Annotated in this window: 50 protein-coding genes, 1 pseudogene and 2 riboswitches (1 of these 53 cut by a window edge); of the genes and pseudogenes, 20 read left to right on the forward strand and 31 right to left on the reverse strand. The window is 64.4% G+C overall.

Annotation, left to right across the window (positions count from 1 at the left end; genetic code table 11):
* A partial coding sequence (locus tag VGH41_RS01600; protein ID WP_331595571.1) for a citrate/2-methylcitrate synthase occupies positions 1-372 on the reverse strand: 372 nt, incomplete at its 3' end.
* Between the two features lie 31 nt (positions 373-403).
* Positions 404-1,297 carry a methylisocitrate lyase gene (gene prpB / locus VGH41_RS01605; protein ID WP_331595573.1) on the reverse strand — a complete coding sequence of 298 codons (894 nt, stop codon included), beginning with the start codon at positions 1,295-1,297 and terminating at the stop codon, positions 404-406.
* A gap of 207 nt (positions 1,298-1,504) precedes the next feature.
* Here prpB and prpR point away from each other — a divergent pair, with 207 nt between their 5' ends.
* A complete protein-coding gene (prpR, locus tag VGH41_RS01610) occupies positions 1,505-3,457 on the forward strand; it encodes a propionate catabolism operon regulatory protein PrpR (RefSeq protein ID WP_331595574.1) in 1,953 nt (650 codons plus the stop codon).
* A gap of 326 nt (positions 3,458-3,783) precedes the next feature.
* Here prpR and VGH41_RS01615 read toward each other — a convergent pair whose 3' ends face one another.
* The gene (locus VGH41_RS01615) at positions 3,784-4,182 is read right to left on the reverse strand and encodes a hypothetical protein (protein ID WP_331595576.1); all 399 of its coding nucleotides are present in this window, start codon (positions 4,180-4,182) and stop codon (positions 3,784-3,786) included.
* A 387-nt stretch (positions 4,183-4,569) separates the two neighbouring features.
* On the opposite strand from VGH41_RS01615, the gene VGH41_RS01620 reads away from it, so the two are divergent.
* From VGH41_RS01620 to VGH41_RS01630, 3 genes are read left to right on the forward strand one after another with little or no spacing between them, the layout of a single operon-like run.
* On the forward strand, positions 4,570-5,025 hold the full coding sequence (locus VGH41_RS01620; protein WP_331595578.1) for a (2Fe-2S)-binding protein: 456 nt from the start codon (positions 4,570-4,572) through the stop codon (positions 5,023-5,025).
* Between the two features lies 1 nt (position 5,026).
* Entirely contained in the window at positions 5,027-7,273 is a 2,247-nt protein-coding gene (locus VGH41_RS01625; protein WP_331595580.1) for a xanthine dehydrogenase family protein molybdopterin-binding subunit, read from the forward strand.
* A gap of 16 nt (positions 7,274-7,289) precedes the next feature.
* A complete protein-coding gene (locus tag VGH41_RS01630) occupies positions 7,290-8,570 on the forward strand; it encodes a cytochrome c (RefSeq protein ID WP_331595581.1) in 1,281 nt (426 codons plus the stop codon).
* Between the two features lie 106 nt (positions 8,571-8,676).
* Here VGH41_RS01630 and VGH41_RS01635 read toward each other — a convergent pair whose 3' ends face one another.
* The 7 genes from VGH41_RS01635 to VGH41_RS01665 form a co-directional block, all read right to left on the reverse strand.
* Positions 8,677-9,333 (reverse strand): amino acid ABC transporter permease, encoded by a 657-nt coding sequence (locus VGH41_RS01635; RefSeq protein WP_331595583.1) that lies wholly within the window; start codon positions 9,331-9,333, stop codon positions 8,677-8,679.
* A gap of 2 nt (positions 9,334-9,335) precedes the next feature.
* Positions 9,336-10,079 (reverse strand): amino acid ABC transporter permease, encoded by a 744-nt coding sequence (locus tag VGH41_RS01640; RefSeq protein ID WP_331595584.1) that lies wholly within the window; start codon positions 10,077-10,079, stop codon positions 9,336-9,338.
* 76 nt (positions 10,080-10,155) lie between these two features.
* Positions 10,156-10,986 carry a transporter substrate-binding domain-containing protein gene (locus VGH41_RS01645; RefSeq protein ID WP_331595586.1) on the reverse strand — a complete coding sequence of 277 codons (831 nt, stop codon included), beginning with the start codon at positions 10,984-10,986 and terminating at the stop codon, positions 10,156-10,158.
* Between the two features lie 50 nt (positions 10,987-11,036).
* The gene (locus VGH41_RS01650) at positions 11,037-12,122 is read right to left on the reverse strand and encodes an ABC transporter ATP-binding protein (RefSeq protein WP_331595587.1); all 1,086 of its coding nucleotides are present in this window, start codon (positions 12,120-12,122) and stop codon (positions 11,037-11,039) included.
* Positions 12,123-12,156: 34 nt separating this feature from the next.
* Complete coding sequence (locus tag VGH41_RS01655; protein ID WP_331595588.1) at positions 12,157-13,026, reverse strand: ABC transporter permease; 870 nt, start codon at positions 13,024-13,026, stop codon at positions 12,157-12,159.
* Entirely contained in the window at positions 13,023-13,976 is a 954-nt protein-coding gene (locus VGH41_RS01660; RefSeq protein WP_331595589.1) for an ABC transporter permease, read from the reverse strand. Before VGH41_RS01660 ends, VGH41_RS01655 begins: the two co-directional genes overlap by 4 nt.
* On the reverse strand, positions 13,973-15,067 hold the full coding sequence (locus VGH41_RS01665; RefSeq protein ID WP_331595591.1) for an ABC transporter substrate-binding protein: 1,095 nt from the start codon (positions 15,065-15,067) through the stop codon (positions 13,973-13,975). The genes VGH41_RS01660 and VGH41_RS01665 overlap by 4 nt, the downstream gene beginning before the upstream one ends.
* Positions 15,068-15,566: 499 nt before the next feature.
* Between VGH41_RS01665 and VGH41_RS01670 the strand changes: the two genes are divergently transcribed.
* Positions 15,567-16,442: a LysR substrate-binding domain-containing protein gene (locus tag VGH41_RS01670; protein WP_331595592.1), complete on the forward strand. Its 876-nt coding sequence runs from the start codon at positions 15,567-15,569 to the stop codon at positions 16,440-16,442.
* Between the two features lie 23 nt (positions 16,443-16,465).
* On the opposite strand, the gene VGH41_RS01675 is transcribed toward VGH41_RS01670, so the two are convergent.
* Positions 16,466-17,548 (reverse strand): ionic transporter y4hA, encoded by a 1,083-nt coding sequence (locus VGH41_RS01675; protein ID WP_331595593.1) that lies wholly within the window; start codon positions 17,546-17,548, stop codon positions 16,466-16,468.
* Between the two features lie 163 nt (positions 17,549-17,711).
* On the opposite strand from VGH41_RS01675, the pseudogene VGH41_RS01680 reads away from it, so the two are divergent.
* Positions 17,712-17,842, forward strand: a pseudogene (locus VGH41_RS01680) (acyl-CoA dehydrogenase); the annotation flags it as partial.
* Between the two features lie 127 nt (positions 17,843-17,969).
* Here the strand turns inward: VGH41_RS01680 and VGH41_RS01685 are convergent.
* A complete protein-coding gene (locus tag VGH41_RS01685; RefSeq protein ID WP_331595595.1) occupies positions 17,970-18,323 on the reverse strand; it encodes a BON domain-containing protein in 354 nt (117 codons plus the stop codon).
* Positions 18,324-18,668: 345 nt separating this feature from the next.
* Between VGH41_RS01685 and VGH41_RS01690 the strand changes: the two genes are divergently transcribed.
* A complete protein-coding gene (locus VGH41_RS01690; protein ID WP_331595596.1) occupies positions 18,669-19,301 on the forward strand; it encodes a DNA-3-methyladenine glycosylase in 633 nt (210 codons plus the stop codon).
* Between the two features lie 255 nt (positions 19,302-19,556).
* On the opposite strand, the gene VGH41_RS01695 is transcribed toward VGH41_RS01690, so the two are convergent.
* A complete protein-coding gene (locus VGH41_RS01695; RefSeq protein WP_331595598.1) occupies positions 19,557-19,997 on the reverse strand; it encodes a CBS domain-containing protein in 441 nt (146 codons plus the stop codon).
* Between the two features lie 283 nt (positions 19,998-20,280).
* Here VGH41_RS01695 and ribA point away from each other — a divergent pair, with 283 nt between their 5' ends.
* Positions 20,281-20,928, forward strand: coding sequence for a GTP cyclohydrolase II (ribA, locus tag VGH41_RS01700; RefSeq protein WP_331595599.1), 648 nt, complete (start codon positions 20,281-20,283; stop codon positions 20,926-20,928).
* Between the two features lie 95 nt (positions 20,929-21,023).
* On the opposite strand, the gene VGH41_RS01705 is transcribed toward ribA, so the two are convergent.
* A complete protein-coding gene (locus VGH41_RS01705; RefSeq protein ID WP_331595601.1) occupies positions 21,024-21,224 on the reverse strand; it encodes a hypothetical protein in 201 nt (66 codons plus the stop codon).
* A gap of 27 nt (positions 21,225-21,251) precedes the next feature.
* Positions 21,252-22,151: an NAD(P)H-binding protein gene (locus VGH41_RS01710; protein ID WP_331595602.1), complete on the reverse strand. Its 900-nt coding sequence runs from the start codon at positions 22,149-22,151 to the stop codon at positions 21,252-21,254.
* A 192-nt stretch (positions 22,152-22,343) separates the two neighbouring features.
* On the opposite strand from VGH41_RS01710, the gene VGH41_RS01715 reads away from it, so the two are divergent.
* Complete coding sequence (locus VGH41_RS01715; protein ID WP_331595604.1) at positions 22,344-23,225, forward strand: AraC family transcriptional regulator; 882 nt, start codon at positions 22,344-22,346, stop codon at positions 23,223-23,225.
* A 50-nt stretch (positions 23,226-23,275) separates the two neighbouring features.
* Here the strand turns inward: VGH41_RS01715 and VGH41_RS01720 are convergent, their stop codons facing one another.
* The 3 genes from VGH41_RS01720 to VGH41_RS01730 all read right to left on the reverse strand — a co-directional run bounded on the left by VGH41_RS01720 (position 23,276) and on the right by VGH41_RS01730 (position 25,616).
* Positions 23,276-24,109, reverse strand: coding sequence for an anti-sigma factor (locus VGH41_RS01720; protein ID WP_331595605.1), 834 nt, complete (start codon positions 24,107-24,109; stop codon positions 23,276-23,278).
* Positions 24,106-24,624, reverse strand: a complete 519-nt coding sequence (locus VGH41_RS01725) for a sigma-70 family RNA polymerase sigma factor (RefSeq protein WP_331595607.1) — start codon at positions 24,622-24,624, stop codon at positions 24,106-24,108. Before VGH41_RS01725 ends, VGH41_RS01720 begins: the two co-directional genes overlap by 4 nt.
* 131 nt (positions 24,625-24,755) lie before the next feature.
* On the reverse strand, positions 24,756-25,616 hold the full coding sequence (locus VGH41_RS01730; RefSeq protein ID WP_414696569.1) for an anti-sigma factor family protein: 861 nt from the start codon (positions 25,614-25,616) through the stop codon (positions 24,756-24,758).
* Between the two features lie 152 nt (positions 25,617-25,768).
* Here VGH41_RS01730 and VGH41_RS01735 point away from each other — a divergent pair, with 152 nt between their 5' ends.
* Positions 25,769-26,857: a catalase family peroxidase gene (locus VGH41_RS01735; protein WP_414696570.1), complete on the forward strand. Its 1,089-nt coding sequence runs from the start codon at positions 25,769-25,771 to the stop codon at positions 26,855-26,857.
* The gene (locus VGH41_RS01740; protein WP_331595609.1) at positions 26,854-27,396 is read left to right on the forward strand and encodes a cytochrome b; all 543 of its coding nucleotides are present in this window, start codon (positions 26,854-26,856) and stop codon (positions 27,394-27,396) included. The genes VGH41_RS01735 and VGH41_RS01740 overlap by 4 nt, the downstream gene beginning before the upstream one ends.
* Before the next feature lie 36 nt (positions 27,397-27,432).
* Here the strand turns inward: VGH41_RS01740 and VGH41_RS01745 are convergent, their stop codons facing one another.
* Positions 27,433-29,913, reverse strand: a complete 2,481-nt coding sequence (locus VGH41_RS01745; protein ID WP_331595610.1) for an FAD-dependent oxidoreductase — start codon at positions 29,911-29,913, stop codon at positions 27,433-27,435.
* A gap of 233 nt (positions 29,914-30,146) precedes the next feature.
* On the opposite strand from VGH41_RS01745, the gene VGH41_RS01750 reads away from it, so the two are divergent.
* Positions 30,147-30,950, forward strand: coding sequence for a DeoR/GlpR family DNA-binding transcription regulator (locus VGH41_RS01750; protein ID WP_331595612.1), 804 nt, complete (start codon positions 30,147-30,149; stop codon positions 30,948-30,950).
* Between the two features lie 103 nt (positions 30,951-31,053).
* Positions 31,054-34,371, forward strand: a complete 3,318-nt coding sequence (locus tag VGH41_RS01755) for a DEAD/DEAH box helicase (RefSeq protein ID WP_331595614.1) — start codon at positions 31,054-31,056, stop codon at positions 34,369-34,371.
* A 13-nt stretch (positions 34,372-34,384) separates the two neighbouring features.
* Here the strand turns inward: VGH41_RS01755 and VGH41_RS01760 are convergent, their stop codons facing one another.
* From VGH41_RS01760 to VGH41_RS01770, 3 genes are all read right to left on the reverse strand, one after another.
* Positions 34,385-35,539, reverse strand: coding sequence for a GGDEF domain-containing protein (locus VGH41_RS01760; RefSeq protein ID WP_331595616.1), 1,155 nt, complete (start codon positions 35,537-35,539; stop codon positions 34,385-34,387).
* Positions 35,499-36,392: a hypothetical protein gene (locus tag VGH41_RS01765; RefSeq protein ID WP_331595617.1), complete on the reverse strand. Its 894-nt coding sequence runs from the start codon at positions 36,390-36,392 to the stop codon at positions 35,499-35,501. Before VGH41_RS01765 ends, VGH41_RS01760 begins: the two co-directional genes overlap by 41 nt.
* A gap of 279 nt (positions 36,393-36,671) precedes the next feature.
* On the reverse strand, positions 36,672-37,346 hold the full coding sequence (locus VGH41_RS01770; protein ID WP_331595619.1) for a class I SAM-dependent methyltransferase: 675 nt from the start codon (positions 37,344-37,346) through the stop codon (positions 36,672-36,674).
* A 981-nt stretch (positions 37,347-38,327) separates the two neighbouring features.
* Here VGH41_RS01770 and VGH41_RS01775 point away from each other — a divergent pair.
* Positions 38,328-39,026 (forward strand): response regulator transcription factor, encoded by a 699-nt coding sequence (locus VGH41_RS01775; RefSeq protein WP_331595620.1) that lies wholly within the window; start codon positions 38,328-38,330, stop codon positions 39,024-39,026.
* Between the two features lie 183 nt (positions 39,027-39,209).
* On the opposite strand, the gene bluB is transcribed toward VGH41_RS01775, so the two are convergent.
* Genes bluB through VGH41_RS01795 form a run of 4 tightly spaced genes read right to left on the reverse strand, consistent with a single transcriptional unit; the run spans position 39,210 to position 42,199 of the window.
* Positions 39,210-39,869 (reverse strand): 5,6-dimethylbenzimidazole synthase, encoded by a 660-nt coding sequence (gene bluB, locus VGH41_RS01780; RefSeq protein WP_331595621.1) that lies wholly within the window; start codon positions 39,867-39,869, stop codon positions 39,210-39,212.
* Positions 39,853-41,160, reverse strand: a complete 1,308-nt coding sequence (locus VGH41_RS01785) for a cobyrinate a,c-diamide synthase (RefSeq protein WP_331595622.1) — start codon at positions 41,158-41,160, stop codon at positions 39,853-39,855. Before VGH41_RS01785 ends, bluB begins: the two co-directional genes overlap by 17 nt.
* Positions 41,161-41,163: 3 nt before the next feature.
* On the reverse strand, positions 41,164-41,766 hold the full coding sequence (gene cobO, locus VGH41_RS01790) for a cob(I)yrinic acid a,c-diamide adenosyltransferase (RefSeq protein ID WP_331595623.1): 603 nt from the start codon (positions 41,764-41,766) through the stop codon (positions 41,164-41,166).
* Positions 41,767-41,782: 16 nt separating this feature from the next.
* Positions 41,783-42,199 carry a cobalamin biosynthesis protein gene (locus VGH41_RS01795; protein ID WP_331595624.1) on the reverse strand — a complete coding sequence of 139 codons (417 nt, stop codon included), beginning with the start codon at positions 42,197-42,199 and terminating at the stop codon, positions 41,783-41,785.
* 193 nt (positions 42,200-42,392) lie between these two features.
* Positions 42,393-42,660: riboswitch (cobalamin riboswitch) on the forward strand.
* Positions 42,661-42,904: 244 nt separating this feature from the next.
* On the opposite strand from VGH41_RS01795, the gene cobW reads away from it, so the two are divergent.
* The 4 genes from cobW to VGH41_RS01815 all read left to right on the forward strand — a co-directional run bounded on the left by cobW (position 42,905) and on the right by VGH41_RS01815 (position 49,513).
* The gene (cobW, locus tag VGH41_RS01800) at positions 42,905-43,984 is read left to right on the forward strand and encodes a cobalamin biosynthesis protein CobW (RefSeq protein ID WP_331595625.1); all 1,080 of its coding nucleotides are present in this window, start codon (positions 42,905-42,907) and stop codon (positions 43,982-43,984) included.
* Between the two features lie 5 nt (positions 43,985-43,989).
* Positions 43,990-47,796 carry a cobaltochelatase subunit CobN gene (cobN, locus tag VGH41_RS01805; RefSeq protein WP_331595626.1) on the forward strand — a complete coding sequence of 1,269 codons (3,807 nt, stop codon included), beginning with the start codon at positions 43,990-43,992 and terminating at the stop codon, positions 47,794-47,796.
* On the forward strand, positions 47,793-48,851 hold the full coding sequence (locus VGH41_RS01810; protein ID WP_331595627.1) for an ATP-binding protein: 1,059 nt from the start codon (positions 47,793-47,795) through the stop codon (positions 48,849-48,851). Before cobN ends, VGH41_RS01810 begins: the two co-directional genes overlap by 4 nt.
* 77 nt (positions 48,852-48,928) lie before the next feature.
* Positions 48,929-49,513 carry a vWA domain-containing protein gene (locus tag VGH41_RS01815; protein WP_331595628.1) on the forward strand — a complete coding sequence of 195 codons (585 nt, stop codon included), beginning with the start codon at positions 48,929-48,931 and terminating at the stop codon, positions 49,511-49,513.
* A gap of 85 nt (positions 49,514-49,598) precedes the next feature.
* Here the strand turns inward: VGH41_RS01815 and VGH41_RS01820 are convergent, their stop codons facing one another.
* From VGH41_RS01820 to cobG, 5 genes are all read right to left on the reverse strand, one after another.
* Positions 49,599-50,525 carry a flagellar brake protein gene (locus VGH41_RS01820; protein WP_331595629.1) on the reverse strand — a complete coding sequence of 309 codons (927 nt, stop codon included), beginning with the start codon at positions 50,523-50,525 and terminating at the stop codon, positions 49,599-49,601.
* A 158-nt stretch (positions 50,526-50,683) separates the two neighbouring features.
* On the reverse strand, positions 50,684-52,477 hold the full coding sequence (gene cobJ, locus VGH41_RS01825; protein WP_331595675.1) for a precorrin-3B C(17)-methyltransferase: 1,794 nt from the start codon (positions 52,475-52,477) through the stop codon (positions 50,684-50,686).
* Positions 52,474-53,205, reverse strand: coding sequence for a precorrin-2 C(20)-methyltransferase (locus VGH41_RS01830; protein WP_331595630.1), 732 nt, complete (start codon positions 53,203-53,205; stop codon positions 52,474-52,476). Before VGH41_RS01830 ends, cobJ begins: the two co-directional genes overlap by 4 nt.
* Entirely contained in the window at positions 53,206-53,832 is a 627-nt protein-coding gene (locus VGH41_RS01835) for a precorrin-8X methylmutase (RefSeq protein WP_331595631.1), read from the reverse strand.
* Entirely contained in the window at positions 53,825-55,207 is a 1,383-nt protein-coding gene (gene cobG / locus VGH41_RS01840; protein ID WP_331595676.1) for a precorrin-3B synthase, read from the reverse strand. Before cobG ends, VGH41_RS01835 begins: the two co-directional genes overlap by 8 nt.
* Before the next feature lie 117 nt (positions 55,208-55,324).
* Positions 55,325-55,628, reverse strand: a riboswitch (cobalamin riboswitch).
* Positions 55,629-55,712: 84 nt separating this feature from the next.
* Between cobG and cbiE the strand changes: the two genes are divergently transcribed.
* Positions 55,713-56,960: a precorrin-6y C5,15-methyltransferase (decarboxylating) subunit CbiE gene (cbiE, locus tag VGH41_RS01845; RefSeq protein ID WP_331595632.1), complete on the forward strand. Its 1,248-nt coding sequence runs from the start codon at positions 55,713-55,715 to the stop codon at positions 56,958-56,960.
* Positions 56,960-57,073, forward strand: the 5' end (the start) of a protein-coding gene (locus VGH41_RS01850) for a cobalt-precorrin-5B (C(1))-methyltransferase (protein WP_331595633.1). 975 nt of this gene lie beyond the right edge of the window; 114 of the gene's 1,089 nt are visible here — the first part of the coding sequence; it begins with the start codon at positions 56,960-56,962; the stop codon falls past the right edge of the window. Before cbiE ends, VGH41_RS01850 begins: the two co-directional genes overlap by 1 nt.

Genomic DNA, 57,073 nt, shown 5'->3' on the forward strand with positions numbered 1-57,073 from the left:
CTTTTCGGGCAACACGGTGCCGAGCACCGAGACGCCGGTGCGCATCACGTCCATCGGGTGCGCTGCGGCCGGAATCCATTCGAGCGCCGCCTTCACGTTCGCGGGCAGGCCGCGCAGCGCCTTGAGTTTCGTCTTGTAGGCGCTCAGTTCGGCCTGGGTGGGCAGTTTCTCATGCACCAGCAGATAGGCGATTTCCTCGAATTCGCAGGTGCTGGCGAGATCCAGGATGTCGTAGCCGCGGTAGTGCAGGTCATTGCCGGTCTTGCCCACCGTGCACAGGGCGGTATTGCCCGCCGTCACACCCGACAGCGCGACGGATTTCTTCGGTTTGAAGGCGCCGGTGGCCGGCGTGCTGTTGTCTGCTTCGCTCATGATGTCGTCCTCTTGCTCCTGATGACTGGATTCACTTTTTCGCGGCGAACAGGGCGTCGAGCTTTTCCTCGTACGCGTGATAGCCGAGATACTTGTACAGATCGGCGCGCGTCTGCATCGTTCCGACGGCCGCCTTTTGGGTGCCGTCGCGCTTGACCGTTTCGTAGAAATTCAGCGCCGCCGCATTCATCGCGCGGTACGCGCCGCAGCAGTACAACGCAATGTCGACGTCGGCGTCGCGCAGTTCGGTAGTGGTGAAGAAGGGCGTCGCGCCGAATTCGGTCAGGTTCGCGAGAATCGGCACCTTGACTGCGGCCTTGAAGCGGCGATACTCGTCGAGCGTTTGCATCGCTTCCGGGAAGATCATGTCGGCGCCGGCTTCGACATAGGCCACGGCGCGCTCGATGGCCGAATCGATCCCTTCGGAAACGCCCGCGTCGGTGCGCGCCATGATGACGAACTGGTCGTCGGTGCGGGCATCCACGGCGGCTTTTACGCGGTCCACCATTTCCTCTTTCGGCACCACTTCCTTGCCGGGCCGGTGGCCGCAGCGCTTCTGGCCGACCTGATCCTCCAGATGGACCGCCGCCACGCCCGCCTTGATGAACGAGCGGACCGTGCGCGCAATGTTGAAAGCGCCGCCCCAGCCGGTGTCGATATCCACGAGCAGCGGCAGGCCGGTCGCATCCGTGATGCGCCGCGCGTCGGTCAGCACGTCGTCCATCGTGCTGATGCCGAGATCCGGCATGCCGAGCGAGTTCGCGGCGACGCCGCCGCCCGACAGATACAGCGCCTTGAAACCGACCGCTTCGGCCATCCTGGCCGCATACGCGGTGATGGCGCCGACCACCTGCAACGGCTGGCCTTCTGCAACGGCCGTGCGGAATGCCGCGCCGGCGCTATGGGGTTGTCTTGCTGAGCTCACGTATATCTCCCGATGAAGTTGGGCTCTATCAGTGCAAGGAGCGGGCCAAGTCGGTCACGGCGGCTAAGTCTTTGATTATTCGACGCTTTGCTGGATGCGATGGACTGCCCGGTGTTTCAACAGTGAAATCTCCAATTTCACTGTTGAAATGAGGCGGGCATAATGACGTGACCGTTCACCGAAGCCAACTCAAGCCGTCTGCCCGTCATGATCCGTCCTCTCGAACCTGCCTCGCGGCCCCGCGTCTGGGCCGTTGGCATCAGCAAGCTGCGCGATCTGTTCCGCGATATCGCCGACGAATACGACCTGCGCGCCGATCTGCGGCTGGTGTCGCGCGGCTATGAAGATGCCGTCAAGGAAATTGCGTCCGCCGGCATGGACCGCCCGGATATCGTCGTGGCGGCCGGCTCGAACGGTACGTATCTGAAGGCTCGCGTCGACGTGCCCGTGGTGCTGATCAATCCGACCGGCTTCGACGTGATGCACGCGCTGGCGCGCGCGCGGCGCGACGCGTCGTCGGTGGCGCTGGTCTCGCATGGCGAGACGCCTGCGGAAGTGCGCCGTTTCGTGGCGGCCTACGGAATCGACGTCGTATTCGCGTCGTACCAGTCCGCGCAAGACGCCGAGGCCTGTGTGCTCGATCTGCGTGACCGTGGCGTGGGCACGGTCGTAGGCCCTGGGCTCGTGACGGATATCGCCGCACGCGCCGGCATGGAAGCGGTGTTTCTGTATTCGCGCGCCTCGGTGCGCGCGGCCTTCGACACCGCGCTCGAAGTGGCGCAGGCGACATGGGGCGAAGCGGTGCGGCGGCATCGGCTCGACAATGTGCTGCAGCATCTGCGTGACGGCGTGGTCGCGCTGGATGCGCAGGGCCGCGTCGAGGCAATCAACCAGCGGCTTGCGCTGGTGCTCGGTATCGAGCCTGCGGCGGCGGCGGGCCGCGCGCTGCTCGAGCTAGCGCCGGATCTTGCCGACACGCTGCCCGAGGCGGAGGGCGAGACCCTCGCGACGCTGCGCGGCCTCAGCTATGTCGTGCATCGCGGGCCGCTGATCGACAACGGTGTGACGACCGGTACGGTGCTGACCTTTCAGGAGTCGCGCGCCGTCGAGCGGCTCGACCGCACGCTGCGTTCGCGGCAACGCGCCCAGCAGTTCGTGGCGCGCTACCGGCTCGACGACCTGGTGGGCGAATGCGCGCCGATCGAACGGGTTCGGCAACTGGTGCGGCGCTATGCCAGATCGGACGCGACCGTGCTGATTCGCGGCGAAAGCGGCACCGGCAAGGAGATGGTCGCGCAAAGTCTGCATCAGCTCAGTGCGCGGCGCGATTTTCCGTTTGTCGCGCTCAATTGCGGCGCGTTTCCCGAGGCGTTGCTCGAAAGCGAACTGTTCGGTTACGAGGAAGGTGCATTCACCGGCGCGCGGCGCGGCGGCAAGAGCGGGCTGATCGAAGCGGCGCATCGCGGTACGTTGTTTCTCGATGAAATCGGCGAAATGCCGTTGCCCTTGCAAAGCCGTCTGCTGCGTGTGCTGCAGGAGCGCGAAGTGGTGCGGCTGGGTTCGACGGAGCCGACCCGCATCGACGTGCGGATCGTCGCGGCCACGCACCGTGCGTTGACCGCGGCAGTGGAGTCCGGCGAATTTCGCACGGATCTGTATTACCGGCTCAACATCCTGAACATCGCGCTGCCGCCGTTGCGCGAGCGGCTGTCCGACATCATGCCGCTCGCCGCGGAATTGTTGCTGCAAGCGGCGCGCCGCGAGCCCCGCCTGGTCGCGCGGATTCGCAATACGCGGGATGCCGCGAGCATGCTGGCGCCAGTCAGCGAATCACTGAGCGGTCATCCGTGGCCGGGCAATGTGCGCGAACTGCAGAACGTGATTGAGCGGATTACCGTTGAACTGGCCGATTCAGAAGCGGATGCGAGTGAAGCCGTCTTGACCGAAGCCGTCTTGCAGTCGATTGCGCCCGAACTGTTCGAACGCCCCCAGGAATCTGCTGACGCGAACGCGTTGACCTTGCGTCAACGCAGCCGTCGCGTGGAAGCGGATGAAATCCGCGCGGCTTTGGATGCGTGCAATGGCGACCGCGATCAGGTCTGCGAGGCGCTTGGCATCAGCAAGACGACGTTGTGGCGCAAACTGAATGCCACGCGCTGAGTTCGAAACGGCGTAAGGGCGAAACGGCGTAAGGGTGTAAGGCGTGGGGCTCCCGCAGAAGCTCACCGTTACGCTATTCAGTAAAGCACAGGATTGACGTGTCTCTTATGGAACGCGAGGCATAAGCGGCACATCCGACAAGCGGAATTTTACGAACCGCTCACAAAATGCCTTGATTCAGGCGGTCATTTTCCAGCTTCCAACACCCGGTGCCTGGCGTTACACATCATTCTTGCAAAGACCACGCTCAAATTTGCGGCGCTTTCAAGTCATACCCCCACGGCATGCAACGGTGAGCTTTTGCGGGATCCCATGGCATGCCGCGCCTACCTGGATTCAAGTGAGCGCAAAAGCTGCGCAACATCTCCATGCAAATGCAGGATGGTCGGGCTCGCTTGCAGCAGCGGCAGATAGCGCGGCAAAAAGATATTGTTCGGCAGATCAGGCGAAAAGAGTCCCACCACGGCTTCGACGGCGGAAATCCGTGCGGTGCTGGTGGCTTCCTTGTCGTCGAGGGTCTCGTCGACGTTCGCAATCACGGTCGACAGCGGCGTGATCCAGCGAAACCCTGAGCCGTTGATCAGCACCTGCAGGAATGCGGCCGGCGTTGCCGGGCCGAACTCTTTCTCATAGACGGCGCGCTCGTGATCGAGAATTGCCTTGTGCAAGCTCAGCAATGGCCTGCGAATATCGGCAAGGAATTGAATGGCTTGTTGTTCGGTCATGGTTCAACTCCTGGACGGGATGCGGCAATGGAAATAAGGCAATGGAAAAAATCAGCACAGCGTGGTGAGGCAAATCGAATAGTCATGCTAGCAAAATCGTTCGCGCGCGGTTCGTCGGCCGGCCGCCTGACGACCAGCCAACTGGAGCAGTACACGCTACCAACAAACTTTTTAAAGCAACGCTACAATTTCCTGGCCTCATGCCGCGTCGCGGGTCAGTCGCCAGCCTCGGCCGTTTTCGTCACTCGAATCGCGTCACGGCATCATCTGCAATAGTCACGCATTCGTATTAGCGCGGCCTGCCGAATAAATCGAGCCAGGCCGCGTAATTTAGCCCGACGTCCCTGTATAAACCGTTCAAACAATAACATCCACCGGAGCCGCCCCATGACAACGCTCAATATCAACGGTCAGACGCATACTGTCGACGCGCCGCCCGACATGCCCTTGCTGTGGGTCATTCGCGACCTGGTCGGCCTGACCGGCACCAAGTTCGGCTGCGGCATCGCCCAGTGCGGCGCATGCACGGTGCATCTGGACGGCGCGGCGGTGCGCTCGTGCGTGCTGCCGGTAGCGGCGGTCGGCGACAAGAAGATCACCACCATCGAAGCGGTCGGCGAAACGCCCGCCGGCAAGAAGGTGCAGCAGGCATGGCGCCAGATCGACGTCGTGCAGTGTGGCTACTGTCAGTCGGGGCAGGTGATGTCGGCCGCGTCGCTGCTCGCGCAGAACCCGAACCCCTCCGACGCGGACATCGACGCCGCCATGGCCGGCAACATTTGCCGCTGTGGCACGTACAACCGCATTCGCGCGGCAATCAAGCAAGCAGCAAAGGAGGCTTGATATGTCGCAAGGATTGCTCGACGCGCAAAACGGCGCCCGCCCCAGAGACGACGCACACGCCCGTGGTGTCTCACGCCGCACCTTTCTGAAATTCAGCGCCACGGTGGGCGCCGCAGCCGGCGGCGGCCTGTTGCTCGGCTTCAGCATTCCGGCGAGAAGCCAGGGGCAGCCAGGTAAATCGGTGATCGGCGGCGATGCGTCCGAACCGGCGCCACCCGGCGTGTTCGCGCCGAACGCCTTCATCCAGATCGATACCGGCGGCAAGGTCTCGCTGGTGATTCCGAAGGTCGAGATGGGACAGGGCGTCTACACGTCGATCCCGATGCTGATCGCCGAAGAACTCGAAGTGCCGCTCGACAGCGTCACCATCGACCATGCACCGCCGAACGAAAAGCTTTTTATGGACCCGCTGCTCGGCGGCCAGTTGACCGGCGGCTCGACCTCGATCCGTTATGCATGGGATCCGATGCGCAAGGCCGGCGCCACGACGCGCATGCTGCTCATCAACGCGGCCGCCCAGCAATGGCAGGTTGATCCGGCGACGTGTCACGCGCAGGCCGGTCAGGTGATTCATGCGGCGAGCAACCGCAGCCTCGGCTATGGGCAACTCGCGGATGCGGCGGCCAGACTGCCCGCGCCGCAAAACGTGCCGCTGAAAGATCCGAAGGACTTCAGGATCATCGGCACCTCGGTCAAGCGCCTCGATTCGCCGGAGAAGGTGGACGGCACGGCCGTGTTCGGCCTCGACGTGCGCGTGCCGGACATGGTCTACGCGGCGATTGCGAATTGCCCGGTGTTCGGCGGCACGCTAGCCAGCGTCGACGACAGCAACGCGAAGAAGATCCCCGGCGTGCGCCAGGTCGTGAAGGTCGACAACGCGGTGGCGGTGGTCGGCGATCACACATGGGCCGCCAAACGAGGCGTCGCGGCGCTCAACATCACGTGGAACGAAGGGGCGGGCGCGAACCTGTCGATGAAGCAGATTGTCGACGACCTGGCCGCCGCCGCGGATCATGGCACCGGCGCCGTGGCACGCAAGGACGGCGACATCGACAAGGGCTTCAACGACGCGAAGACGCGGGTCGACGCGGTCTACCAGCAGCCGTTCCTCGCGCACGCCACGATGGAGCCCGTCAATTGCACGGTCCACGTGCGCCCCGACGGCTGCGATATCTGGCTGGGCACACAGGTGCCGACCCGCATCGTCGACACCGCCGTCAAGGTTACCGGCCTGCCGGCTGACAAGATCGTCGTGCACAACCATCTGCTCGGTGGCGGCTTCGGGCGCCGCCTGGAGTTCGATATGGCGACTCAGGCGCTGAAGATCGGCAAGCAGCTCGGCACGCCGGTCAAGGTGTTCTGGACCCGCGAAGAAGACATCCAGCACGACATGTTCCGCCCGTACTATTACGACAAGATCTCGGCGGGGCTCGACGCCAACGGCAAGCCGGTGGCGTGGCAGCATCGCATCGTCGGCTCGTCGATTCTGGCGCGCTTCGCGCCGCCCGCAGTCAAGAATGGCGTCGACCCGGACGCGGTGGAAGTCGCGTCGGACCTGCCCTACGATCTGCCCAACCAGCTGATCGACTACGTGCGCCAGGAGCCGCGCACCGTGCCCACCGCGTTCTGGCGCGGCGTCGGTCCCACCCGCAGCACCTTCGTCGTGGAAAGCTTCATCGACGAACTGGCGGTTCAGGCCAAGGTCGATCCGGTCAAATACCGGCGCGATCTGCTCGGCAAGACGCCGCGCGCGCGCGGCGTGCTCGATACGGCCAGCAAGGCAGCCGGCTGGGGCACCAGCCTGCCGAAGGGCCAGGGCCGCGGCGTTTCGGTGATGCACGCGTTCGGCAGCTTCTTTTCGATGGTCGTGGACGTCACCGTCGATCAGGGCGAGGTGAGCGTGAACCGCGTGGTCTGCGCGGTCGACTGCGGCATGGTGGTCAATCCGAACACCATCGAAGCACAGGTGCAGGGCGGCATCATCTTCGGCATCACGGGGGCGCTTTACAGCGAAATCACCATCAAGGACGGCCGCGTCGAGCAGAACAACTTCACTGATTACCGGATGCTGCGGATCGATCAGACGCCGCCCATCGAAGTGCATATCGTGAAGAGCAGCGAGGCGCCTGGCGGAATTGGCGAACCCGGGACCGCGGCCCTGGCGGCGGCGCTGTCGAATGCCATCTATGCGGCGACGGGCACACGGCTGCGGCAGTTGCCCGTGGGCAGCCAGCTCAAAACCGCCTGACCACCGGAGACCGATCATGATGAAGAAACTGAAGGGCTTCGGTGCGGCGCTCGCCTTGGCGCTGCCGTTTGTGGCGCAGTCTCCGGCGCATGCCGCGGACGACGCCCTGGTGCAGCGTGGCGCGTATCTGGCGAAACTCGGCGATTGCGTCGCGTGCCACTCGGCGCCGAAAGGCAAACCGTTCGCAGGCGGCCTGCCGATGAGCACGCCAATGGGCAGGATCTACACCACCAATATCACGCCCGATCCGGACACCGGCATTGGCCGCTATTCAGAGGAAGACTTCGCGCGGGCCTTGCGCGAGGGCGTGGCGAAGGACGGCCACAATCTGTATCCGGCCATGCCGTATCCGTCATACGCGAAGGTCAACGACGACGACGTGAAGGCGCTGTACGCCTTTTTCATGAGCGGCGTGGCGCCCGTACAGCAGGCCAATCGCGAGTCCGACATTGCGTGGCCGCTCAATATGCGCTGGCCGTTGAAGCTGTGGAACGTGGTGTTTCTGGAGAAGGGCGTCTACCAGAACAAGCCCGGCAAGGACGTCGCATGGAACCGTGGCGCGTACCTGATCCAGGGACTGGGACACTGCGGCTCATGTCATACGCCGCGCGGCATTGCGTTCCAGGAGAAGGCGCTGGATGAAAGCGGCAGCGCGTTCCTGACGGGCGCGCCGCTCGACGGCTGGTTCGCGGCGAATCTGACCGGCGAGCACAACGTCGGTCTCGGACGCTGGTCGGATGCGGATTTGACGGCGTTTCTCAAGACCGGCGCAAATGCGCATGCATCGGCGTTCGGTTCGATGACGAGCGTGATCAATAACAGCACGCAAGCGACGAACGACACGGATCTCGCAGCCATGACGAGCTATCTGAAGTCGCTACCGCCAGCGGGCGGCACGGGCGCGCCGCCATATTCGTACGACGCGCAGGCGACCAAAGTGTCGCTGACGCGTCCGGCCAACGATGCCGGCGCGCGGGTGTACACGGCGTACTGCATGCATTGTCATGGCGTCGATGGCCGCGGTTTTGCGCCGATGCTGGCGCCGCTCGCGGGGAATCCGAACGTCATGGAGCATGATGCATCGTCGCTGATCAACGTCACGCTGAACGGCACGGGAGACCTGGTGATTCAGGGCATCCCGGCGCCGTATCCCATGCCGAAGTACGCGCCGGTGCTGACCGACAGGCAGATCGCCGATGTCCTGACGTTTGTGCGTGCCGGCTGGAATAACGGCGCGCCGGCGGTGTCAGCCGAGGAGGTGGCGAAGTTGCGCAAATCGACTCAGGCGGCGCGGTAAGGCGGCGCGACAAGCCGGCTTGAAGTCGAAGTCAGAGCCAGCGGCGGCATAAAAAGACGGCAACCGTTGCTTCACACGGTTGCCGTTTTTCATTGGCGCGAACGCTTCACCGATGCTGCCCCACGCGCTGCCGCTTCTCCAGCGTGCGCGCGTACCAGGTCAGCGGAAAGCACATCGCGAAGTAAATCAGCGCAACCATTCCGTAGATCGGGAACGGCCGGAACGCGGCGTTGGTGATCATCGTGCCGGTCTTGGTCAGTTCGGTAAAGCCGATGATCGAGGTCAGCGCCGTGCTCTTCACGACCTGCACCAGAAAACCGACCGTCGGCGCCACCGCAATTTTCTTCGCTTGCGGCCACACGATATAGCGCAACTGCTGCGCGAACGTCATGCCGAGACTCGCGCCGGCGGCCCATTGGCCGCGCGGCACCGCTTCGACACAACCGCGCCAGATATCGACGAGATACGCACTCGTGTAGAGCGTCAGCGTGACGGCCGCCGCGGTCCAGGGCGACACGTCCACACCCAGCAACGGCAACCCGAAGAAAGCGAGAAACAGTTGCATCAGCAACGGTGTGCCCTGGAACAGCTCCACATACACCGTCACCACGCGCCGCAACCAGGGCAGCGGCGACACGCGCATCGCGAGCAACGCGAGGCCCACCACACCCCCGCCGACGAAGGCCAGCAACGAAAGCAGCACCGTCCAGCGCGCGGCGAGCAACAGGTTACGGGCAATATCCCACAGCGTGAATTCGACCATAATCAGCGCTCCGTCGGCACTGCGCGCGGCGCGCGCCACGCGAGCAGCATGCGCCAGCCGCGCGGCTCGTCGGGGCGGTGCGGCAGGCGGCCGGCAAACAGGCCGCGCCCGAGCCAGTTGAGCACCTGCCGCAAGACGATGGACAGCACCAGATAGGTCACGGTGATGATCAGGTAGCTTTCGAACGAACGGAAGTTGCGCGACTGGATGAAGTTCGCCGCGTACGTCAGGTCCGGCACGGAAATCTGCGAGACCACGGCCGAGCCGAGCATCACGATCAGCACCTGGCTCAGCAGGGCGGGAAACACGTTGGCGAGCGCCTGCGGCAACACGACGTAGCGAAACACCTGGCGCCCCTGCAGACCGAGCGCCTGTGCGGCCTGGACCTGACCGCGCGAAATGGAGTCGATTCCCGCGCGGACGATTTCGATCGCGTAGGCGCCGAGGTTGACCGTCATGGCCAGAATCGCGGCCTGCACTTCGTCGATATGAATGCCGAGGCTCGGCAGTCCGAAGAACACAAAAAACAGCTGCACGATGAACGGCGTGTTGCGGATCAGCTCGACATAAGCGGCAATCAGCGTGCGCGCCCAGCGCGGCCCGGCCGTGCTGAGTGCCGCGCCGCCGACCCCCACGAGACCGCCGAGCACCGTGGACACGGCAGTCAGTCCAAGCGTGACGCCGACGCCGCGCACGAGCATGCCCGCATAGACGCCGAAGCCGCTGAAATCGAACGCGTAACTCATGACTTGCCGCTCATCGTGGAATCAGACTCCGTCTGGACAACGGAACACGTCCGCCATCTGTTCTGGTGGAAACAGCTTAAAGGTCGGCCGGCAGCGGGGCGCGCAGCCACTTTTCGGAAATCGCGTTCATGGTGCCGTCCTTGCGGGCGTTGGCAATCGTTTCGTCGACTTTCTGCAGCAGGCGCGGCTCGTTCTTGTTCAGACCGACGTGATCGGGCGAGCTGAACAATGCGAACTTCTGCTCGGGATCATTGGCCGGATGCCGCGCGAGAATCGTCGCACCGACGTCGTTGCCGACCACCATCAACTGTACCTGACCAGAAAGAAACGCCGAAATTGCCCCGTTCGGGTCGTCGAAACGTTTGATGGTCGCGGTGGGCGGCGCAATCTTCGTGACGCTCAGATCTTCCAGCGTGCCGCGTGCCACGGAAATGGACTTGCCGGCCAGATCGGCGGCGTTCCTGACCGGCAGGTTCTTCGGCCCGAACACGGCGAGGTAGTAGGGAGCATAAGGCTTCGAAAAGTCGATGACCTTTTCACGCTCGGGCGTCTGGCCGACGCTCAACAGCATGTCGGCCTTGTGGTCGGCGAGATAGGCCATGCGGTTGTCGCCCGTCACCTGCACGAGTTCGACCTTCGCGTTCAGCGCCTTGCCGATCAGGTTGGCGACGTCGATGTCATACCCTTGCGGCTTCATATCCGGGCCGATCGACCCGAATGGCGGATAGTCTTCGAACACACCGATCCGGACCACGCCGCTTTTGGTGATCGTATCCAGCGCGTCGGCATGAGCGGCCGGCGCGGCGAAAGCGGTCAGCGCGGCAATACCGGTGAATGCCAGCGCGCTCGCGAGGCTGGCAAACGCCCGTTGGGCACGCTGCGGGAAGGAGTGAAGGTGGGTGGTCATGGCCGTTCCTCTATTGAATCGTCGAGTCGAAAAGCGTGTTGCAGGTGAATCTAATGGCCCGCGGCGCGTGCCGCGATCAGCTTGCACGCGTGCGGCGGCAGTTCTGCGAGCACCGGCATGCCGAGTGCAAGGCCGGGCGTTTCGCGCGGCGTCGTGGCCGCGGTCAGCGTGAAACCGCTGCAGTCGATGGTCGCTTCCAGCGAGGCGCCCACATCGCGGATGAACGTGACCTTGCCGATCAGACGGTTCGGGCCGGCATTGTCCTTCGAGGCCGCGGCGACACTGACGCAGACATCTTCAGGGCGAATCAGCAGACGGATATCCGCGGTGGACTCCGGCACCCGCGCCGGCTGCGTGACGACGATCTGCTGACCGCCAGGCAAGCTTACGCCGCCTTGGCCGTCGTAAGTGACCGGCAGGATATTGCCGAGGCCGATGAAATCGGCGACGAACTCGTTGACCGGATCCCGGTAGATATCCAGCGGTTTGCCGACCTGCGCAATGCGGCCTTTTTCCATCACGACGATTTCGTCGGCCATGGTCATGGCTTCGCGCTGATCGTGCGTCACCATGATGGTCGTGAGACCCAGACGCTGTTGCAGCAGGCGGATTTCCACTTGCATCGCTTCGCGCAGTTTGGCGTCGAGTGCGGACAGCGGTTCGTCGAGCAACAGCAGTTTCGGCGACGACGCGATGGCCCGCGCAATCGCCACCCGCTGCCGTTGGCCACCGGAGAGCTGGGTCACCGGCCGGTTCGCCATATGCGGCAACTGGATCAGTTCGAGCAACTCGTTGACGCGCCGCGTTTGCGCGGCCTTGTCCAGCTTGCGCAGACGCAGCGGATAGGCAATGTTGCCGGCCACCGTCATATGCGGGAACAGCGCGAGCGACTGGAACACCATGCCGAAGTCGCGCTGGTTGGCGGGCAGGTGTGTGATGTCGCGGCCGGCGAAATCGATGCTGCCGGAAGTAGGCGTCTCCAGTCCGGCAATCATGCGCAACAGCGTGGTCTTGCCGCAGCCGGACGGACCGAGGAAGCAGACCAGTTTGCCGTCGGGCACGCTCAGGTCGACGTGGTCGACGGCGTATGCGTCACTAAAGCGCCTGGTCACGGCCTGCAATGTCAGATGTGTCATGAGCGTTCCTGGCTGGGCGAGCGTCGAAGCGAAGTCACAGTGCCACGCCTTCATCGCCGATCAGCTTTTCGAGCAGCCAGATCAGCGCGAAGTCAATTGCCACGATAAACACCGCAAAGGAAAACACGGTCGGATCGAGCGACGACACCGTGCGGCTATAGAGCCATACCGGCAGCGTCATCGTATTGATGCCGTACAGAAAAAACGTCACCGTGAATTCATTGAACGAGATGATGAACGCGAACAGCATGCCGGCGAGAATGCCTGGCCGCATCAGCGGCAACACGACGTCGATCAGCGCGCGGCGCGGGCTGGCGCCCATCACGCAGGCGGCTTCCTCGAATTCGGCGCCGATCGACGCCACCGAGGCCGCGCAGTTCTTCACCGTGAACGGCAGCGCCAGAATCACATGCGCGATGATCAGCCGGAACACGCCGAGTTCGAGCGGCAACATATTGAACACCAGCAGCAGCGACAGGCCCAGCATCACCAGCGGATACACCAGCGGCAACGCGACCAGTTGCTCGACCGCCGACTTGCCGCGAAAGCGGTAGCGGCTCAGTGCATACGCGGCGGGCACGGAGACGAGCGTGGCGATGATCATCGTCGAGACGGCGACGATCAGGCTGGTGGTGAGCGCGCCGCCCATCGAGAGGGCGTCGCTCGCGTCCGGCGACACGAAGCTATGCCACGCCGCGCGATACCACTGCAGGCTGTAGCCGGACGGCGGGAACTCGAGCGTGTCCGAGGCGCTGAACGACATCGTGATCATGGTCAGGATGGGCAGCGCGGCGAGGAACAGCACGATTGCCGCGAGCAGTGCGGCGGGCTTGCCGAGGCGGCCCGGCATGGTGGCCGGCACACGCAGTCGGCGCGAGTCGAACGAGAAGGCGGGCGTGCTCATGCGAACGGCTCCTCGAGACGTTGGGTGCGACGCACAAGGCGTTGCGAAATGGTCATCACGGTGAGCGTGGCGACCATCAGCACCACGCCGGATGCCGACGCGGCCGGCCAGTTCAGCAGCGGTGCGACCTGGTCGTGCACGAGCACGGCCAGCATCGGCACGCGGCGGCCGCCGAGCAGCAACGGCACGGCAAAGGCGCTCGCGTTATAGGCAAACACCAGCAACGCGCCGGAGACGAGGCCGGGCATCGCGAGCGGCAGCATCACGTGACGCAGCGTCTGCCAGCGCGTCGCGCCGAGCGTCGCGGCGGCTTCTTCGTACGACCGGGACACCGCGCGCATTGCGCTCGACATGGGCAGCACCGCGAGCGGAAACGCCGTCTGGATCAGCCCGAGCAATACACCATGCTCGCGATACAGCCATAACACCGGACGATCGATCAAGCCGCTTGCCAGCAGCGCGTGATTGAGCAAGCCGGCAGGCCCGAGTATCACCAGCCAGCCATAGCCTTGCAGCAGCAGATTCACCAGCAGCGGCAACAGCACGCCGGCCAGCAGCAGGCGCCGGGCGAGCCGCGATTCGGTGCGCGCCATCGCGAGCGCGACCGGCAGGGCCAGCAGCACCGCGCAGACCATGCTTTGAAACGCCAGCTTGAGCGTGATCCAGAGCGACTTCATGAAGTAGCTATCGGCCAGATCCGCATAATTCTGTAGCGTGAACGCGTGCCATTCGCTGCCGGTGGTGCCGAAGCTCATCCGCAGCACCACCAGCGCCGCCGCCGCGAGCACCGCGAGAAACACGAGGATCGGCGCCAGCAGCAGCCACGGCCGCGCCTTCGCCAGCCAGGCGCCCGGCACGGCGCCCGCCGGTTCGTCCGGCGCGCCGGAGGTCCCTGAAGTTCCGGGCGTGACCGGGCCGGGCCGCGAGGAAAGCGCGGGCATCGCGGTCATGCCGAGAAAATCTCGGTGTAGCGCTTGATCCACGCAGCCTGCACGGCGGCGAGCGACTTGTCGTCATGCAAAACGGCTTTCTCGGCGATCTGCTTCGGGCTCGGCACAAATGCGCGGCTTTCGGCGGGGATCACGGCCTTCGAGTTGACCGGGCCGTTCAGCACGTCGGCGGCCATGCGGCCTTGCACGCCGGCATCGAGCGAATGGTTGATGAAGGCGTGGATCAGATCGCTGTCGCCGGGGTGCGACTTCGGGATCACCGTGAACATCAACTGCGTGGCAAAGCCTTCTTTCATGCCGTACGTCACGCCCATCTTGTACTCGGGTTTGCGGATCTGGTCCGGGAAAAACGCCGGCGAATAGATGCCGCCGATATCCAGCGAACCGGTGCGGAACAGATCGGCCACCTGGTTCGGATTCTCACCGAGCGTCATCACGCGGTCCTTCAGTTCAGCCAGCTTCTTGAAACCCGGATCGATGTTCTGCTGCGAGCCGCCCGACATCTTCGCGGCGATGATCGCGAGGTCCACCGCTTCAGCCCATTCGGGCGGGGGCAGAAACAGGCGGCCGGCATATTTCGGATCCCACAGCGCCTCGTACGACCCGGGCACCGTCTTGACCGTCGAGGTGTTGTAGATGAGCCCGTCCGACCACAGCAGATAGCCCACGCCGAAACCGTCGGCGCCGGTGCGATACTGCGGGGCGACTTCTTTCAGGTTCGGTAGTTTGTCGAGATCGGGTTTGACGAGCAGGCCCGCATCGCCGAGCCCGGACGCACCCACGCCCGCCAGCGTGATCACGTCGTAGGTGGGACGATCGCCCGCCGCTTTGACCTTGGCGACCATGCCGGAGGTGCCGTCGGCGCGATCGGCGATCACCTTCGCACCGGTCCTGGCCGTGAAGGTGGCGGCGATATTGCGCAGCGCGGCGGCGCCGGTGTCATCGGACCAGGTCAACAGACGCAGGGTCTTGCCGGAGAAGTTGTGCTCCTGCGCCTTCAGATTCACAAACGGCATGGGCAACGTCGACGCCGCGAGCGCCGCGCCGATCGCCTTGATTGCCTGCCTTCTGCCGCGTTGGATGTCCTGCATGACCGTCTCCCAGGTTGAACAAGGCAACTTTCGCGAGCGAGTCAGGCCGTGCGAAGGCGTTGCGGGTGGATGCACTCTAGGTTTGCCAAAATCAACCAACAAACGAAATCTCTGCATGGATCGCATGACGTAAGCTCATGCGCGAGCCATCGCGCATGGCTGCCGTGACAGGCGGCCATGGGGCGCGGAGTGCCGGGGGAGCGGCACACGCGGGTTTACGTCCAAAGTGCAACGCGCGCGTGTCTCGCGGCGAGGTATGAGGAAAGATCAAATCTGGTGCGGTTTTGCGGTGGCCGCCCCGCGACGGTGCAATAGGGGCATCTGCTGGCCTGTACACCGCGGCGACGCGCAACACCCGTATGAGCCCCGTGCATGCCGCGCGAGTTCCGCCCGGGGCCTGCCGAATTTTGGATCGCGTATGCTGTAGAGGCTAAGCGGGCATCAACGGTCCTTGGGCTGTGGGCCTGCGCAATGCATTTTGCTGATACCGGACGACTTCATGCGACGACTTCCCCCGCTCAACGCGCTGCAGATCTTCGAGACCGTCGCGCGGCACCGCAGTTTCACGCGCGCGGCGGATCATTTGTGCCTCACGCAAGGCGCGGTGAGCCGGCAGATTCTCGCGCTCGAGGATTACTACAAGTTTCCGCTCTTCAAGCGTCACGCGAAGGGGCTGACGCTGACCGCCGAGGGCGAGCTGCTGTTGCCGGCGGTGAAGGAGAGCTTCGCGCGTATTGAAGAGATTTCGCTGCGCCTCACGCGTCAACGAACCGACCTCGCCTTGAAGGTGCCCACCTGCGTGATGCGCTGGATGTTGCCCAAGATCATGCAGTTTCAGGCGGAGTATCCGGATCTGCATGTGCAGATCACGACGACCTGGCAGCATGACGTCGATTTTCAGGTCGAACCGTTCGACGCCGCAATCATCTATGGATCCTCACCGGGCGCCGAAGTGCAGGCCGTGCCCTTGATCGAGGAGCGCCTCACGCCGGTCTGCGCGCCGGAGTTGCTGAAGGACAAGCCGCTCGCGAGCGTGGCCGATCTGTCGCGCCATACCTTGCTGCATCCGACGCGAGATCATCGCGACTGGAAGATGTGGCTCGATCACGTGGATGCGCGCGAGATCGACGCCAGCCACGGCCCGAGCTTCGACACACTCGATCTGGCGACCAACGCGGCATTGCAGGGTTTTGGCGTGGCAATCAGCGATCTGGCGTTGATCGACGAGGACGTGGCCGCCAAACGACTGGTGCGCCCGTTTGATGCGGTGCTGATGACCGGATCACGCTATTACTTCGTGTATCCGGACTGTGTGGCGCATCAGCAGAAGGTGAACCTGTTTCGCGACTGGATTGCGGAACACTGGACAGCGTAGGGCGGCAACTGGTCAGGCGCCGCTCAAGGCGCGAACGACAAGAACAGATACGCCGCGAACAGCGACAGGTGCACGGTGCCTTGCAGGATGGTCGTGCGTCCCGTGCTGAGCGTGAGCGTGCCGACAATCAGCGTGAGGACCAGCATGACCGTTTCCTTGCCGTTGATGCCGAGCACCAGCGGCTGGCCCGTCCAAAGAAACACGGCGGCGACGGTGGGAATGGTCAGGCCGATACTGGCGAGTGCCGAGCCGAGTGCCAGATTGAGACTGGTCTGCAGCCGGTCGGCGCGCGCAGCGCGCACGGCAGCGAGTCCCTCGGGCAACAGCACCAGCGCGGCAATCACGATACCCACCACGGCGGGCGGCGCGCCGATGCTTTGCACCGCGCTCTCGACGGTGGGCGACAGGATCTTCGCGAGCAACACCACAGCGACCAGGCAGACCAGCAGCAGCGCGGCGCTCACGAGCGCCTGAACGATGCCTGGCGGCGCTGCATGGACGGATTCGTCTGGCGTGCTGGCCAGAAAGTAGTCGCGATGCCGCACGGTCTGCACGAACACGAACACGCCATACAGCACCAGTGACGAGACGCCCGCAAAAGCGAGCTGCGATGAAGAGAGCAGCGGACCTTCACGGGTGGTGGTGAAATTCGGCATGACCAGCGTGAGCACCGACAGGGATGCGAGCACGGCGAGCGTGGCCGCTGCGCCGCGCGCCTGAAAATCCTGCTCCCGATGGCGAATGCCGCCCACCAGCAAACAGATGCCGACGATGCCGTTGCACACGATCATCACCGCAGCGAACACCGTGTCGCGCGCGAGGCCGGCTTTTTCCGGGCCGGAGGTGAGCATCACCGAGACGATCAGCGCGACCTCGATCACCGTGACGGCCACTGCGAGCACCAGTGTGCCGAACGGCTCGCCCACCCGGTGCGCGACCACCTCGGCATGATGCACGGCTGCGAACACGGCGCCCGCCAGTGCCACGCCCACCAGCGCCAGCAGGATGGCCGAACCCGATATCAGATAGCTTGCGCCCAGAATGATCCAGGCGGCGATCGGCGCTCCGATGGTCCAGCGAGGCAGCACGTGCGAGGTTGTCGTCATCCAGTGGTTCCTTGGTTTTAGTGCTTGTTGAGGTGTGCTGCGCACACAGGCCGGGCTTCATCCAGTGAATCAGGAATATTCGCTAGTACATTAAAATATAACGGATATGTCTGAATAGCGAACGCGAGTTTTCGACGACACGCCGTCCCACCAAGAAAAATACCTGGCGCGGCTCGCCTCGGGGAACTGATCGGCTCGTTCTGCCTCACCGAGCCGAGAGCCGGTTCGGATGCCGCATCGCTCAGGACTACTGCCGTGCGTGACGGCGGCCACGACGTGCTGAACGGCACCAGATGGTGATTACGCGGGAGATGCAGCGCGGCTTCGAAGGTTAAACCTAGGGACTACTGCAGGAGGGGAACTGCGGGGACGGGCGCCATCTATTGAATTGAGATCAAGGACGGCGCCCGGTTTGGCTTGCTTACTGACCGATCGGACGGATCGTCAGTGCGTTCTTTACCGACGTCACGCCTTGCACGCCTTGTGCGGCTTGCGTAGCAATGTCGATTTGCGGCTGTTCCGGCACCGAACCTTCCAGCGTCACCGCACCGCCGCGAGCACGAACCGTGATGTTGTTCACGCTCAGGCCCTTCGTGCGGGACAGTGCCTTACGCACGCTGCGTTGCAGAGCACGGTTTGCAGCCTTGGTCGACTTGGCGCTCGGCGCGGCCATGGAAGATGCCGCGTCCGCGTCGCTGCTTTGTGCATAAGCGTTAAGGGACGCCAAAACGATCAGCGCGCCGCCGACGACTTTGATTGCCTGGAATGCTTTCATTCGACTTTCTCCTGTTGTCATGATTCGTCACGGCTCCGGACGGAGCCGCAGGGTTGCACCAACATGTACTTCGGGATCACAACTGAGTGAAACGATGCTGCGAGTGATGCAAACCTGTCTGCTGAACAAGCGGGCCGAGGCACGCGCAGGCCGGCAATGGCTGAGCTACTGGCCGGAATGTAACAATACTCCAATTGAAAGAATTTTGAACGCAAACCGTGCGCCAGAATGCAGCTTTAGTACAACGGATGGACTTGCGCGGGCAACAAAAAACCGCTTGTCGTCCGGCGTGCCGCAACCGCCTTCATCACTGACGCCGCGCCTGTTCAATGAACGCCTACCAACATGACCCAACCGCCTCTCGCCATCCTGCCGCTGCGGCGTGACGATCTGCCGGTCGACACTGTCGAACTGGCGCGCTATATGGTCGGCAAGTATCTGGTCCACGACGTGCCGCAAGGACGCATGAGCGGGCGCATCGTGGAGACCGAGGCCTATCCGGTCGGCGATTCGACCAGCTACGCCTTTGTGGGCCTGCGACCGCACAACCGCTCGATGTACCTCGCCCGGGGCCACGCTCACGTGCGGCTCACCTACGGGGTGTCGTATATGTTCAACATGTCGAGCGAAGAGGATGGGATCGGCGCCGGCATCCTGTTTCGCGCCATCGAGCCGCTGGAAGGGCTTGCCTTGATGCATGCGCGCCGTCCCGGCGTGAGCCTGCGCGATCTGGCGCGCGGGCCGGGCAGATTGAGCCAGGCGCTCGATATCGGGCCGGGCTTCGACGGCGCGGATCTGTGTACCGGCCACGGTCTGTGGATCGGCAGGATGGAGGTCGACGAAGTGCCGGTGGCGGTGACGACACGCATTGGACTGTCGCGCGAGATGCACCAGCCCCTGCGTTTCTACGAAGCGGGTAGCCCGTTTGTCAGCGGGCCGCGCAAGTTGCTCACGGCGGGGCTGGCGGCGGGCGCCTGAATGGACGTTTTGCGTAGATCGCGAGCAGCGAGTTTTTAACTAAGGGTTTTCCCTTGCCAGGCGGCTGAGTCGAAGCAACCCGACGTACCCGTAGCGCCGCAATCAATGTACGGCGCATACCGTTTGCGAACAACTCAGCACCCTCCGCCGCCACAGCGCGACCTGGACGAAGCCTGCCGGCTTGGGCTTTTTTATGCCTGCCGCGCCCGTTGATGGCGGCAGGCCGCTCACGCGCTCATCGTGCGGCTGCGCAAATCAGGGCCGCTCGCCGGTGATGTAAAACTCGAGTTGCTGGATGGTGAACTGCTGCTCCGCAATGATGTTCTTCACCAGATCCCCGATCGACACCATGCCGACCAGCCTCTCGTTGTCGATGACCGGCAAATGGCGCATGCGCCGTTCGGTCATCAGCGCCATGCAGTCGTCGGTGGTCTGCTCGAGGTGCACGAAGCGCACTGCCTTGCTCATGATGTCGCGCACCGGCGTGGCCTTCGACGATCGGTCCATCAGCACCACCTTGCGTGCATAGTCGCGCTCAGTGATGATGCCGGCGATGCTGTCGCCCTCGGTCACGACCAGCGCACCGATCTGTTTTTCCGCCATCAGTTTGATCGCGTTGTAGACAGAGTCTTCTGCCGCAATCGTAAAGACGCCTTGGCCGGGTTTTGATTTGAGAAGTTGTGCAACGCTAGTCATGGAGCGGCTCCGTTTCGCAGTGCAGCACGTCAGGCGTGACGCGCTGTCGTGAGGGACAGGCGATTCCAGTATAGGCGGCACACGCCTTTCAGACACCCATCGGACAAACACCTGGAGACAGTCATGCTGATTGGCTGCGCCTGCACGCGGGCAGGCGACCGACGTCTTAATTGCCTGCTGCGGACGCGCCGGCAGGTGTCCAGGGCCGATTAGCGGTAAACTCCAGTTCCGTACTTTATCCCCGGTTGTTCACGGGTTCATGTCAGTGCCTTTGTCTAACGCCATGCCCACGCATCAAGAACCGTCGCTCACGGACGGCCAACTCGACGGTGAATGCGTCATTCTCGACGCGGTCGCCACGCTTCCGACGCGCTACGGCACGTTCACTTCCTACGTTTTTCGCGTCTGCGAGACCGGTGCGGAGCACCTCGCGCTCGTAATGGGCGACGTCGCCAGCAAGGATTCGGTTCTCACCCGCCTGCATTCGGAATGCCTGACGGGCGACGTGCTCGGCTCGTACCGCTGTGATTGCGGTGAGCAACTCGACCTCGCGCTGCGCTATATCGCCGCGGAGGGCTGCGGTGTGCTGCTGTATCTGCGCGGCCACGAAGGGCGGGGTATTGGCCTGTCCAACAAGATTCGCGCTTATGCGCTGCAAGAGCAGGGCCGCGACACGGTCGAAGCCAATCTGGATCTCGGCTTGCCGGACGACTCGCGCGAATACGATTCAGCCGCGGGAATTCTGCGTACGTTGAAGGTCACCTCGGTGCGCCTGATGAGCAACAATCCGAAGAAGTTCGACACGCTGTCGAAGCACGGCATTCCGGTATGTGAGCGAGTGGCGCTGGCCATCCCGACGCGCGAAGAAAACGAGCGCTATATCCGCACCAAGCAGGTCAAGTTCGGCCATTATTTTGACGAAAACGAGTAATGAGCCACACTCACGGGCATGAGCCGCTCGCGTTGCGAGCGGCTCATTTCGCGTGATGACTGCGTTTCTCTGCTATTGCGCCACCTCGAACGACATCAGAAATAGATGAAATCGTCATTGCTGTCGGGTATCGCGCTTAACAGCAACTGGATCTGATAGAGGCCAGCCAAACCCGCAATACCGAGCAGGACCGCCAGCCACAGGCGGCCGTCGCCGCGTCCCTGCCTCGCGGCTGTCGCATGGGTCGATGTGGGCGCCGCGCTCGAAAACACGCGTGACAAAGGGCAGGTCGACATGATGCACTCCCTGTTGAGCGATACGTTTTAGCGCGCGGCTGTTTCCATGCGCGGCAGAAGCGTCGCAAGAACCTCGGCGAGTTCCGTCGTCCCGAAGCGCCGTTCGCCAACGCCGGCTTCGACGTCGATGCGACCCGCGTTATGCGTGTCATACAGATCCGTAATCAGTCGTGCGTGGCCCGTGCCGAGTCCGGCGCGCTGCAGCGTCGGCGTCCACTGCTCGCGCGGCAGTTCGTGCGCCACGACACGCTTGCCGCTCAACTCGGCGAGCGTGTGTGCGACGTCGAGCGCGCTGATACGCTGCGGGCCTTCCACGCTGACGATGCGCGGCGTGATGTCGCCGGCCGGGTCGTCGTCGATCAGCAGTTGCGCCGCGAGCCGCCCCACGTCTTGCGCCGCGACGCTCGGAAACAGCTTGTCCAGCGGGTGATGGAAACTCGGCAGCACGCCGGTCTTCAGCACCGCCGGTATCACCCGGCTCCAGTTCTGCATGTGTTCCGCGGCGCGCAAAAAGGTGAGATGACTCGTGAGCGGCCGCAACTGCGCTTCCAGCGCGTGAAACAGCAGCGTGATACCGGTGCCGCTTGCCAGTTCGGCGCCGTAGTCGGACAGGGCGAGCACGCGCGGCGGCGGGTTCGCCCGTAACGCGCTCGCGGCGGTCTCGATCATGTGGTGCATCGTGTCGGCCGGATCCGGATCGGCGTGCGGCACCGGAACGAGGATTTGCACCGCGTCCGCGCCCTCGATCGCCCTGGTCACCGAGGCGTGATCCGTGAGATCGGCGAAGGCGATTTCACAGCCGAGCCTGGCAAGACGCTCGGCCTGCTGCTGATCGCGCACCACCGCGCGTACCTTGTGCCCGGCGCGGCGCAGTATGCCAGCCGTGACCCCACCTGCGTTACCGGATGCTCCGAATATCACGAACACGTTGTGCTCCTTGCTGGTCTGGTGTCGCCATCATAGGAGCGTGTCTCGTGGCGAATGCGCAGAGACGGATTGTGCTGAGCAGATCCGGATGACGGTTTTTGTGTCGAGGAACATGGGTTGGCGCTGGCGAAGCAGGGCGCGCGGAAACATCGGACAATGCGGGGACGTCTGTCCTCACCCAGGAGGTCCGCGATGAACGCTGCGATTCCCATTCCGACGCCCCTCAGCGGTTCGCGCATCAGTTTGCGCTCCAGCGCCAGCCTCGGGTGGCAGGGCTTCGGTGCTGAACTGGTCGGTGTTAGCGCCGGGCTGCATCGGATTCCTGCGCTGAAGCATCACCGGGTCGGCGTGCACGTCGGCGCGCCTGTCAAAGCGCACTGCAGATGCAACGAACGACGCCTCTCGCGGTTGCAATCCCATGGCGACGCCGACGTGATTCCCGCAGGACTGGACGGCCAGTGGAGCGACGAATCGGGCTGCACGATCTTCAGTGTGTGGATGGACGATGCATTCACCCGCAAGACGTTCGACCAGATGGAGTTGCGCGGCAACCAGGCGCAGATTCGTCCGCAGTTGCAGATGCGCGACCCGCGTTTTCAGCATCTGGCGTGGGCCTTGCGCGCCGAGCTCGAAGCGGACGACAGCTCCGATCCACTGTACGCAGAAAGCCTGTGTACGGCGATGATCGTGCGGCTCATCGACGCCGAGCCGGTGCTCGAACGCAAACGCGGCAACCGGCTGGCCCCGCGCATCGCGGCGCGCGTGGTGGACTTTGTCGAAAGCAATCTGGATCAGCGTCTGACGCTCACGGAACTGGCCGCGCTCGCCGGGCTGAGCGTGCCGCATTTCAAGGTGCTGTTTCGCGAGACGTTAGGCATGCCGGTGCATCAGTACGTCGTGCAGCGGCGGGTGGAGCGGGCGAGGCATCTGTTGCTGGAGGGGCGGCTTGGCGCGAGCCAGGTGGCGCTGGAGGCGGGGTTTGCGCATCAGAGCCATATGGCGCATTGGATGAACCGGTTGCTGGGGGTGTCGCCGCGGGAGTTGATGAAGGACGCGGCGCTGCGCTTACGATGAGCGTGGCGGCATGTATGAAACATGCGCAACCAACGCTCGTCGCAGCCCCCTCACCCCGCCTTCTCCGCCGTCAACTGCGAATAAACATCATGCGACAGTTGCAACAAAACCTTCCGGTCGATGCCGCCCGAAACCGCATACCCATAGTCCCCATCCACCCAGTAAAACACGTTCACCGGGCCGTCCTGATACAGCTTGAACGCCGTCGTGTTCGCGTTCGCCTTGCGGTGCGAAATGCACAGCGTCACGCGCTCGCCTTGCGGACCGCGGTACATGAACTGCGCGACCGGGCCATCGTCGCCGGGCAACAGACGTCCGCCGGACAGCGCAAAGCCGCTCTTGTCGAGCATCGGCGGATGCACGTTGGTGCCAAGCTTGTTGGCCAGGTATTGCACGAAGTCCTGCTCTTGATCCGCGCCGATTTCCGCCGGACGATCCACCGCCGGCATATACACCACGTGCGCCACCGCGGCCTGCCGCGCGAGGCCGTCTGAAGCATCCGCGCTGACCGGGCGCGTGTCCGACTGGCTGCTGGCCAACGGCAGCGCGGACGGAATACTCTTGCCCATCTGCGTGCCGACGCCAATCCCGACGCCCAGCACCAGCGCCGCGGCCATCCCCGCAAACTGCGGCCAGTTCGCCGCATCCAGCCAGCGCCGCTGCGGCACAGGCGCTTGCAGGCGCTTGGGCACCGGCTCGCTCAAGACCCGGTCATAACGCTCGTGAAACAGATTGTTCAGCGAGAAATAGTCGCTCACCCGCGCGGCCAGCTCGGGGCTCTGCTCGAGTGCGCGCTCCACCTGGGCGCGGCGCTCGTCGGACAGCGTGCCGTCCACGTACGCGTGCAGTTCTTCTTCGCCGATCGGCGTCAATTGTTCGTTCATCGCACCACCTGTAATTTCGCACCGGGCTGTGTGCCCGCCATCAACGCCCTGAGCCGCTCACGTCCTCGGGAGAGCCGCGACATCACCGTGCCGATCGGAATCTCCAGCGCGAGCGCCACGTCGGCATAGCTCATCTCTTCGAGACCGACCAGCAGCACGACTTCGCGCTGCTCAGTGGGCAGGCGCTGCAGCGCGAAATCCAGATCGCGCATTTCCAGAGAACGCGTCTGGTCCGACGGCACCGCAAACTCACTTTCCTCGACGCTGTCGTCATCCACCGAAACGTGCACCGCCCGCACCGACGCCTTGCGCGCCTGATTGGCAAACACGTTGTGCATGATCGTGAACAGCCATGCGCGCAGGTCGGTGCCGGCCTGAAACAGCTCGGTGCGGCCTAACGCGCGCTCCAGCGTGTCCTGGACCAGATCGTCGGCCAGATCCCGATTGTTGATCAACGCCCTTGCATAGCGGCGCAATCGCGGGACGTGCTCCATCAACTCGTCACGTATGTCCATTGTTCTTACCATTGAGATGTACGGCGTGCTGCGCCCCATACTGCGAACGACGGCGTTTCCGAAGCAAACACGCCTGTGGGCATTTTATTCCCCGCCCATTCAACATTTGAGCGATTCTTTCAAAAACGCACTCAGTGGATGGTCATCAGGTCGGCCGCCAGCATCAGGCCGCGCGTATCGGCGACGCCGGCCAGCACATAGCGCCGATGGTGCGCGTTCCAGGTCAAGAGCCGCAGCGTACTGACGCGGCGCGCGGCCCATTGGGGCTGCGCAGGAGTCAACCACGCCGGCGCCGTGAGCAGCACCACCAGCTGATTTTCCGCATTCAGGTAGATATATTCGCTGGCGGACGTAAGCGGCCCGAGATTCACCACGTGATGATTGACCAGACGCATGCCGAGCGAAGCCAGATCGGGTGCTTCGGTACTGGAAACCAACGCGCCCGAAGCCGGCATGACGGGCGCCACGGCCACGCCTGCGCCTTTGAGAGGAACCGTCGCGGGCGCGTCGTAATGCGCCCCGGCGGCTTGCTCCAATGCCATCACCGCCGCGTTGTTGAGAGCCTGCGCGGACACCTGCGACGCCACCATCCAGCCGCTGAGCGCGATCACGCTCGCTGCCAGCGCCGCAATCAGCATCAGGAGGGCTCGCAGCGGACGCCGCGTCACCGCCTCGATTCGCCGCGCGAACCATCGCCCGGGAGCCGTGCGTGCAGAACGCATGCTGGAGCCCCGAGATGGCAAAGGTTCGTCGGCAGGCCGAAACGTGCGCTGGATCTGCTCGTTAAGGCGTCCATAGAATGCCACGCGGCGTGCCTCGCCCGGCCGGTTGCCCAGATAGTCGCGCAGATAGGCCGCGCGTTCCGGCGTAAGCAGGCCGTCCGCGTAGGCTTGTATGTCCGCCTCGGAAAGCGGTGGGTCGTGACGGTGATCGTGGCGGGTCATGGCATGGGGCTGGAAGAGGGCTTGTAACCGGCTAACACGAACGGCCATGCAATTATTCCTTACACGTGTGCACTTCCCTGAAACCATGGTACGAAGATGGCGCGAAAAAAACCTCACGCACGCGGTCTATTGTGAGGGGAATAAACCCCGGTGCCCGGTGTTTGCCCGCAAGTAGACCCGCCCGACACCAAGGAGCTTTCGTGACCCATCCTTCATTTCCACCGCCTGGGCCCATTTGCGTGCCATGCCGGCTTGCGGCGATCGGCGCCGTCGTGTTGAGCGCCGCCGGCGGTTTTGCTTACGTCGCCGGCTGGCTCACGCCGGAGCGTTTGACGAGCCATCGCATCATCAACGCCTTCGAGGCAGACAACGGCCAGCATCCGGGCTTCCGTCGCAATCACTCGAAAGGGGTGTGCGTGGCCGGCTATTTCGACAGCAACGGCAACGGCGCGGCGCTGTCGAGCGCCGCCGTATTCGCACCGGGACGCACGCCGGTGACCGGACGTTTTGCGATTCCGGGCGGCAATCCGTCAGCACCGGATACGAGCGTGCCGATCCGCAGCCTCGCGCTGATGTTCAGGTTGCAGGACGGTGAGCAATGGCGCACCGGCATGAATTCGGTGCCGGTGTTCCCGGTTCATACGCCTGAGCAGTTTTATCAGCAACTGGTCGCGGCGAAGCCCGATCCTGCTACCGGCAAGCCGGACCCCGCGAAGTTGAAGGCGTTCTACGCGGCCAATCCGGAAACCCAGCCGTTTCAGGCGTGGGTGAAGAGCCACGCGCCGTCATCCAGTTTTGCCAACGGTTCGTACTACAGCGTGAATGCGTTCCGCTTCGTGGCTGCCGGCGGACAGAGGCGCGCGGTGCGCTGGGCGATGGTGCCGGAGACGCCGTTTGCGCCCATCACGGATGCGCAAAAGAGCGAGAAGAATTTCCTCGCCGCGGACCTGTCGGAGCGTCTGCAGGGCGGCGCGTTGCGCTGGCATCTGATCCTCACGGTCGCTGCGCCCGACGATCCGGTCAACGATGCCACCCTGCAATGGCCCGACGGCCGCGAGCAGGTCGACGCGGGCACGCTGGTGCTCGATCAGCAAACCTCCCAGGACGACGGCGCGTGCCGCGACGTCAACTTCGATCCGACGGTGTTGCCTGCGGGCATCAAGCCATCGGACGATCCCTTGCTCGCGGCGCGCTCGGCGGCGTATTCGGTCTCGTATAACCGCCGCACCCGCGAAGAAGCGCTCAACCCCAATCTGCATCACCCGCAGCCGAACGGAGACCGGTCATGACGCCGACCCACGCACATTTCAGCCCGCTACAACGACTGCTGCACTGGACCATGGCGCTGCTGATCCTGACCATGCTGTTTGTGGGCGTCGGCATGGTCGCCACGGTTTCGCACGCACACGACACCTTGATTGCGCTGCACCGGCCGCTCGGCATCGCGATCCTGCTGCTGGTATTGCTGCGCATTGCCGTGCGCCTGAAACGCGGCAGCCCGTCGTTGCCGGATGACATGCCCGTGCCGCAACGCTTCGTCGCGAAGCTTTCGCATCTCGTGCTGTATGCGCTGATGCTGGCGATGCCGTTGATCGGCTGGTCGATGTTGTCCGCCGCCGGCTATCCGGTGACGCTGTTCGGCGGGTTCCATCTGCCGCCCATCGTCCCGCACGACGTACGGCTCTACGCGTTGCTGCGCGCGGCGCACACGTGGCTGGCTTTTGCGTTATTTCTGACGGTGCTTGCGCATCTGGCCGCCGCGCTGTTCCACGGTTTGATCCGGCGCGACGGTGTATTTTCTAGCATGGCGCGGGGCGCAGGGCGCTAGAAATGCGTGCGGTGCGGGGGAGGCGTCTGAGCGTGTCTAGCTCTTCACCCGCTCCGAACCCGGGTCATAAGGCGCTTTCAGATGCACGGTGGCTGGCAGCAGTTCACCTGCAACATCGATGGTGTACTGGCCGCTCATCAGATAAGCGGCGTCGGCCACGCCCTCCGGGGCGTTGACGTAGCCCATTGCTACCGGGCAGCCCAGCGTATGCCCAAAGGCCGCTGAGCTGACGAAGCCGACTGGCTTGCCGTCGCGCAGAATCGCTTCGCCGCCCCATAGCATGCTGCCCGATGCGCCGTCGGCGGTCAGGATGACCATGCGTCGGCGCAGCGGTTCCGTGCGTAGTTTCAGCAAGGCGTCGCGGCCACGAAACGGAATGTCTTGGTCCAGCTTGCACGCGAACGACAGTCCCGCTTCGAACGGATGGGAGTCCGGCGTCAATTCGCGCCCCCAGGCACGGTAGCCTTTTTCGATCCGCAGCGAATCGACGGCGTAGTAGCCCGCGTTAACCAGGCCGAACGGCTTGCCCGCCGCATGCAGCGTCTCGTAGACGCCTGCCGCGAATTCGACCGGCACGTACAGTTCCCAGCCCAGTTCGCCCACATACGTGAGGCGCGTCGCGCGCACGGTCGCATAGCCGATGTCCACTTCGCGGCTCTGTCCAAATGGAAACGCGGCGTTGCTCCAGTCCGCTTTCGACACGCTCTGCAGCAGATCGCGCGCACGCGGCCCCATCACGGCTAGCACCGCGTATTGACCGGTGACGTCCACCAGCACGCAATGCCTGTCGGGCGGAATCAGCTTTTCGATGGTGTCGAAATCGCGCGTGGTCTGCGCCGAACCGGAGACGATCAGGTATTGATCGTCGGCGAGGCGCGTCAGCGTGAAATCGGACTCGTAGGTGCCGCGCTCGTTGAGCATGCCGCTGTAGACGCTCGTGCCGGGCGCCACGGCCACATCGTTGGCGACGATGCCTTGCAGCACGCTCTGCGCGTCCCGTCCTTTGACGAGGAATTTGGAAAACGACGTCATGTCGAACAGCGCGACGGCTTCGCGGCACGCGCGATGCTCGGCGCCGCTCCACGGCAACCAGTTCTGCTGGCCGAACCCATAGTCGATCTTCGCTTGCGCGACACCCGGTGCGAAGAAGTTGGGCCGCTCCCAGCCCATCTTGCTGCCAAAGCATGCGCCTGCGTCGCGCAGCAACGCATACAGCGGCGAGCGGCGGAACGGACGCGCGCTGTCCAGTTCGCGGTTCGGCCAGGGCATCGCGTAGTGCAGGCCGAGGGTCTCTTTCACGCGGTCGTGCAGCCACGTGTCGTTACCGTTGAAGCGCGCAAAGCGGCGGATGTCGACGGGCCACAGGTCCATCGTCGGCGCGCCGGCCACGATCCATTCCGCGAGCGCCATGCCCGCGCCGCCGGCCGACGCAATGCCCATCGAATTAAAGCCGGCGCCCACGAAGAAGCGGCGCAATTCAGGCGCTTCGCCAAGGATGAAGTTGTTGTCCGGCGTGAATGATTCGGGCCCGTTGTAGAACTGCCGGACCTGCGCGGTTTCGAGCGCCGGCACGCGCTGCAACGCGTTTTTCATCAGGATTTCGAACTGATCCCAATCGTCCGGCAGCAACTGGAATTCGAAATTTTCGGGGATGCCGTTCATGCCCCATGGCTTGGCATCCGGCTCGAAACCGCCCATTACGAGGCCGCCCACTTCCTCCTTGAAGTAGATGAAGCCGTCCGGGTCGCGCATGACGGGCAGATCCGGATGCACGCCGGCAATCCGTTCGGTCACGATGTAGTAATGCTCGGCCGAATGCAGCGGCACGGTCACGCCGCACAGCCGCCCGACCGCCTTGGCCCACTGGCCCGCGCAATTGACGACGATCTCCGCGGCAAGCTTGCCTTCGGCGCCGTCCTTGTTGCGCCACGCGAGGCCGCTGACTTCGCGGCCACCTGGCGCCTCGCGCGTGTGGATCGCGCTGACGCGGGTGTTTTCGACGATGCGCGCGCCGCGCGAGCGGGCGCCGCGGGCGAGGGCCTGGGTCAGGTCGGTGGGGTTGGCCTTGCCGTCGCCGGGCAACCAGACGGCGCCGAGCAGGTCGTCGGTGCGCATCACCGGCCACAATTCACCGGCTTCCTGCGGGCCGATCACCTCGCAGGCCACGCCATACGCCCGCGCGACGGCGGCGGTGCGCTTGAGTTGCGTCATCCGCTCGGCCGTGCGCGCCACCGACAGCGAGCCGCATTGCTTCCAGCCAGTGGCGAGGCCGGTCTGCGCTTCGAGTTCGGCATAAAGCGCGGTCGAATAGCGGATCAGCTTCGTCATGCTTTCCTGGGCGCGCAGCTGGCCGACGAGGCCGGCCGCATGCCACGTCGTGCCGCACGACAGTTGCCCCTGTTCGAGCAGGACCACGTCAGTCCAGCCGAGCTTGGTCAGGTGATACGCCACCGAACAGCCAATGATGCCGCCGCCGACAATGACGACACGGGCGTGCTGAGGAAGGGCGGTAGGCATGGGGTTTCCGTCTAAAGGGTGTGGATATGAGTGGGAATGTGTTGGTGTAGATTGCAACAAAACGCCATTTAATGCAACAACGTCACGGAGAATCCATCGTGAGTTGGCGGTATCAGTCTTATATAGCGGCATCAAGAGAAAATGTTGGTTAGGTTGGAAATGTGTTGAATTAACTTCCGTATCCGCCGGCCATTTGCTAGACTCGACCTCACCCTAAACCCTCCGCGCCCCGCATGTTTTCACCCCAACGCCAGGCCGAAATCCTGCGCATCGTGCGCGCCCAGCAGACTTGCACCATCACGGACCTGGCCGGAATTTTCACGGTGTCCGACGAAACCATCCGCCGCGATATCAAGCCGCTGATCGCCGACGGCGTGCTGCTCAAGGTCCACGGCGGCGTCATGTTGCCGGAGCGTCTCGACGAACCGCCGTTCCAGCGCCGCATGCAGGAAAACCTCGCAGCGAAGCAGGTCATCGCGGCGCGGGTGGGCGAACTGGTGCGCGACGGCGACTCGCTGATGCTCGACGGCGGCACGACCTGTGTGCATATCGCCCAGGCGCTGAGCGCGCATGCACGGCTGACGGTCATCACGAACTCCGCCGAAATTGCCCGCACGCTCGCGCCGCGCAACGGCAACCGCGTGTTTATCGCGGGCGGCGAGGTGCGCGGCGACGACGTGACTTCGTTCGGCGCAAGCACGCTGGCTTTCATGCGCCAGTTTCATGTGCGTTACGCGATCGTCTCGGTGACGGCCATCGACGCGCAAGGCCGCTTCATGGACGCGCAGCCCGACGACGTTTCGTACTCGCTCGCCGCCTTTGCCCAGGCCGAGCGGCGGGTGGTCGCAGCGGATCACGCAAAGTTCGGCCACACCGCGCTAGTCCATGCGTTCGGTCCGGACGCCCCCGATCTGCTGATCACCGACGAGGCGCCGTCGCCGGCACTCGCGCAGGTATTCGCCGCGGCCGAGCTCGAGGTCAGTGCCGGCGCGCCGGCACTCGCTGAAGTGGATGGCCCGGCGCGCGCCGCGGATTAAATGACGCGAGCAGTGTCCATTGCACGCCATCAACGGCGATTTCCGAGCCATGCGAGAATGATTGGTTATTGCACGCCTGAATACGTAGGGATGGGTCACCCGGATGTCGTCAGTTATCTACGATCGTGAACATATTACGAAGTGGCTAGGGGCTAAAACCGTCGCCAAAGGGCGAGATTACGTCGGTGCGGTGTCGAATCTCCATTGGGAAAACAACACGCTAAGCGGCGAGGTGCAGGGCACGCAGCGTCATCCGTATGTGGTGGACGTGCGGTTTCACAACGTCGACGACGAGCCTTGGGTGGAGGCCGACTGCTCGTGCCCGGTCGGGTTTCATTGCAAGCACATCGCGGCGCTCCTGATCGCCGGCCTCGAAAAGTTTTCCCCGGCGCCAGACGGCGTGCGCCCTGAGCTCGTCAGATGGCTCGAGACGTTCCGCGCTCATGCGGAAACCGAATCGCCCGAGGCAAGACAGCCGGCGGCCGCGACGGGCGTGCTCGCCTATCGGCTTGGCTGGTCGCGCTTTCAACAGCGCCACGAGATCCAGCTTCACAAGGCGCGACGCGGGGTGGACGGGCAGATCCGCTCCATCGACGAACCGTGGAGCAACGTCGAGGCCGCGCTGATCAAACCGCCCAAATTCGTTTCGGACGACGATCTGGTCATTCTGCGCAGCCTCTGGCTAGGCCACTCCCGCGAGAATCACGGGCATTTCATTTTGCGCGGCGCGAACGGCGGCGACGTCCTGCACAAGCTGATCGCCACCGGCCGTTTGTTTCCCGCCCAGCCGGCAGACTCGAATGGCGCGGGCTTGCCGCGCGCGCTTTCCATGGGTGCGAGCCGACCCGGGCGGATCGAATGGGAAGCACAGGACGATGACCGTCTGCGGCCGGTCTTGCGCACCGATCCACCGGCCGCCATGGTGCTCGCCACCGAGCCGGTCTGGTATGTCGACGCCGAAGCGGGCGAGGCGGGTATCGTCGAGCTGTCGCTGCCGTTCCAGCAACTCCCCGACTACCTGTCGATGCCGCCCATCTCGCTCGCCGAAGCGCCGCTGGTCGCGGCCGTACTGCGCGAAGTCGCGCCTGATCTGCCTTTACCGCCGGCACTCGACAGCGCGAGGGTCCGCGTGATCGACACGGAACCGGTGCCGGTCCTCTCGCTCAACTCGCTGTCGATGTTCGTGTCGGGTATCCCGAGGCACAGCGAACGCAACCAGATGGTCGATATCGCCACCGTCAGCTTCGATTACGAAGGGGTCAGCATCAAGGCGGACAGCAATGCGACGATCGTGCCGCTGCCCGGCGGCAACATGATTCATGTGCGCCGCCGCTACGACACGGAAAAACAGCGCCTGCTCGAACTGCGCAAGACCGGTTTGCAAGTGCTGCCGTCAAGCCGTGGCTTCGCCCGTGAGCCGTTGCCCGACACCTTGCTGGCGCTGTCCGAGCCCGACGCGTGGCCCGAATTCGTCGACGCAGCCATCCCCGCTCTCGCCAGCAAGGGCTGGCGTGTGACGATGGCGCCCGCGTTTCGCCACAACGTGATCGAGATCGACGACATTGAAGGCACCGCGCGCCAGGCGGGCGACGGCTGGTTCGACCTCGAAATGGGCATCACGCTCGGCGAGCGCACGGTGCGACTCGAGCCGTTGCTCGCCGGTCTGTTCCGGCGCGACCGGCGCTGGCTGAGCGGCGCGCTCGAATCGATTGCGGACGACGAAGCGATCGAACTGACCACCGATCGCGCCGAACGCCTGCGTCTGCGCGCCGGGCGGCTGAAGCCGGTGGTGCGGGTGCTGGTCGATCTGTTCGACGGCATCGGCAGCTGGAAGGGCGATGACAACCTGCGGATTGCCGAACTCGACGCGGGCCGCCTCGCAGCGCTGGACGGCACGGGCCGCTGGCAGTTCCAGGGCGATTCGTCGATCCGCCAGCTGGCCGAGCGTCTGCAGACTGGACCGCGCGTGCGCGAAGTGCCTGTGCCGCGTGGACTGCAAGCCGAGTTGCGGCCCTATCAGCATCAGGGGCTCAGCTGGATGCAGTTCCTGCGCGAACACAATCTGGCGGGCGTGCTGGCCGACGACATGGGCCTCGGTAAAACGGTCCAGACGCTCGCGCATGTGCTGGCTGAAAAGGAAGCCGGGCGCCTTGACCGTCCTGCCTTGATCGTCGTGCCGACTACCCTCGTGCACAACTGGCGCGAGGAAGCGCAGCGCTTCGCGCCGGACCTCAAGGTGCTGACGCTCAACGGACCGCAGCGCAAGCAGCGTTTCGAACTGATCGGCGAGCATGAACTCATTCTGACGACTTACGCGCTGCTGTGGCGCGATCACGCGGTACTGGCCGAGCATGAATATCACCTGCTGATCCTCGACGAGGCGCAGTACGTGAAAAACGCCACCACCAAATCGGCAACGGCGATTCGCGATCTGCGCGCGCGCCACCGTCTGTGTCTGACAGGTACGCCGCTCGAAAATCACCTGGGCGAGTTGTGGGCGCAGTTCGATTTTCTGTTGCCCGGTTTTCTCGGCAACCAGAAGGACTTTACGAAGCGCTGGCGCACTCCGATCGAGCGCAACGGCGACGGCGTGCGGCGCGAACTGCTGGCACGGCGGATTCGTCCATTCATGCTGCGGCGGCGCAAGGACGAGGTCGCCAAAGAACTGCCGCCGAAAACCACCATCGTCCGTACCGTGGATCTCGAAGGGGCGCAACGCGATCTGTACGAAATCGTGCGCACCGCGATGCAGGCGAAAGTGCGTGCGGCGGTCACTGCGCAAGGACTTGCACGCAGTCACATCATCGTGCTGGATGCGTTGCTCAAGCTGCGTCAGGTGTGCTGCGATCCACGTCTTGTCAAGCTCGACCGGGCGGCGCGCGTGAAGGAGTCGGCCAAACTCGAACTGCTGCTCGCAATGCTGCCCGAACTGATTGAAGAAGGACGGCGCGTGCTGCTGTTTTCGCAGTTCACCGGCATGCTGGATCTGATTGCCGCGGCGCTCGACAAGGCCGGCATTCCCTACGTCACGCTGACCGGCGATACCGCTGATCGCGCCACACCCGTACAACGCTTCCAGCGCGGCGAGGTTCCCCTGTTTCTGATCAGCCTGAAGGCGGGCGGCGTGGGCCTGAATCTCACGGCGGCGGACACGGTGATTCACTACGATCCGTGGTGGAACCCCGCGGCGGAAAATCAGGCGACCGACCGCGCGCATCGTCTCGGTCAGGACAAGCCAGTGTTCGTCTACAAACTGATTGCAGCGGGCAGCATCGAAGAAAAGATCGTGCGCTTGCAGGAGAAGAAGGCCGAACTGGCCGACAGTATCCTGTCCGAGGACGCCGCGGGCGCCGTCAAATTCTCCGACGACGATCTCGACGCGCTGTTTGCGCCGATGCCCGAGATTGCGCGCGCGAACTGAGCGCGCGTTTCATTCAATTCGCGGGTTCTGTTCGTGCCGCGAACGCATAGCCGTTTTTGCCGCGACGTTTGACCTCGTACATGGTTTCGTCGGCGGTGGCGAGCAGGCGCCGGTAGTCGTCGACCGGTTCCGGATAGCTGGCAATACCGATGCTCGCCCGCACGAAGCCAATCCCCATCTGCTCGTCGGTCTGCACCACGCAGCCAATCAGGCGCTCGGCGATCACGCCCAGTTCCTCATCCGCAGCAAAGCCGCGCACCAACACCGCGAATTCGTCGCCGCCGATGCGCGCCACCACATCCCTCTGGCGAACCGATTGCCGGAAGCGTCGCGAGACGGCGATCAGAAATTCGTCCCCCAGCGGGTGACCTAACGAGTCATTGACCTTTTTAAAGCCGTCGAGATCGACATACAGCACGGCAATCTTGCGCTGAGGCGTTTCTCTCTGCGCGCTGTCCGCGGCCTGCGCCAGCATCGCAAAGAGCTGGCGCCGATTCGGCAGCCCGGTCATCGCATCGTGCAAGGCCGCGTGTTCGAAGCGATGCGATTCGCCGGCCAGCTGACGGGTGCGCTTGGCGTACATGCCGAGCGCGGTAATCAGCACGCCGAACAGCAGCGCCGACAACACGATCAGCGTTCTGGCGACGTGCGTAATGCGCGTGTGCAAGGCGCTGTTGACGAGATCGCGTTGCGCGCGCCAGTACACCGCCTGCTCGCGCAGCACGGCGTCCGCGGTATCGAAATTGGCATCAGGCGACAGGACCAGCGTCGGCATGCGCGGTGCCGCGACGGGACTTGCCTGCACCAGTGCGGCGAGCGACGTGAGGCGAGCGGCGAGATCGGCGCGCGCGTGCCGGTAATGCTCAGGCTGGTTGGCGCTGTCGCCGGCGAGCGGCTGCCAGGCGCTCGCCAGATCGCGCGCGCTTTCCGCCCGGCCAACCGCATCCAGTACCATGCCGGTGTATTCCTGCTTCAGCTGATCCGAGAAGATCGCCTTGATCTGCACCGCGACGAGCACGAGGCCGATCAGCAGGCAAAATAATGCCGCGCTGGCAACCGCGGCCGGCGTGATGCCGAGGCGCGCGATCAGGGTGCCGCCGGCGTGCGCGGGCCCTGAACGCTGCGGCTCAGGAGTGGTCGTAGAGATCTCGCTGGCTCGGGTTGCCATGCTGTCGATAGCTCGCACGATGGAAAAAAGCCCCCATGCGCGCAAACAGACTCGGAGGAGGAGTCGGTTTCGCACGCTGCGCATGATGATGGCGCTCCGGAGGGATGGCGGCACACTTCGCGATTGCAGGAGAGGTTCTGGTGAGATGAGCCGGAGCCGCGGCCGGGGCCTGAGCGGCCGTGTCCGCGGCGATTAACGGGTCGGATTGTCTGAAATCGGTTGGATCGGCGTTGAAGTCCGCGTCCGCGGCGAGCGCGGAGGAAGCGGACGGCATCGCGGACGCACTTGCGGTTCCTGCGTTTGCGGCGAGCGCGGGAATGTCGGAAGACGGCGTCGCGCCGGTGGCCACGCGGCCGGTCCATGCTGCCGGATTCCTCGCTGGCTGCGGGGCGGTGTCGAGGCCGGTTTCGGGCGTGCCTGCCACTTCCGCTGGCGTGCTGGTTGACGCTACATTTGCAGGTTCAGTCGCCTGGGTGGAGGGCGGCACGTAAGTGGTGACCGCAGGCGACGCGGCCACCAAAGCACCCTCTGGCGCATTCACCAGTTCGCTTGTTCCGCTTGTTCCGTTTGTTCCACCTGTGAGCGTGGCGATGTCCACAGCGGGCGCTGCGCTTTTCGACAGCGCCTGACGCGCGCCGACCATCGCGTCGGCGTAGGCCCGCTGATCCTGGTTGAACCAGACGTCATACGCGACAGTCCCCGCGACGCCACACGCAAGCGCGGTGGCTGACACTGCCCACATCGCGAGGCGCCCAAAGCGGGGCGGGGCGGTCTCTACTGCATCAACATCAAGATCGAATTCTAGATCGGGGTTTTCTGCCCCCGATTCTGGCAATCCGGTGTGCTTGGCCATGGCAACATGCTCCGAATCCCCGCATTACAAAAACAGGCTTTGTTCAGACGATAGTGAAAGAACCAGGTTGAAGGTGACAGAGAGGCAATCGTATCCGCCGATTTGCGCTGTGCTTGCAGCATTTGCTGTGCCCGCATGGGCGCAAAAAAATGGGCATCCATGCAAGCGGCGTTCTTATGCGAGCGCTGCACCAGCGATTGACGGAGCCAAGGATAAGACAAAGTCTGATTCTAACGACTCGCACGACGCGCTGCCACGAGTTTGCGAGCTGCGCGTTGCTCATTTGCCAACGCGCGTGCGGCACACCATGATGCGACGCGAATTAAGCCAGCAGGGCAGCATCGACCAGGGGCGATTCAGCGCGGCATCGATAATGAATCGCTCATTGAGCGAATGTGTGAATGTCTTCAATCGGAAATGCGTAGTGCTACGAACTTCGTCTGCATGCGCTTCATGAGCATGACGTGCGGCACGAGCACGCGGCTGACGCGATGCGGCGGAGAGTCCGCGCCCTACGGCGATACTTACAATGAAGCATCCATCGGGTTTCAATGTGCGAGCGGCTTCGGCAAAGAGCCGGTGGGTTGCCGCGTCGTCGAGATGCTCGCAGGTATCGACGACCGTGAGCGTATCCAGCGAAGCGGCCTCGATCATTTTGATCGAGCGAATATAGCGGCGGCCCGCGTGCTCCGGCGAGCGATAAAACTCGCGGCCGAATGCGCGCAGATCCGGCCGGCGCAGGCGTGAATCGTCTACGTAGCCGAGCTGCTCACCGAAGCCGACCACGAGGGCATCATGACATCCATAGAAACTCGTTATCCTGATTGAGAAATCGACCCCATTCGAGGCAGCCGGTTGGTCAGGGAATCTGTAACGGAAAGTTGCCTGACCGAACGACGCAGGCCAGGCGGGTTTATCCGTGAGCACGGTTTGCGTGTGCGACATTCGTGTCATACCTGATGCTCCTGTTTCGAACCATCATGGATACTCGTTCGCCCAAACCGTCAGCGCAACCGCGCACGCCAGGCGTTAGCCGTCAAGACACTGGCGCATCTGGACGGAACGGTAATCTGTTCCTGCACGATGCGCGGCACGTAAAAAAATGCGTGCCGTTTGATTGCACGTGGTGTGCGTGCTTAATGATTTCTTAAGGTTTGCGAACCAATCATGGCAACACGGAACAAGGCGCAACGTATGCCGTGAAAGCCTCTCGCGGGCGACGTGAAAGATACGTCTCGTTACACAAGGAAACATCCGAAAGCTGAACAGTCGATAGAGTCGATTCAGTGGGGGACGATCATGCGCAAGGTGATGCGCGGGCAGGGCCTGGCCCCAAGAAAGGTGCGCATAAGCGAGCGCAGAAAGACGCAGTTTATGCACGGCTCTTTAGAGCTGGCGAGCGTCGGTCGATGTGCAAATACACTGTTCTAGCAATAATTTTATTTGAGGCAGTTTTTATCCTGACTCACTGGATGTCAAGCTGGGCTGGTCGTGCGAGACCCACTGTGTCAGCCGTTCCACGACGCATAGAAGTCGCTAAGAAGAATGCCTGGGAGAGAAGTGCTCTGGCGGCTCGCTGGTCGAGCCGGTGCCGAATGGCAGATCGATTGCATTCGGAAGGGGATGGCTGTTTTCGATTATGATGAAAACGCCCGTTGTCGATGCATTCGGCGTAAATCAATGGGCGAATTGCGTGTCATCTTCAAGACATGGCGAATACCTGTTTAAAACAGCGGTTCGTGATGCGTCATCAATAATCGACAAATAGCGTTGCCAATGAAGGATGCTGTCCGCCCGCTCATCCGCGTGGTTGTTCGCGTGTGGTGCATGGCGTGATGGAACGGATCCGCGTTACCCGTTTCCGGGGCAGCGCGCCGCCTTCTTGCGCCGACGGGCCATCCAGATACGAATAACGGTATTGCGTTGCGGGGTGTTATGAGAATTGCCGTCCTGGATGACGATGCGGCGCAAGCCGATCTGGTCTGTCAAACGCTGTCGGCCGCGGGCCATATTTGCCATGCCTATGCGGAGGGGCGTGCGCTCGTGCATCAGCTGCGGCGCCAGACTTTCGATCTGCTGGTGCTCGACTGGAATGTGCCCGACATGTCCGGCGAAGAAGTGCTGCGCTGGGTGCGCGAAAGCCTTTCCGCGCGCTTGCCGGTGCTGTTCATGACAAACCGTAGCCGCGAGTCCGACATCACGTCGCTGCTGACCACGGGCGCCGACGATTACGTCGTCAAACCGGTGTCGGCAGGCGTGTTGCTGGCGCGTGTCGCCGCCTTGCTGCGGCGGGCGTATCAGCTCAACGCGACCGCGCTGAAGGAAGTCTTTGGTGAGTACGAGTTCGATCTGAGCGCCAGGCACGTGGTGGTGCGCGGCACGGCAATCGCCGTCACGGCCAAGGAATTCGATCTGGCTCTTCTGTTGTTTCAACACTTGAGCCGGCCGTTGTCGCGCGCGCATATCCTCGATGTGATCTGGAAGCGCGCCAGCGAAATTCCCTCGCGCACCATGGACACGCATATCTCGATGCTGCGCGCGAAGCTCGGCCTGCGCCCCGAAAACGGCTACCGTCTTACCCCGATCTACGGCTACGGCTACCGCCTGGAACGCATCGAGAAGGGGGATGCGTGACGGTTCCCGGTGCGGTGCAGCGTGCGCTTTCGGCCTCGCGCGGCGTGCCGGGTCGCGGTGCTCGCCATGGCGATCGATCCAACCCGGCCGTTCGCCGGCGCACCCGGCAGTCGGAAACTGCGTGCCAATGACGCGGGCGGGCCGCCTCGGATGGTGTCGGTCAAGGCCGTTCAACCGTAGGCTTCACGCCTCGGACTCGGGTTCTTCCGGCCAGCGGTTTTCAAACACACACTCGGCAAGCGGCATACGGGTTGCCCACTTTTCGGTTTCGAGCATCGGCTCGGCATAAAACTGATCGACATGGCCGAGGCAAAGTATCGCCACGGGCCGCGCGCCCTCCGGCATATGCAGCAATGCGCGCACGGCGTCCACGTCGAACAGCGAGACCCAGCCCATTCCCAGACCCTCGGCGCGCGCCGCGAGCCACATGTTCTGGATCGCGCAGGCCACCGACGCAAGATCCATTTCCGGTAGCGTTCTGCGTCCGAAGATGTGCTTTTCGCGGCCGTCCATGAGCGCCATCACGAGCAGTTCGCCGCACTCCAGCATGCCTTCCACTTTCAGCTTCATGAACTCGTCGCGCCGCTTGCCGAGTGCGTCGGCAGTCGCGAGACGCTCCCGTTCCACGGTCGCGTGTAACGCTGCGCGCAGGGTGGAATCGGTGATGCGTGCGATACGCCAGGGCTGCATGAAGCCGACGCTTGGCGCATGATGCGCCGCTTCGAGCAGCCGCTGCAGCACGACCGGGTCGACGGGGTCGCCCACGAAGTGCCGCATGTCGCGCCGTTCGTGGATGGCGCGGTAGACCGCGTCGCGGTCGGAATCGTTAAAACACTTCGCCATGGAACAGGGCGGCCGCAAAGGCCGGGTTGGAAGGCCAATAGGCGTGCATATAAGTCGCAACAATGGGGCCGGCACGGAATACGGCCTCGCCGGGCGCGTCGCCTTGCGCACGGCTGGCCGTACGGTCCGGTGCGAGCGGCGTCGTCAACTTCGAATAGTGAAACGTGTGGCCGGTCATGGTCCCATGAATGCCGTTGATCTGTTGCATGCCCAGCGACGCGAGCCGCGCCTGCATGGCGGCATGACCGGGCAGCAGGCCGAGCATGGGCGTCGTGGTGCCATGGCTGTCGGTCAGTTGCTCCAGCAGATACAACATGCCGCCGCATTCGGCCACGATACGCTTTCCGGCCGCCGCATGCGCACGAATCGCGTCCGCGCTGCGCGCGTTCGCCGAGAGCCTCTGCGCATGCAACTCCGGATAGCCGCCAGGCAGATAGAGCGCGTCGGCGTGATCCGGCACAGGCTCGTCGGCGAGCGGCGAAAAGTAGCTGATCCGCGCGCCCAAGGCTTCGAGCAACGCCACGTTGGCCGGATAGATGAACGAGAACGCGGCATCACGGGCGATTGCGACGTGCTTGCCCGCGAGCAGGCGCGGCGTAGGCATAGACGCAACGCCGCGCGGCGAGGCAAATTCCACCGGTGGCGGCAATTCGACCAGCGCGGTATGCGCCAAGGCATCGGCGGCGCGCTCGAGGCGCGACTCCAGATCGACCACTTCGCCTGCCTGATGTAGTCCGAGATGGCGCTCGGGCAATTCGATTTCGTTCGCGCTGGCGATATGTCCCAACCAGCGCATCCCCTTGGGCAGCGCTTCCTGAAGCATCTCCGCGTGGCGCGGCGAGCCGACACGATTGGCGAACACGCCGTGAAACGGCACCTCTGGCCTGAAACGTGCAAGTCCGAATGCCACCGCGCCGAAGGTTTGCGCCATCGCCTTGGCCGAAATCACCGCGGCCACCGGCACGCCGAACGTGGTGGCAAGATCGGCGCTGCTCGGCGTGCCGTCAAACAGCCCCATGACACCTTCGATCAGGATCAGATCAGCCTCGGCGGCTGCCTGCGCGAGCAGGCGGCGGCACGCGTCTTCGCCCACCATCCACAGATCGAGCGACAGCACCGGTGCGCCGCTCGCGCGCGCGAGGATCATCGGATCCAGAAAGTCCGGACCGGTCTTGAACACGCGCACGCGCCGCCCTTGCCTCAGGTGATAGCGGGCAAGGCCGGCGGTGATCGTGGTTTTGCCCTGGCCGGAAGCCGGCGCGCTGATGAAGAGGGCGGGACAGCCAGCCATGGCCTAGAACTCCACGCCGCGCTGCGCTTTCACATGCTGCTCGCGATAAGGATGCTTGACGATGCGCATTTCGGTGACGAGGTCCGCGGCTTCGATCAGCGCGTCCGGCGCGTGACGTCCGGTGATCACCACGTGCAGCATCTGCGGGCGCGCGGTGACGACCGACAGCACTTCGTCGAGCGGCAGATATTCGTATTTCAGCACCGTGTTCAGCTCATCGAGAATCACCATCTGATACTCGCCGCTTTCGATCATCCGGCGCGCCTCATCCCACCCTTTGCGGGCGGTGGCGATATCGGCGTCGCGGTTTTGCGTATTCCACGTGTAGCCGTCGCCCATCGTGACGAAATCGCAGTTCGCGATCTTGCCCAGAAAATCGCGCTCCGACGTGTGCAGCGCGCCCTTGATGAACTGCACCACGCCAAGCCGCATGCCGTGGCCGAGCACCCGCACGGCCATGCCGAAGGCGGCGGTGGTTTTACCCTTGCCGGTACCGGTGTTGACGATCAGCAGGCCTTTTTCGACGGTCGCTTCGGCCTGCTTTTTCTCGTGGCCTTCGCGACGCCGTTGGGTCATGCGTTGATGCGATTCGGGGTCGGTTTTCATGCAAGGTCCTGTGGATTTACAAAGTGTCGCGGGATGTGGATTCGGATTCGGATGCGGGGGCGTCGAGACTCGTCGCGATTGCGACCGTCACGCCTTGCCACGCGGTCTTCCTGACGATCAGCCGACCGCCCGGCGTTGCCAGCAGCGCGCACGGCTCGCACACGCCTTCGATGCCCAGGTGCCGGCGCGCGGCGTCGGACGGTGTTGGTAAGTCGGACACGGCTTCGATTTCGGCGCGGCTGAAAACCTGCAGCGATACCGCATGACGCGTGCAAAATTCGATGAGTCCCGGTTCGCGGGCTTTGATATCCAGTGTGGCAATGCATGCAATCTCGTCGAACGCGTGCGCGCCGAGCGCTCCGCGCACGGCGGCCTCGATGTGATCCGCAGAAGTATTGAGTTTGCAGCCGATGCCGACGCTAAGGTGTTTCATCGTGACCCGTCACGCTCAGGCGCCATTGTGTTTGCCGTTGCGGGGTGCGCACAGGTTACGCGCACCACGCCGCCTGTTGCCCGTTCAGTCGCACCTGCGAATGCGGGTGCCGGCACCAAACGCGGCCATACGATAGCACAGGCACTAGCCGAAGTCGCCCGGGCCTTTCCTTGACGCGACGGGCTCGCCAGCCTAAACTCGCAGGCACTTTGGTGCTCGCGCGCGCATTCCTGCGCGCGCAGTTAAACGGGAAACAGGGTGCCCACCTTCCACAGACCGGGCTAACCTGTGCTGCCCCCGCAACGGTAAGCGAAGGCATCGCGCAAGCGGTGCAGAGCCGGCTTCAGTGCCTGCGCGCAAGGTCGCGCACGCATGTCACCACTGGGCGAGAAACCACTCGCCCGGGAAGGAGAAGCGGCGCTTTCGCCAGCCCGGATACCGGCCAGAGAAGAGGGCGGGCGCCGCGGGGATGCGGCGTAACATCCACGACTACTTTGTGTTTCCCTGTTGCTGCTGCAACGCCACTTTCGTCCCCATGCGTGCGGCCCATCGTCAACCACGGCTACAACAGGACGGTCACGTTCGCGTCGACGCCGGTGAAGCTCGTGCCGGCGTTGCGCCATGGCGGCACGCGCCATGACGGAAACCACGTCGCGCAGTCGGCCCGAATCGTATCAACACGCAACACCACTGGACGGACTAACCATGCAGAACTCCATGCGCAAGATTCCTGTCACCGTCGTGACGGGCTTTCTCGGCAGCGGCAAAACCACCTTGCTGCGGCACATTCTTCAGCACGCCGGCGGCAAGCGCATTGCGGTGATCGTCAACGAGTTCGGCGAACTCGGAATCGACGGCGAAATCCTCAAAGGTTGCGGCATTGGTTGCGATGAAAACGGTAACGAAGCCGAAGGCCAATTGTATGAACTGGCCAACGGTTGCCTATGCTGCACCGTGCAGGAGGAATTCTTCCCGGTCATGGAAAAGCTGGTGGAGCGTCGCGACCAGATCGATCACGTGCTGATCGAAACGTCGGGTCTCGCGTTGCCCAAGCCGCTGGTGCAAGCCTTCAACTGGCCTGCCATTAAAAGCAGCTTCACAGTCGATGCCGTTGTGACTGTCGTAGACGGACCGGCCGCAGCGAGCGGTCAGTTCGCCGACAACCCGCTCGCCGTGGACGCGCAACGCAAGCTGGATCCGAACCTCGATCACGAATCGCCGCTGCATGAGCTGTTCGAAGATCAGTTGTCTGCCGCGGACCTCGTGATCCTGAACAAGACCGATCTGCTCGATGACGCGCAGCAGGGTGCAGTGGAAGCGCTGATCCGCGAGGAGATTCCGGCACAGGTCAAGGTGGTGCGTGCGCAGCGGGGCGAACTGGATCTGCATACCTTGCTCGGCCTTGAAGCGGCTTCGGAGGCCAGCATTCATCTGCGCCACGATCATCACGGTTCCGCCGACGACGCGGATCACCACCATGACGAGTTCGATTCGGTGGTCGTGGAAGCCCATGCGCCGTCGCGCGAGGCGGTGATCGAGGCGCTGCAGGGGCTGGTCGAAAGCAACACGATTTACCGCGTCAAAGGCTTTGCCGCGTTGCCGGGAGCGCCGATGCGGCTCGTGATTCAAGGCGTGGGCCGGCGTTTCGAGAGCTATTTCGACCGTCGCTGGCAAGCCGGCGAAGCACCGCGAAGCCGCTTCGTGCTGATTGGCGAGGACCTCGATCAGCCGGCGCTGCAACGCGCTTTCGACGCCGCGCTGAACCGCACCACGCAACAGGCGTAAGCGACATGCATTTGCTGCGCACCACGCCGGGTGGTTTCGTCGACGACACGAAAGGGGTCATCCGCATCGATCAGCGGCCCGCTGAAATCGTCGTGCTCAGCTCCGCGGATACGACACTGTCGTTGCTCGCGAGCGTGGTGCCGCGGCTCGGCGACGGTTTTCCGAGCGTGCGGCTCGCGAATGTCACGTATCTGCGGCAACCCGCGTCGGTCGATTTCTATGTGGACGACGTGTTGCAGCACGCGCGTGTCGTCGTGGTGGATCATCTGGGCGGCGAAGCGTACTGGCCGTACGGCATTGAACAGGTGGTCGCGCTCGCCGGGCGCAAGCAGCAGTTGCTTGCAATGTTCTCCGGCGACCTGCAGGAAGATCCGAACCTGCTCGCGCGCAGTACCGCGGATGCCGCGTTGTGTCATCAATTGTGGCGCTATCTGCGCGAAGGTGGCGCGCAAAATGCCGAGGCGTTTCTGCGCTGCATTGCGCACCGTTCGCTCGGCTGGGGACAAGAGCCCGCGCCGCCGCGCGTGTTACCTGCCGCAACCCTGTATCACCCGCAGCATGATGTGCCCACCATCGCCGATTGGCAGAAACGTTGGCGCGTCGATGCACCGGTCGTAGCGATCCTGTTTTACAAGGCGCATTTGCAGGCCGCCAATACGGCGGTATTCGACGCGCTGATCGACGCACTCGAAGCCCAGGGCCTGAACCCGCTGCCGATTGCGCTGACGTCGCTCAAGGATGCGATCAGCCGCGAGGTCTTGCAACAGTTGTGCGCGCAACATGATGTGGCACTGGTGCTGAATACCACGGCCTTTGCCGCGTCCGCCATCGACGATCCGGAACCGTTGGCGCTCGCCGGTGACGCGCCCGTGATGCAGGTGATCCTGAGCGGCGGCAATCGTGACGACTGGGTCAAGGACAATCAGGGCCTCACCTCGCGCGATATCGCCATGCATGTTGCGCTGCCCGAAGTGGATGGCCGCATCATCACGCGCGCGATCAGCTTCAAGGGGCTGGCCTATCGCTGTCCGCATACCGAAGTGGACGTGGTGCGCTATCAGCCGGACCACGAGCGCATCGGCTTTCTGGCTGAGCTGAGCCGCCGCTGGTGCAGGCTGCGCAGTCTGGATAACGCGGACAAGAAGCTCGCGCTGATCCTCGCGAACTATCCGATGAGCGAAGGGCGGATCGGCAATGGCGTGGGGCTGGATACACCGGCGTCGGTGGTGGGCATTCTTCAGATGCTGCGCGACGCGGGCTATCGCGTCGCGGACGAGCTACCCAGGGACGGCGACGCGTTACTGCGCACGCTGACTCAAGGCGTGACGAATGACCCGGTGGTACGTGACTTGCGCCCGGCCCTGCAAAGTTTTGCACTCGACGATTACCTGACCCATTTCGCACAATTGCCCGCCGAGGCGCGCGAGGCCCTGAACGCTCGCTGGGGTCCGCCTGAACAGGACCCGACGCTGCGGCGCGACCGTTTCATGATTGCGGGCTGGCGTTGCGCTCATGTGTTCGTCGGCATCCAGCCGTCGCGCTCACGCGAACGGGGCGATTACGCCTGCTATCACGATGCGGATCTCGTGCCGCCGCACGCCTATCTCGCGTTTTATTTCTGGCTGAGGCATCAGTTCGGTATCGACGCCGTGGTCCATGTCGGCAAACACGGCAACCTCGAATGGCTGCCGGGCAAGAGCGTGGCGCTCAGCAACGCATGCTGGCCCGATCTGATTCTCGGGCCCATGCCGCATCTGTACCCGTTCATCGTCAATGATCCGGGTGAGGGCAGTCAGGCGAAGCGCCGCGCGCAAGCGGTGATCATCGACCACCTGATGCCGCCGCTCACGCGCGCCGAAAGCTATGGCCCCTTGCAGGATCTCGAACGGCAGGTCGACGAATACTACGAAGCGTTGATGGTCGATCCGCGCCGCGCGAAGCTGCTCAGAAGCACGATTCTCGCGACCATCGTCGAACACCGTTTGCATGACGAACTAAGTTTGAAGGAACCGCAAGGGCAAGACGCCGAAGACGCGCTGCTCACGCGCGTCGATGCATGGCTGTGCGAACTGAAAGAAGCACAGATCCGCGACGGCTTGCATACGTTCGGTCAATCGCCGCACGGCGTGCAACGACGCGATACCTTGCTGGCGCTAGGCCGCTATCCGGTTGGCGACGGGCGTGGTGCAAAGGCGGGCCTGGTCGATGCGCTGGCGCGCGATCTGCAGATGGATCACCTGTTCGATCCGCTTGCCGCGGACTGGGCCGCCGTGTGGGAGGGCCCGCGCCCCGAGCCGTTGCTGCACGTCAGCGCGGCACCGTGGCGGCACAACGGCGATACACGCGAGCGGCTGGAACTGCTCGCGGCGAAGTTGCTTGACGAGATCTGCGATGGCGCTGATTCCGCCATGATGCTGCCGCTCGCCGCGCAGTTGCCGCAAACCGCACTCGTACTCGAACGTCTGCGCACTGATGTGCTGCCACGGCTCGACGCATGCGGTGCCCACGAGATGCGTCATCTTCGGGGCGGCCTCGAGGGACGTTTTGTGCCACCGGGCCCGAGCGGTTCGCCTTCACGTGGACGACCGGATGTGCTGCCGACGGGGCGCAACTTCTACTCGGTCGATACACGGGCGATTCCCACCCAGGCAGCCTGGTCGCTTGGTCTGAAGTCGGCACAGCAACTGATCGAGCGTCACTTGCAGGAGCACGGCGACTATCCGCACGCAATCGGGCTCTCGGTGTGGGGCACCGCGACGATGCGCACCGGCGGCGACGATATCGCCCAGGCGCTCGCCTTGCTCGGCGTGCGGCCGAAATGGGCGCCGGGCAGCCATCGCGTGACCGACTTCGAGATCATGCCGATCGAGGCCTTCGACCGGCCGCGCATCGACGTGACGCTGCGCGTATCCGGCTTCTTCCGTGACGCGTTCGCCAACGTGATGCATCTGTTCGACGCGGCCGTGCAGGCTGTCGCCGAACTGGACGAGCCCGCGGATCTGAACCCGATCCGCGCACGCATACAGCGCGAGCGCGATGCACTGATAGCACGCGGCCTGGACGCCGTCGAAGCGCGCAAGCGCGCCGGCTGGCGTGTTTTCAGCGCGCGCCCTGGCGCCTACGGGGCGGGGCTGCAAGAGATCATCGACACGCAGCAATGGCAGACCGACGCCGATCTGGCGAATGCCTATCAGGCATGGGGTGGCTACGCCTACACGCAGAAAAGTGCGGGCGAAGAAGCGCGCCACGCATTCGGCACGCGCCTCGCTGCCATGGATGTGGTGCTGCAGAATCAGGACAACCGCGAGCACGACGTGCTCGATTCGAACGATTACTACCAGTTCCAGGGGGGCATGGCCGCCGCCGTGCGTCATCTGGCCGGCAATCAGCCGCACATTTACCACGCGGACCATAGCAATCCGAACGCGCCGCGCGTGCGCACGCTGCATGAAGAGATTGCGCGCGTGATCCGCTCGCGTGTGGTGAATCCAAAATGGCTCGACGGCGTGAAGCGGCACGGCTATAAAGGCGCGGCAGAAATTGCCGCGACGGTCGACTATTTATACGGCTACGATGCAACGGCCAGGGTCGTGGCCGATCATCAATACTCACTCGTTACGGATGCCTATCTAAACGATCCGGACACGCGCGCGTTCCTGCAGCAGCACAACCCGCATGCATTGCACTCGATTTGCGAACGCCTGCTCGAAGCCATGCAGCGAGGCCTGTGGCAAGCGCCAGGCGATTATCGTGCGCAGGTCGAACAGCATCTGCTCGCCAGCGAGCAGCATATCGAAGGAATACGACAATGAACGCATCGACGCAGCTACGCGACGCGCCCGCGGAACGGCCCGCATTTCCGTTTGCCGCACTGGTCGGACAGGCGCCGTTGCAGCAGGCCTTGCTGCTTGCCGCGATCGATCCTGGCCTCGGTGGCGTGCTGGTCAGCGGGCCGCGCGGAACGGCCAAGTCCACCGCCGCGCGCGGCTTGGCGGAACTGTTGCCGGAGGGACAACTCGTGACCCTGCCGCTCGGCGCGAGTGAGGACCGGCTGATCGGCACGCTCGATATCGAAAGCGCGTTACGTGATGGTTCAATGCGTTTCTCGCCGGGACTGCTCGCCAGAGCACATCGCGGCGTGCTGTATGTGGACGAGGTGAACCTGCTGCCGGACGCGCTCGTGGATGCCTTGCTCGACGCAGCCGCGAGCGGCGTCAATACGATCGAACGTGACGGCATTTCGCATAGCCACGCCGCGAGTTTCGTGCTGATCGGCACGATGAATCCGGAGGAAGGGGAGTTGCGTCCGCAACTGATCGACCGCTTCGGTCTGATGGTCGATCTGGAAAACTGCTTCGATCCAGCGGTGCGGCAGCGGATCGTCAAGGCACGACTCGCGTTCGATCTCGATCCGGCCGCTTTTCGCGCGGCTTATGCAGCGCAGCAAGAGACATACGTGCAGCGGCTTCGCGCCGCGCGCGCTGCGTTGCCGCAACTGGCCTTCGACGATGCGGTGCATGCGCGCGTCAGTGAATTGTGCATCGCGGCCGCCGTCGATGGCTTGCGCGCCGACCTGGTGATGCTGCGTGCAGCACGCGCGCTCGCCGCGCTCGAAAGGGCGCCCGAAGTGACGACCGAACACGTCGAGCAGGTCGCCGAGGCGGTTTTGCAGCATCGCAGGCGGGCACACGATGCGCCGTCGCCGTCGCAGGCACAGCCATCGGCTCAGCAGCGATCGAACGCCCAGGGTCCGGATCAAAACACACCGTCAGCAACGGGCGACAGCGACTGGGGTTATCTGCCGGCCGAGCCGACCGGCACGAAGCGCGTCAAGGCGGTGATCCCGCTCGACGCAAAAAAACGCTAAGCCATCGGGAAGGCGCCGCCGCTGACTCGCGCAGCGGTACCCGATGGCGAAAAGGTGCGGGTGCCGCGGCGCGCGGCGTGGTGCCGGGCAGGCGGATCGCCTGGCCACCCACGCTCGCGGCGAAACGGCACGAACGGCTGCGCGCGGAGCATCTGCGTTTCGCGCCGGCCGCGCCGCAAGGCGGGGTGTTGCACTGCTTCGTGCTCGACTGTTCCGGCTCGATGCTGGCGGGGCAACGGCTCGCCCTGGCAAAGGGACTGCTGATCGCGCTGTTCGACCGCGCGAGCTCGCTGCGCGCCGACGCGGCGCTGGTGTGTTTTGGCGGAACCGGCGCGGACCTCCGCTTTGGCCCCGCTGTGCCGCGCTGGTGGAACGAACGCTGGTTGCAGCCGGTCGGCGGCGGTGGCGGGACGCCGCTCGCAGCGGGTATGCGCAAGGCGGCGCAGTTGCTCGAACGGGCGGCTCGCAGGAAGCCTGCGCAAGAACGCTGGCTGTGGGTGCTGACCGATGGGCGCAGCAGCGCGTTGCCGGAGCGTCCGGCTGAGGCGCATCAGGTGGTGTTCGTGGATTTCGAGCGCGGCGCGCTCCGTCTGGGACGCTGCGAGCAACTCGCGCAGGCCTGGGGCGCGGCGTGGATGACGCCGGAGCAACTGATCGGATAGAGAAACGCCTGGAGCAGGGCACGGCGTAGGCGGCGCAACCTGGCGCAGCGCGCTTCGCTGCGCGCGCCGGGCTCCACGAACACCGTTACTTGCCGCCGTTGGTCCAGTAAAGCACGTCGTCCTGACGGTCGAACACGTAGACCTTCATGGCCATCTGTTGCGTGACGTCGAGCTGGTCCAGTTCGAGGCCGTGGACGGCCGGCTCGCCGGACGAACCCACTTGCACGTTGCGGATGATCGCGCCGGTTTCGATCTGCGTATCGAGGTCTTTGGACGAGAGCCGGAACGCCAGGCGCAAGCGGTCGCCGACCTTGCCGAGGGCCCACGACGCCGTCAGCGACATGCCGAGCGCGCTGATCCCCTTGGCCAGACCGACCCCTTCGTAGCTGTCGCCGGTCTCGCCGATCCTGTAGCGAACCGCGAGATTCGCGCGCACGCGGATCGACTTACGCTCGCGCAGACGCCGGATCACGCCGGGTTTCGACAGCACGACGTAATCGAACGGCAAATGACAGACCGCTTCGACCGTACAGACGAACCGGAACACCGCCTGACTGGCGATGGCGACGATCTCGACATTCGCGCCCACGCCGAGCGGCAGGATCTGGCCTTCGAACAGCGGTGGCGTGACAAACAGCGCCTGGTTGGGCGCGAAGCCGATGATGCGGCAGGGGTGCATCGGCGAGGCGCTGCCGACGTGCTGACGCACGCCGATCAAGGCTCCGATCGTCAGATGCATGTCCTTGACTGCCAGCGGGTCGAGCTCGCCTCTATTCGAGCCGGGCGAGCCGTCCGGTCGCGCCGGATCGGCGATATCGCCGCGCTGCGGCTTGAAGTGGTCGAACAGGAACTTGCGCTCCTCGACCCCGACCAGCACCGTGCCGGCGCCGAGCAGCAGCGTTCCGTCAGCATCGACGATCGGCCAGTCAAGCGGGCTGCCTACTGGTACGCTGTCGAGACTGAGCGCGGCCAGTGCCGTCCCGACGGGTGACTCCACGGTATTCTCGTTCATTGGGGTTCTTGGTAACTGAATCGAGTGGCGGGTAACAGGGTTAACGTCATCTGCATTAACGGCAACGCTACTCAAAGCTTTAGTATTTTTATTTGGCCGGTAGCGATTTTATTGAACGGCTTCAGTTCGGCCCGTTCGATCCGCCTGGGCGCGTGGCCTTACTCATACCAGCGCGGGGTATAAACCCATTCGCCCGCCGTGCCCCGCCTGAAACCACGGGTCGTGGACGAGCCAATGATCACCATGGTGCGCATATCCACATCCGCCGCGCGCAGATCACCGAGGGTCAGCGTTCGCAACGACGCCCCCGGCCGGCCAATATCGCGCCCGAGCACCACTTTCGTGGCGGGCGTGCGGACTTCGCGCACGATCTCCAGCGCCTTATCCAGTTGCCAGGGCCGGGCGCGAGAAATCGGGTTATAGAACGCCATTACCAGATCGGCCTGGGCGGCGTGGCGAAGCCGCGTTTCGATGATCGACCACGGTTTCAGGTTATCCGACAGCGACAGCATGCAGAAATCGTGTCCCAGCGGCGCGCCCGCCTGGGCGGCGGTTGCCAGCGCGGCGGAGACGCCCGGCACGATCGAGAGCTCGACCGCGGACCAGCGCGCATCCTGCGCGCCCTCCAGCGCTTCGAGTACCGCGGCGGCCATCGCAAACACCCCTGGGTCTCCCGACGACACCACCGCCACCTTGCGCCCCGTGCTTGCCAGCTCAAACGCATGACGGGCCCGCTGCATTTCCTCGCGGTTGTCGCTGCAATGCAGCTGTTGATCCGCGCGGAACGGGCCGGCCATGTTCACGTAGGTTTCGTAACCGAGGATGTCGGTGGCTTCGTTCAATGCCGTGCGTGCGGCGGGCACCATCAGTTCCGCACTGCCGGGGCCGAGGCCGATCACCGTCAGACGGCCGCGCGGCCGGCCCAAGGTGGCGGGGTCGAGCGGCGCGCGGCCGAGTGCGAGGGCGACGCCGGCATCAGCGTCATGCTGCAGCACTTCATAAGGCACCCGCAGCGCGGCTCTGAGCAAGGCAGAAGGATCCTGCGGCGACGAGTGCGCAGTCGTCGCGGCGCGCATGTCGTCACTGGCTGGGTTGCCGGCCGCTGGTTCGTCGAGAACGGGCGTGTCATCGCGTGGTTCGGCAAACCGCAGCGGCACGCCCAACGTATCAGCGGCTTCGGGCAATGCGGCGTCGCCCATCCACTCCACAGGAGCGAGCAGCGCCGCAAGCGCAAGCGGGGCGAGCCGATGCATGTGCAACGCCGCGTGCACCCGCTGAACGACTTGCTCGGCGGTGCCGCCAGCGCAGATCCCATGTCCAAGCGCCGCAACCACACTGCGCGGATGAATCACCAGCTCATCCATGCGCCCGTCCCAGACGTGCGGCGTGACGCGAATCGCGAGCCGCGCGGCGTCCGTGCGCGGCAGTTGCGCGTCGTCGAGCCAGGGCGCGTCGCCTTCCACGCGGGTGCTTTCGCCCGCCAGCAAGTCGGAGACAAAACGTTTGCCTTGCGCAAGACTCGCCAAGGCATACCCTTCGGGCGGATTCAGCACGCAGGTGCCGAAGCGCAACTCGCCGCTCGTCGTAATGGCCGGCGCGATCTCAAGCGCACCGGCTATCTCACGCGCCATCACGTTCACCCCGGCGAGGCCACCCAGCAAAGGCACCACGGCGCTGCCATCTTCGGCCACCGCCAGCACGGGCGGCTCGACGCCCTTGTCGGTCAGCATGGGCGCCACGCAACGAATCACGATTCCCGCTGCGCACAGCGCGACGATCGGCGTGCCGCGCGCATACAGGTCACGCAAATGCGCGCCGAGCTCGGAGTATGCGAGGTCCGCCTCGACACGTCCCCGCAGCCCGTGCACCTCAGCCCCCGGATAGCACGCCTGCACGCGGCGCGCCGTCGCCAGTGCACCCGTGCCGAGAATCACGATGGCGGGCGGTGTCATCCTTGCCATTTTTCCCCCGGCACCACCAGCAGCGAGAAATACGGCGACGCCATGGGATCGACCTGATCCAGCGGCACGATGCGTTGATTCGCCATCGTCGCGCGCTCGACATACAGCGCGCGCTCCGCGAGTCCCAGCTCGCCGAGCACGCGCCGCACCTTGTCGAAATTGCGGCCGAGCTTCATCACGACGGCTGCGTCGGCATCGGCAAGACGCCTGCGCAGTTCGGCCTCCGGCAGCACGCCGGACAGCACTGCAAGACTCTGATTGCGATACACCAGCGGCGAGCCGAGCACCGCCGCGCCGCCGAGCATCGAGCACACGCCGGGCACGACCTCGGCTTCGAAGCGCGCCGCCAGCCGGTCATGCAGGTACATATACGAGCCGTAGAAGAACGGATCGCCTTCACAGATCACTGCGACGTCGCGACCGGCATCCAGATGGGCGGCGACGATTTCCGCGGCGGTATCGTAGAAGTCCGCAATGATGGCTTCGTACGACAGCGGCGGTTCGAGCGCTTCGGTCGTCACCGGATACACCAGCGGCAGGTGCTGCTGGCCGCTGGAGAGATGCGCTTCGACGATCCCGAACGCATTGCCTTTCTTGCCCTTGGCGACGAAATACGCCACCACGGGTGCGGCTTTCAGCAGCCGCAGCGCCTTCAGCGTGATCAGTTCGGGGTCGCCGGGGCCGACGCCGAGTCCGAACAGACGTCCTGGTGTGGCCATTTATTCGATCTCCGAAGCAAGTGCGTTGACTGCGGCGGCGGCCATCGCGCTGCCGCCGCGCCGTCCCTGCACGATCACGTAAGGCACCCCGCGGCTGTCTTCGGCCAGCATGGCTTTCGATTCCGCCGCACCCACAAAGCCCACCGGAAAACCGAGAATCAACGCGGGGCGGGGCGCGCCGGCATCGAGCATCTCCAGCAGGTAAAACAGCGCGGTGGGCGCATTGCCGATCACCACCACGCTGCCCGCCAGATGCGGCCGCCACAATTCGAGCGCCGCCGCCGAGCGGGTATTGCCCAGTTCGCGTGCAAGCCCCGGCACGCAGGGGTCGCCCAGGGTGCAGATCACCGGGTTCTCCGCGGGAAGCCGGGCGCGGGTGATGCCTTCGGCGACCATGCGGGCGTCGCACAAAATGGGCGCGCCGCGCACGAGCGCCGCGCGGCCCGCGGCGGCGGCGCCGGCGGAAAAGCGCAGTTGGTCGATCACGTCGACCATGCCGCACGCGTGGATCACCCGTACGGCGAGTTTTTCGAGGTCGGCGGGGATGCGCGACAGGTCGGCCTCCGCGCGGATCGTCGCGAAGGATTGGCGATAGATCTCCTGACCGTCGCGGATGTAATCAAGCATCAAAAGGGCTCCGGGCGAGCCGCGCGAGCGCGTCGGCGGCCTGTTCAATCGTCAGATGGCGCGCGACGCAGCGTCCGAAACCGGGTTCGCCGTCGTCGCGTCGATAAAGGTCGTAGCGGCCGGCTTGCGCCGCCAGCAGCGTGTACGGCGCGCGGTGCGCCGCGGCGCACGAACGCGGGCAGCCGCTCAGGTGCACCTGCTCGACGTGGGCCGGCAGCAGTGCAGCGAGGCGCAAGGCGTCGGCTTTGGTGTCGGCGAGACCCTTGATGCAGCCGGACGAGCCGGCGCAGGCAATCAGTCGTGCGAGCGGCTCCGCGCGGTCGCACGCGAGGCCAGCTGCCTGGAAGCGCGCCAGCACGTAAGGCAAGGCTTCGGCGACCACGTCCGGCAGCAGCACGCTTTGCCAGGGCGTCATGTGCAGCGCGCCGTTGCCGGCGTCGTTGGCGAGTGCGGCAAGGGCGAGCAGCGTCGCGGCGTCCATGCGACCAAGCGGCGGCTGTCCGCCGACCTGCCACATGTCCGCCTCACGCTGCGGATGCGCGCCGAAGCGCAGCGAGGCGTCGGCAGGTGCGCGTCGCCAGCCGGCGAGGGCGGGCTCGTGCGAAAGCGGGAAATCGAGGTAGCTTTGCGCGCGCTGCAATACGGCTTGCACGGGGTGCAGGGCAAGCAGGTGGCGCATCCGCGTGTGATCGGGCGCGGCCAGATCGAGGAAGGTGTGCAGCAGTGCCTTGACCACAGCAGGGACTTGCGACGGCCGGACTTCAGCCAGCGCGGGCGTGCAGGCGGCGTCATGACGGGTGACCGGCGGGCAGCCTGCCAGGCCCAGCACGAACCGTGGGCCGTCGTCAGCGGCACGCGCCGCGAGCCACACATCGTGCGGATGCTCGAGCATCGCCAGACGCTCGCCGCCGTCCAGCGACACTGCGAACTTCGGCGACAGCGCCGCGAAGCGCGGCTCGCCCTGCAGCACGGCGAGAATCTGCGCGGCCAGCTCACGCGTGTCGAACAGCGCATGCGGATCGCGCCCGGCGCTTGGGCTGATCATCAGATTGCGCACGTCGTCAGCCGCTGAAGCACCGAGACCGCTTTGCACATCGTCAAGAGCGGGAGACGGTGTCGGTCCAAGTCCGGCATCCACCAGCGCCGCGATCAACGCCGCCTCCTGCCCGGCACGCACGCCGCGCACCTGCAGATTGGCCCGGTTGGTGACCTCGATCACCCCCGCCGCGTGATGCTGCGACGCCTCCCCAAGCGCCACTGCCTGAGCGGCTAGCAGCACGCCGCCCGGCAGCTTGATCCGGCAGATGCCGCCATCGCGCGCAGGCACGATGCGCAGCAGCCCCGGACAAGCCGAGGGCCGTGCTGCAACGGACATAGCGGAGGAAAAGGAAGCGTGAGTCAAGAGAGCACCGGGTTAGCGTCGCGTGACGGCCCGAGCATCTCATTGAAGAGCAATGCTGCGGCATCGGTACACCCCGCCCGATGAAGGCTGGCACGAACAGTCTGGCCGGCAGGTCTCCTGGCTGGCAGTGGTAGTCCGTGCCGGGCTTCTAGAAGGCCCGCCTTGGTCGGGGCCGGCCTTTCCGGGGGCCGGCCTTTCCGGGGGCCGGCCTTTCCGGGGACCGGCCTTCCCGGGGGGCGCCCTCTCCGTGGGCGGCTCTCCCGGGGGCCGTTTCTACGGGGCACCGGTGGCGCAGAATCAGGCGCGGACTCGCTGCATACAGTTGCGGGGGCAGCCACAGTATCACTGTGTTCCCTGTTGGGCCCCGAAGGGCACCGGCGACACGGTATTATGCCTTTTTTCGACCAGCGCAACGAGGCTGCGGCCTTGATGGGCGCGCCGCGCGGCTCAATTCAAGACAAAGTATGAGGATGGATCCATGCCGGCATGGCTGACCGTGGTGGGCATTGGCGATGACGGTTTTGCCGGTCTGGGGCGCCCGGCCCGTCGCGCGCTGCTCGATGCCGCCGTGATCTATGGCGGCGAGCGGCATCTGGCGATGCTGCCCGCGCGGCTCTCCGCGCGCCGTGAAAGCTGGCCGCGTCCTTTCGATATCGCGCCATTGCTGGCGCAGCGCGCGCGGCACGACGGCTCGGTGTGCGTGCTGGCCAGCGGGGACCCGATGCTGTTCGGCGTGGGCGCGACGCTTGCGCGTCAGCTGCCGGCCGGCGAAATGCGGGTGTTGCCGGCGCCGTCGTCGCTGTCGCTCGCGGCCGCTCGGCTCGGCTGGCCGTTGCAGGACGTGGCGACGGTCTCGCTGGTCGGCCGGCCGCTGAACACCTTGAGCGCGTATCTGCATGACGGCTCGCGTCTGTTCGTATTGAGCGCCGACGGCGCTACGCCCGGCGCGCTGGCGGCGCTGCTCAAATCGCGCGGCTTCGGCGCGACGCGCATGATCGTGCTCGAACACCTTGGCGGCGAGCGGGAACGGCGTATCGACGGACGCGCGGAGGCGTGGTCGGGCGAGGCCGTCGCGGCGTTGAACCTGGTCGCGCTCGAATGCCGCGCAACCGAAGGCGCACCGCGTCTGCCGCTCACCCCCGGCCTGCCCGACGAGGCCTTTCTCCACGACGGCCAGCTAACCAAGCGCGACGTGCGCGCCATGACGCTCGCACGTCTTGCGCCGACGCCCGGCGAACTGCTGTGGGATGTCGGCGCGGGCAGCGGCTCGATCGGGATCGAATGGATGCGCACGCATCAAACTTGCCACGCCATCGCGATCGAAGGACATGAGGAGCGGCAGCGTTTCATCGAACACAATCGCGACGCGCTCGGCGCACCGGCTCTGCAGCTGGTCGCGGGCAGGGCGCCTGACGCACTGGAAGGACTGCCCGCGCCCGATGCGGTATTTATCGGCGGCGGCGTGACGACGCCGGGCGTACTGGACGTGTGCTGGGCCAGTCTGCGCCCCGGCGGCCGGCTGGTCGCGAATGCGGTCACGCTGCAGGGCGAAGCCGCGCTCGCGGCATGGCGCGAACAGCACGGCGGCACCCTGACGCGCATCGCGTTGGCGCATGCCCAGCCGCTCGGCGGCTTCGATACCTGGCGTCAGACGTTGCCCGTGACCGTGCTGGAAGTGGTCAAGCGTCCCCTCGTCGCGCGCACCTCGACGGACGGCTCGACCTGATGCGCGAAGAGACTCCCGAACAACCCGCTCCGCTGCGCAGCGGCTACACCACCGGCAGCTGTGCGACGGCGACGTCGCTGGCGGCGGCGCGGCTGCTGCTTACGGGTGTCGTC

It is taken from the genome of Paraburkholderia sp., from assembly GCF_036488795.1.
GTDB lineage: Bacteria > Pseudomonadota > Gammaproteobacteria > Burkholderiales > Burkholderiaceae > Paraburkholderia.

Coding starts and splice junctions, on each gene's coding strand:
- prpR (WP_331595574.1), top strand. CDS start 1,505: ATGATCCGTCCTCTCGAACCTGCCTCGCGGCCCCGCGTCTGGGCCGTT.
- VGH41_RS01615 (WP_331595576.1), bottom strand. CDS start 4,182: ATGACCGAACAACAAGCCATTCAATTCCTTGCCGATATTCGCAGGCCA.
- VGH41_RS01620 (WP_331595578.1), top strand. CDS start 4,570: ATGACAACGCTCAATATCAACGGTCAGACGCATACTGTCGACGCGCCG.
- VGH41_RS01625 (WP_331595580.1), top strand. CDS start 5,027: ATGTCGCAAGGATTGCTCGACGCGCAAAACGGCGCCCGCCCCAGAGAC.
- VGH41_RS01630 (WP_331595581.1), top strand. CDS start 7,290: ATGATGAAGAAACTGAAGGGCTTCGGTGCGGCGCTCGCCTTGGCGCTG.
- VGH41_RS01635 (WP_331595583.1), bottom strand. CDS start 9,333: ATGGTCGAATTCACGCTGTGGGATATTGCCCGTAACCTGTTGCTCGCC.
- VGH41_RS01640 (WP_331595584.1), bottom strand. CDS start 10,079: ATGAGTTACGCGTTCGATTTCAGCGGCTTCGGCGTCTATGCGGGCATG.
- VGH41_RS01645 (WP_331595586.1), bottom strand. CDS start 10,986: ATGACCACCCACCTTCACTCCTTCCCGCAGCGTGCCCAACGGGCGTTT.
- VGH41_RS01650 (WP_331595587.1), bottom strand. CDS start 12,122: ATGACACATCTGACATTGCAGGCCGTGACCAGGCGCTTTAGTGACGCA.
- VGH41_RS01655 (WP_331595588.1), bottom strand. CDS start 13,026: ATGAGCACGCCCGCCTTCTCGTTCGACTCGCGCCGACTGCGTGTGCCG.
- VGH41_RS01660 (WP_331595589.1), bottom strand. CDS start 13,976: ATGACCGCGATGCCCGCGCTTTCCTCGCGGCCCGGCCCGGTCACGCCC.
- VGH41_RS01665 (WP_331595591.1), bottom strand. CDS start 15,067: ATGCAGGACATCCAACGCGGCAGAAGGCAGGCAATCAAGGCGATCGGC.
- VGH41_RS01670 (WP_331595592.1), top strand. CDS start 15,567: ATGCGACGACTTCCCCCGCTCAACGCGCTGCAGATCTTCGAGACCGTC.
- VGH41_RS01675 (WP_331595593.1), bottom strand. CDS start 17,548: ATGACGACAACCTCGCACGTGCTGCCTCGCTGGACCATCGGAGCGCCG.
- VGH41_RS01685 (WP_331595595.1), bottom strand. CDS start 18,323: ATGAAAGCATTCCAGGCAATCAAAGTCGTCGGCGGCGCGCTGATCGTT.
- VGH41_RS01690 (WP_331595596.1), top strand. CDS start 18,669: ATGACCCAACCGCCTCTCGCCATCCTGCCGCTGCGGCGTGACGATCTG.
- VGH41_RS01695 (WP_331595598.1), bottom strand. CDS start 19,997: ATGACTAGCGTTGCACAACTTCTCAAATCAAAACCCGGCCAAGGCGTC.
- ribA (WP_331595599.1), top strand. CDS start 20,281: ATGCCCACGCATCAAGAACCGTCGCTCACGGACGGCCAACTCGACGGT.
- VGH41_RS01705 (WP_331595601.1), bottom strand. CDS start 21,224: ATGTCGACCTGCCCTTTGTCACGCGTGTTTTCGAGCGCGGCGCCCACA.
- VGH41_RS01715 (WP_331595604.1), top strand. CDS start 22,344: ATGAACGCTGCGATTCCCATTCCGACGCCCCTCAGCGGTTCGCGCATC.
- VGH41_RS01720 (WP_331595605.1), bottom strand. CDS start 24,109: ATGAACGAACAATTGACGCCGATCGGCGAAGAAGAACTGCACGCGTAC.
- VGH41_RS01725 (WP_331595607.1), bottom strand. CDS start 24,624: ATGGACATACGTGACGAGTTGATGGAGCACGTCCCGCGATTGCGCCGC.
- VGH41_RS01730 (WP_414696569.1), bottom strand. CDS start 25,616: ATGGCCGTTCGTGTTAGCCGGTTACAAGCCCTCTTCCAGCCCCATGCC.
- VGH41_RS01740 (WP_331595609.1), top strand. CDS start 26,854: ATGACGCCGACCCACGCACATTTCAGCCCGCTACAACGACTGCTGCAC.
- VGH41_RS01745 (WP_331595610.1), bottom strand. CDS start 29,913: ATGCCTACCGCCCTTCCTCAGCACGCCCGTGTCGTCATTGTCGGCGGC.
- VGH41_RS01750 (WP_331595612.1), top strand. CDS start 30,147: ATGTTTTCACCCCAACGCCAGGCCGAAATCCTGCGCATCGTGCGCGCC.
- VGH41_RS01755 (WP_331595614.1), top strand. CDS start 31,054: ATGTCGTCAGTTATCTACGATCGTGAACATATTACGAAGTGGCTAGGG.
- VGH41_RS01760 (WP_331595616.1), bottom strand. CDS start 35,539: ATGGCAACCCGAGCCAGCGAGATCTCTACGACCACTCCTGAGCCGCAG.
- VGH41_RS01765 (WP_331595617.1), bottom strand. CDS start 36,392: ATGGCCAAGCACACCGGATTGCCAGAATCGGGGGCAGAAAACCCCGAT.
- VGH41_RS01770 (WP_331595619.1), bottom strand. CDS start 37,346: ATGACACGAATGTCGCACACGCAAACCGTGCTCACGGATAAACCCGCC.
- VGH41_RS01775 (WP_331595620.1), top strand. CDS start 38,328: ATGAGAATTGCCGTCCTGGATGACGATGCGGCGCAAGCCGATCTGGTC.
- bluB (WP_331595621.1), bottom strand. CDS start 39,869: ATGGCGAAGTGTTTTAACGATTCCGACCGCGACGCGGTCTACCGCGCC.
- VGH41_RS01785 (WP_331595622.1), bottom strand. CDS start 41,160: ATGGCTGGCTGTCCCGCCCTCTTCATCAGCGCGCCGGCTTCCGGCCAG.
- cobO (WP_331595623.1), bottom strand. CDS start 41,766: ATGAAAACCGACCCCGAATCGCATCAACGCATGACCCAACGGCGTCGC.
- VGH41_RS01795 (WP_331595624.1), bottom strand. CDS start 42,199: ATGAAACACCTTAGCGTCGGCATCGGCTGCAAACTCAATACTTCTGCG.
- cobW (WP_331595625.1), top strand. CDS start 42,905: ATGCAGAACTCCATGCGCAAGATTCCTGTCACCGTCGTGACGGGCTTT.
- cobN (WP_331595626.1), top strand. CDS start 43,990: ATGCATTTGCTGCGCACCACGCCGGGTGGTTTCGTCGACGACACGAAA.
- VGH41_RS01810 (WP_331595627.1), top strand. CDS start 47,793: ATGAACGCATCGACGCAGCTACGCGACGCGCCCGCGGAACGGCCCGCA.
- VGH41_RS01820 (WP_331595629.1), bottom strand. CDS start 50,525: ATGAACGAGAATACCGTGGAGTCACCCGTCGGGACGGCACTGGCCGCG.
- cobJ (WP_331595675.1), bottom strand. CDS start 52,477: ATGACACCGCCCGCCATCGTGATTCTCGGCACGGGTGCACTGGCGACG.
- VGH41_RS01830 (WP_331595630.1), bottom strand. CDS start 53,205: ATGGCCACACCAGGACGTCTGTTCGGACTCGGCGTCGGCCCCGGCGAC.
- VGH41_RS01835 (WP_331595631.1), bottom strand. CDS start 53,832: ATGCTTGATTACATCCGCGACGGTCAGGAGATCTATCGCCAATCCTTC.
- cobG (WP_331595676.1), bottom strand. CDS start 55,207: ATGTCCGTTGCAGCACGGCCCTCGGCTTGTCCGGGGCTGCTGCGCATC.
- cbiE (WP_331595632.1), top strand. CDS start 55,713: ATGCCGGCATGGCTGACCGTGGTGGGCATTGGCGATGACGGTTTTGCC.